The 57,671-nt window shown below is 37.7% G+C and carries 46 protein-coding genes, 2 tRNA genes and 1 pseudogene (1 of these 49 only partly in view); 16 read left to right on the top strand and 33 right to left on the bottom strand.

Translation table 11 applies throughout. From position 1 onward, the window contains the following. The 14 genes from zwf to AC0QT4_RS02550 form a co-directional block, all read right to left on the bottom strand. Window positions 1-677, bottom strand: partial view of a glucose-6-phosphate dehydrogenase gene (gene zwf, locus AC0QT4_RS02615; protein WP_473200172.1) — the beginning only. 799 nt of this gene lie to the left of the window's left edge; 677 of the gene's 1,476 nt are visible here — the first part of the coding sequence; the start codon lies at window positions 675-677; the stop codon falls past the left edge of the window. Window positions 678-796: 119 nt separating this feature from the next. Next, entirely contained in the window at window positions 797-2,080 is a 1,284-nt protein-coding gene (locus AC0QT4_RS02610) for an NAD(P)/FAD-dependent oxidoreductase (protein ID WP_473200171.1), read from the bottom strand. Between the two features lie 11 nt (window positions 2,081-2,091). Continuing rightward, window positions 2,092-3,519, bottom strand: coding sequence for a glutamine synthetase family protein (locus AC0QT4_RS02605; RefSeq protein WP_473200234.1), 1,428 nt, complete (start codon window positions 3,517-3,519; stop codon window positions 2,092-2,094). Window positions 3,520-4,365: 846 nt separating this feature from the next. Next, window positions 4,366-4,725, bottom strand: a complete 360-nt coding sequence (locus AC0QT4_RS02600) for a hypothetical protein (protein ID WP_473200170.1) — start codon at window positions 4,723-4,725, stop codon at window positions 4,366-4,368. Next, a complete protein-coding gene (locus AC0QT4_RS02595) occupies window positions 4,722-4,883 on the bottom strand; it encodes a hypothetical protein (protein ID WP_473200169.1) in 162 nt (53 codons plus the stop codon). The genes AC0QT4_RS02600 and AC0QT4_RS02595 overlap by 4 nt, the downstream gene beginning before the upstream one ends. Window positions 4,884-5,775: 892 nt before the next feature. After that, window positions 5,776-6,237: a hypothetical protein gene (locus tag AC0QT4_RS02590; protein ID WP_473200168.1), complete on the bottom strand. Its 462-nt coding sequence runs from the start codon at window positions 6,235-6,237 to the stop codon at window positions 5,776-5,778. Beyond that, window positions 6,228-6,587 (bottom strand): hypothetical protein, encoded by a 360-nt coding sequence (locus tag AC0QT4_RS02585; RefSeq protein ID WP_473200167.1) that lies wholly within the window; start codon window positions 6,585-6,587, stop codon window positions 6,228-6,230. The genes AC0QT4_RS02590 and AC0QT4_RS02585 overlap by 10 nt, the downstream gene beginning before the upstream one ends. 245 nt (window positions 6,588-6,832) lie before the next feature. Next, complete coding sequence (locus AC0QT4_RS02580) at window positions 6,833-7,747, bottom strand: hypothetical protein (RefSeq protein WP_473200166.1); 915 nt, start codon at window positions 7,745-7,747, stop codon at window positions 6,833-6,835. A gap of 2 nt (window positions 7,748-7,749) precedes the next feature. Beyond that, window positions 7,750-8,637 carry a hypothetical protein gene (locus AC0QT4_RS02575; protein ID WP_473200165.1) on the bottom strand — a complete coding sequence of 296 codons (888 nt, stop codon included), beginning with the start codon at window positions 8,635-8,637 and terminating at the stop codon, window positions 7,750-7,752. Continuing rightward, on the bottom strand, window positions 8,630-9,463 hold the full coding sequence (locus tag AC0QT4_RS02570) for a hypothetical protein (RefSeq protein ID WP_473200164.1): 834 nt from the start codon (window positions 9,461-9,463) through the stop codon (window positions 8,630-8,632). Before AC0QT4_RS02570 ends, AC0QT4_RS02575 begins: the two co-directional genes overlap by 8 nt. 291 nt (window positions 9,464-9,754) lie before the next feature. After that, window positions 9,755-10,654, bottom strand: coding sequence for a hypothetical protein (locus AC0QT4_RS02565; protein WP_473200163.1), 900 nt, complete (start codon window positions 10,652-10,654; stop codon window positions 9,755-9,757). Between the two features lie 88 nt (window positions 10,655-10,742). Next, window positions 10,743-11,057, bottom strand: coding sequence for a hypothetical protein (locus AC0QT4_RS02560; RefSeq protein ID WP_473200162.1), 315 nt, complete (start codon window positions 11,055-11,057; stop codon window positions 10,743-10,745). Window positions 11,058-11,602: 545 nt separating this feature from the next. Then, a tRNA-His gene (locus AC0QT4_RS02555) sits at window positions 11,603-11,679 on the bottom strand. A gap of 135 nt (window positions 11,680-11,814) precedes the next feature. After that, window positions 11,815-12,903: a quinone-dependent dihydroorotate dehydrogenase gene (locus AC0QT4_RS02550; RefSeq protein ID WP_473200161.1), complete on the bottom strand. Its 1,089-nt coding sequence runs from the start codon at window positions 12,901-12,903 to the stop codon at window positions 11,815-11,817. A 587-nt stretch (window positions 12,904-13,490) separates the two neighbouring features. On the opposite strand from AC0QT4_RS02550, the gene mscL reads away from it, so the two are divergent. Continuing rightward, window positions 13,491-13,904, top strand: coding sequence for a large conductance mechanosensitive channel protein MscL (mscL, locus tag AC0QT4_RS02545; RefSeq protein WP_473200160.1), 414 nt, complete (start codon window positions 13,491-13,493; stop codon window positions 13,902-13,904). Between the two features lie 2 nt (window positions 13,905-13,906). Here the strand turns inward: mscL and AC0QT4_RS02540 are convergent, their stop codons facing one another. The 3 genes from AC0QT4_RS02540 to AC0QT4_RS02530 form a co-directional block, all read right to left on the bottom strand. Then, window positions 13,907-15,226, bottom strand: a complete 1,320-nt coding sequence (locus AC0QT4_RS02540; protein WP_473200159.1) for a PAS domain-containing sensor histidine kinase — start codon at window positions 15,224-15,226, stop codon at window positions 13,907-13,909. A gap of 472 nt (window positions 15,227-15,698) precedes the next feature. Beyond that, on the bottom strand, window positions 15,699-15,848 hold the full coding sequence (locus AC0QT4_RS02535) for a hypothetical protein (RefSeq protein ID WP_473200158.1): 150 nt from the start codon (window positions 15,846-15,848) through the stop codon (window positions 15,699-15,701). Between the two features lie 504 nt (window positions 15,849-16,352). After that, entirely contained in the window at window positions 16,353-18,869 is a 2,517-nt protein-coding gene (locus AC0QT4_RS02530) for a DNA translocase FtsK (protein WP_473200157.1), read from the bottom strand. A 456-nt stretch (window positions 18,870-19,325) separates the two neighbouring features. Between AC0QT4_RS02530 and AC0QT4_RS02525 the strand changes: the two genes are divergently transcribed. The 3 genes from AC0QT4_RS02525 to rpoH all read left to right on the top strand — a co-directional run bounded on the left by AC0QT4_RS02525 (window position 19,326) and on the right by rpoH (window position 22,823). After that, window positions 19,326-20,756: an aldehyde dehydrogenase family protein gene (locus AC0QT4_RS02525; protein ID WP_473200156.1), complete on the top strand. Its 1,431-nt coding sequence runs from the start codon at window positions 19,326-19,328 to the stop codon at window positions 20,754-20,756. Window positions 20,757-20,786: 30 nt separating this feature from the next. After that, window positions 20,787-21,785, top strand: a complete 999-nt coding sequence (locus tag AC0QT4_RS02520) for an RluA family pseudouridine synthase (protein ID WP_473200155.1) — start codon at window positions 20,787-20,789, stop codon at window positions 21,783-21,785. Window positions 21,786-21,938: 153 nt separating this feature from the next. Then, window positions 21,939-22,823 carry an RNA polymerase sigma factor RpoH gene (gene rpoH, locus AC0QT4_RS02515; protein ID WP_473200154.1) on the top strand — a complete coding sequence of 295 codons (885 nt, stop codon included), beginning with the start codon at window positions 21,939-21,941 and terminating at the stop codon, window positions 22,821-22,823. Window positions 22,824-22,961: 138 nt separating this feature from the next. Here rpoH and AC0QT4_RS02510 read toward each other — a convergent pair whose 3' ends face one another. The 3 genes from AC0QT4_RS02510 to AC0QT4_RS02500 form a co-directional block, all read right to left on the bottom strand. After that, a complete protein-coding gene (locus tag AC0QT4_RS02510; RefSeq protein ID WP_473200153.1) occupies window positions 22,962-24,359 on the bottom strand; it encodes a hypothetical protein in 1,398 nt (465 codons plus the stop codon). Between the two features lie 245 nt (window positions 24,360-24,604). After that, complete coding sequence (locus tag AC0QT4_RS02505) at window positions 24,605-25,894, bottom strand: adenylosuccinate synthase (RefSeq protein WP_473200152.1); 1,290 nt, start codon at window positions 25,892-25,894, stop codon at window positions 24,605-24,607. Between the two features lie 386 nt (window positions 25,895-26,280). Further along, window positions 26,281-27,444 (bottom strand): phosphoserine transaminase, encoded by a 1,164-nt coding sequence (locus tag AC0QT4_RS02500; RefSeq protein WP_473200151.1) that lies wholly within the window; start codon window positions 27,442-27,444, stop codon window positions 26,281-26,283. Window positions 27,445-27,848: 404 nt separating this feature from the next. Between AC0QT4_RS02500 and AC0QT4_RS02495 the strand changes: the two genes are divergently transcribed. Beyond that, window positions 27,849-27,924 (top strand) — tRNA-Phe (locus AC0QT4_RS02495). A 98-nt stretch (window positions 27,925-28,022) separates the two neighbouring features. Here AC0QT4_RS02495 and AC0QT4_RS02490 read toward each other — a convergent pair. Beyond that, a pseudogene (locus AC0QT4_RS02490) lies at window positions 28,023-28,205 on the bottom strand (helix-turn-helix transcriptional regulator). A 995-nt stretch (window positions 28,206-29,200) separates the two neighbouring features. Between AC0QT4_RS02490 and AC0QT4_RS02485 the strand changes: the two are divergent. Next, window positions 29,201-30,436 carry an MFS transporter gene (locus AC0QT4_RS02485; RefSeq protein WP_473200150.1) on the top strand — a complete coding sequence of 412 codons (1,236 nt, stop codon included), beginning with the start codon at window positions 29,201-29,203 and terminating at the stop codon, window positions 30,434-30,436. 878 nt (window positions 30,437-31,314) lie between these two features. Here AC0QT4_RS02485 and AC0QT4_RS02480 read toward each other — a convergent pair. After that, complete coding sequence (locus AC0QT4_RS02480) at window positions 31,315-31,485, bottom strand: hypothetical protein (RefSeq protein WP_473200149.1); 171 nt, start codon at window positions 31,483-31,485, stop codon at window positions 31,315-31,317. Further along, a complete protein-coding gene (locus AC0QT4_RS02475; protein ID WP_473200148.1) occupies window positions 31,482-31,643 on the bottom strand; it encodes a hypothetical protein in 162 nt (53 codons plus the stop codon). The genes AC0QT4_RS02480 and AC0QT4_RS02475 overlap by 4 nt, the downstream gene beginning before the upstream one ends. 1,261 nt (window positions 31,644-32,904) lie before the next feature. On the opposite strand from AC0QT4_RS02475, the gene AC0QT4_RS02470 reads away from it, so the two are divergent. The 7 genes from AC0QT4_RS02470 to lpxK all read left to right on the top strand — a co-directional run bounded on the left by AC0QT4_RS02470 (window position 32,905) and on the right by lpxK (window position 39,844). Further along, window positions 32,905-33,324 (top strand): EVE domain-containing protein, encoded by a 420-nt coding sequence (locus tag AC0QT4_RS02470; protein ID WP_473200147.1) that lies wholly within the window; start codon window positions 32,905-32,907, stop codon window positions 33,322-33,324. A 254-nt stretch (window positions 33,325-33,578) separates the two neighbouring features. After that, the gene (locus AC0QT4_RS02465; RefSeq protein WP_473200146.1) at window positions 33,579-34,028 is read left to right on the top strand and encodes an SRPBCC family protein; all 450 of its coding nucleotides are present in this window, start codon (window positions 33,579-33,581) and stop codon (window positions 34,026-34,028) included. Window positions 34,029-34,550: 522 nt separating this feature from the next. Further along, window positions 34,551-35,882: a TldD/PmbA family protein gene (locus AC0QT4_RS02460; protein ID WP_473200233.1), complete on the top strand. Its 1,332-nt coding sequence runs from the start codon at window positions 34,551-34,553 to the stop codon at window positions 35,880-35,882. Beyond that, on the top strand, window positions 35,869-36,672 hold the full coding sequence (locus AC0QT4_RS02455; protein WP_473200145.1) for a 3'(2'),5'-bisphosphate nucleotidase CysQ: 804 nt from the start codon (window positions 35,869-35,871) through the stop codon (window positions 36,670-36,672). Before AC0QT4_RS02460 ends, AC0QT4_RS02455 begins: the two co-directional genes overlap by 14 nt. A gap of 47 nt (window positions 36,673-36,719) precedes the next feature. Beyond that, complete coding sequence (locus AC0QT4_RS02450) at window positions 36,720-36,962, top strand: DUF4170 domain-containing protein (protein WP_473200144.1); 243 nt, start codon at window positions 36,720-36,722, stop codon at window positions 36,960-36,962. A gap of 550 nt (window positions 36,963-37,512) precedes the next feature. Beyond that, on the top strand, window positions 37,513-38,835 hold the full coding sequence (gene waaA / locus AC0QT4_RS02445; protein WP_473200143.1) for a lipid IV(A) 3-deoxy-D-manno-octulosonic acid transferase: 1,323 nt from the start codon (window positions 37,513-37,515) through the stop codon (window positions 38,833-38,835). Then, window positions 38,825-39,844, top strand: coding sequence for a tetraacyldisaccharide 4'-kinase (gene lpxK / locus AC0QT4_RS02440; RefSeq protein WP_473200142.1), 1,020 nt, complete (start codon window positions 38,825-38,827; stop codon window positions 39,842-39,844). Before waaA ends, lpxK begins: the two co-directional genes overlap by 11 nt. A 45-nt stretch (window positions 39,845-39,889) precedes the next feature. Here the strand turns inward: lpxK and AC0QT4_RS02435 are convergent, their stop codons facing one another. After that, window positions 39,890-40,126 carry a DUF2093 domain-containing protein gene (locus tag AC0QT4_RS02435; protein WP_473200141.1) on the bottom strand — a complete coding sequence of 79 codons (237 nt, stop codon included), beginning with the start codon at window positions 40,124-40,126 and terminating at the stop codon, window positions 39,890-39,892. Between the two features lie 122 nt (window positions 40,127-40,248). Further along, window positions 40,249-42,087, bottom strand: a complete 1,839-nt coding sequence (gene mutL, locus AC0QT4_RS02430; protein ID WP_473200140.1) for a DNA mismatch repair endonuclease MutL — start codon at window positions 42,085-42,087, stop codon at window positions 40,249-40,251. Window positions 42,088-42,388: 301 nt separating this feature from the next. Here mutL and AC0QT4_RS02425 point away from each other — a divergent pair, with 301 nt between their 5' ends. Together AC0QT4_RS02425 and lldD are read left to right on the top strand one after the other, a co-directional pair. Further along, window positions 42,389-43,477: a 2'-deoxycytidine 5'-triphosphate deaminase gene (locus AC0QT4_RS02425; protein WP_473200139.1), complete on the top strand. Its 1,089-nt coding sequence runs from the start codon at window positions 42,389-42,391 to the stop codon at window positions 43,475-43,477. Window positions 43,478-44,336: 859 nt separating this feature from the next. After that, window positions 44,337-45,488, top strand: coding sequence for an FMN-dependent L-lactate dehydrogenase LldD (gene lldD, locus AC0QT4_RS02420; protein WP_473200138.1), 1,152 nt, complete (start codon window positions 44,337-44,339; stop codon window positions 45,486-45,488). A 159-nt stretch (window positions 45,489-45,647) separates the two neighbouring features. On the opposite strand, the gene AC0QT4_RS02415 is transcribed toward lldD, so the two are convergent. From AC0QT4_RS02415 to AC0QT4_RS02400, 4 genes are all read right to left on the bottom strand, one after another. After that, window positions 45,648-46,613 carry a transketolase family protein gene (locus tag AC0QT4_RS02415; protein WP_473200137.1) on the bottom strand — a complete coding sequence of 322 codons (966 nt, stop codon included), beginning with the start codon at window positions 46,611-46,613 and terminating at the stop codon, window positions 45,648-45,650. Next, complete coding sequence (locus AC0QT4_RS02410; RefSeq protein ID WP_473200136.1) at window positions 46,610-47,458, bottom strand: transketolase; 849 nt, start codon at window positions 47,456-47,458, stop codon at window positions 46,610-46,612. Before AC0QT4_RS02410 ends, AC0QT4_RS02415 begins: the two co-directional genes overlap by 4 nt. 571 nt (window positions 47,459-48,029) lie before the next feature. Beyond that, entirely contained in the window at window positions 48,030-48,587 is a 558-nt protein-coding gene (gene rsmD / locus AC0QT4_RS02405; protein ID WP_473200135.1) for a 16S rRNA (guanine(966)-N(2))-methyltransferase RsmD, read from the bottom strand. Further along, window positions 48,568-49,968 (bottom strand): pseudouridine synthase, encoded by a 1,401-nt coding sequence (locus AC0QT4_RS02400; protein ID WP_473200134.1) that lies wholly within the window; start codon window positions 49,966-49,968, stop codon window positions 48,568-48,570. Before AC0QT4_RS02400 ends, rsmD begins: the two co-directional genes overlap by 20 nt. Window positions 49,969-50,235: 267 nt before the next feature. Here AC0QT4_RS02400 and AC0QT4_RS02395 point away from each other — a divergent pair, with 267 nt between their 5' ends. Continuing rightward, window positions 50,236-50,682 (top strand): nucleoside deaminase, encoded by a 447-nt coding sequence (locus AC0QT4_RS02395; protein ID WP_473200133.1) that lies wholly within the window; start codon window positions 50,236-50,238, stop codon window positions 50,680-50,682. A gap of 114 nt (window positions 50,683-50,796) precedes the next feature. On the opposite strand, the gene AC0QT4_RS02390 is transcribed toward AC0QT4_RS02395, so the two are convergent. The 4 genes from AC0QT4_RS02390 to AC0QT4_RS02375 form a co-directional block, all read right to left on the bottom strand. Then, complete coding sequence (locus AC0QT4_RS02390) at window positions 50,797-51,330, bottom strand: hypothetical protein (protein ID WP_473200132.1); 534 nt, start codon at window positions 51,328-51,330, stop codon at window positions 50,797-50,799. Window positions 51,331-51,530: 200 nt separating this feature from the next. Then, window positions 51,531-54,446, bottom strand: a complete 2,916-nt coding sequence (gene ileS / locus AC0QT4_RS02385) for an isoleucine--tRNA ligase (RefSeq protein WP_473200131.1) — start codon at window positions 54,444-54,446, stop codon at window positions 51,531-51,533. A gap of 252 nt (window positions 54,447-54,698) precedes the next feature. Next, window positions 54,699-56,273 (bottom strand): outer membrane protein, encoded by a 1,575-nt coding sequence (locus AC0QT4_RS02380; RefSeq protein ID WP_473200130.1) that lies wholly within the window; start codon window positions 56,271-56,273, stop codon window positions 54,699-54,701. Between the two features lie 156 nt (window positions 56,274-56,429). Next, window positions 56,430-57,353, bottom strand: coding sequence for an outer membrane beta-barrel protein (locus tag AC0QT4_RS02375; protein WP_473200129.1), 924 nt, complete (start codon window positions 57,351-57,353; stop codon window positions 56,430-56,432). Window positions 57,354-57,671 lie beyond the last annotated feature (318 nt).

Raw genomic sequence — 57,671 nt, 5'->3', positions numbered from 1 at the left:
GCACGCCCTTCCAATCCTAACGATTCAGCAACTGTTATCTGGACATGATCAATATAATTGGAATTCCATAACGGTTCATAAAGTGTATTAACAAACCGCAATGCCATTAAATTTTGAACTGTTTCCTTGCCAAGATAATGATCAATACGAAAGATCTGATCTTCATCAAATGCTCTTGCAAATATATCATTGAGTTCTACTGCTGTTTTTACATCACGACCAATAGGTTTTTCAATGATAATCCGTGTTTGCTGTGTCACCAAACCATTTTGTCCTAATCTCATCGCAATATTACCAAAAAGTGGCGAACCAACCGCTAAATAAAAAGCTCGAATATCAGCTGGATCTTTTGATAGTAAAAGAGCAAGATCTTGCCATCCCCGATTTGATGTAATATCCACAGAAACATAGATTAAACGCGCAAGAAAACGATTCAGTTCAATTAGGTTGAGATCTTTTGGTTGAACATGTTTCTCTAGAGAAGCACGAACAAAATTTTGATATTCTTCACGACTTAACGAAGAGCGAGAAACCCCAATAATACGCGTCGGATCACTCAATTGTCCAACACACTGACAATGATAAAGAGCAGGCATAAGCTTGCGTGATGTTAAGTCGCCATTGCCACCAAAAACAATACAATCAAAGGGAGAGACTGGAATAATTTTACTTACCATAAATTTGTCTCTCTTCCCATTTAATTATAACAGTTCAAAAAATTTATAGAAACTTCAATCATTAAAGCAGATAGATATGAAACAAGCCACTCATTTTCTCCGTTTCAAAGAGTGCCTCGTTAAAACTTATCCATCAAAGAAAACCAGTGCATAGCCAAAAAAACAAGCGGATAACGCAAAACTTTTCCACCTGGAAAAGATGAAATCTTTAAGTCTTGAAAAGACGCAAAACGCTCACGCTTCCCAGTTAGCCACTCAGAATATAACTTCCCTATAAAAGGAGCAAGTATAACCCCATGCCCCGAATAACCACCACAATAAGTTACACCGGAAAAAAGTTGGCGAACATAAGGCAACCGTTCAACAGTGATAGCAACTGTCGCTCCCCAATGATGGGTTAGATTTATAGAGTGGAGATGAGGATAAATTTCAAAAATCTGCCGTCGTATGCGTCTATCTAAATTTACAGGATATTGATTATCATAACTTTCTACTCCACCAAATAATAAGCGATTATCAGTAGTTTTGCGAAAATAGCGAACCATAAAACGAGAATCATCTACCGACTCGCCCCCCTGAAGAATAGGACACTCTTGCGATAACGGCTCAGTTGCTCCAATATAAGAGCGAATAGAAAAGATTTTTTTCTCAACAAAATGCTGAAGTCCAAGTTTATATGCATTAGTCGCTAATAAAACATGCTCTGTTGTTATATTACCTTGTCCCGTTTTTACTCTATAATGGCCACCATTGCGCTCTATCGCAATTACTTTCGTCTTCTCATAAAGTTTAGCCCCAGCGTTTTTTGCGTTTTTTGCTAACCAAACAACAAGCTTTAAGGGATTGATATGGCCAGTCTGTGCATCATAAATACCACCATGGTAAAAAGAAGAACCAAGCCGTTTAACTGTTTCATTCCTGTTCATAAAAGTGAGACCGTCATAGCCATAACGCTGCATCGCTTCAACATGTCGCTGATAAGATGCTAATTCGCGTTTTTTATGGGTAACAGAAAGATGCCCTGCCATAAAATCACACTGACAATCAGGCATTGCACACCAAGATAGAATATCTCTTTTGGCTTCTTCAGCTAAATCAAACAATATCTTACTTCGTTCAAAACCATATTTTTTCTCTAATGATTCTACCCATTGTCTTTGCCCTGTTCCTAATTGCCCACCATTGCGCCCTGAAGCTCCATCACCAAACCGTGAAGCTTCTAATAAAACAACTTGGACTCCAGCCTTAGCTAAATGATAGGCAGCAGAAAGCCCAGTAAATCCACCCCCGATAATAACCACATCACACTGTATTTGTTCGCTAAAAAACGGATAAGAGGGACGCTCGTCTAAAGTGTCCTCATACCAAGAAATTCCTGGAGAAATCGGATTATAATCAATCATCGTGATAAACCTTAAACATTAAGCAAGAGATACTCTCGCTCCCACGGGCTAATCACTTCCATAAAAGTTTCGAACTCTTGTCGTTTGATTGCAGCATAAGTACTGACAAAAACATCTCCTAAAATGGCACGTATCGCTGTATCTTGTTCAAATAAGTTGACCGCTTCAATGAGACCACGGGGTAATTCAATGCTATCAGTATTCACATTACTTATTGTTGGTTCATCAGGTTCAAGCTTTTGCTGTAATCCAATAAGACCGCAAGCCAAAGAAGCTGCGAGAGCTAAATAAGGATTAGCATCTGATGAAGGAAGTCTATTCTCAACACGTCGCCCCTGTGGAGCAGAGCGGGGAACACGAAAAGCTGTGGTACGATTATCATATCCCCATCGCAAATTAACAGGTGCTGAAATATCAGGCATGAGACGCCGATAAGAATTGACATAAGGCGCAAGCATCACAAGTCCCCCTGCCATATGTCTTTGTAATCCACCAATAAAATGGCGAAAAAGGACACTTTCCTCACCATCTTCTTGTGTAAAAATGTTCATACCGGTTTTTTTATCAACAACCGATTGGTGAATATGCATAGCAGAACCGGGCTGCCCTTGAATAGGCTTGGCCATAAAAGTAGCATACATATCATGCTTAAGTGCGGCTTCACGAATTGTGCGTTTAAACATAAAGACTTGATCAGCTAATTCAATTGGATCACCGTGACGTAAATTAATTTCAAATTGGCCGGCTCCTTCTTCATGAATGAGCGTGTCAATTTCTAACCCCTGCGCTTCCGAAAAATGATAAATATCATCAATGAACTCATCGAATTCATTGACACCCGCAATTGAATACCCCTGCCCTCCACCAATTGAACGTCCAGAACGACCAACTGGAGGAACTAAAGGATAATCAGGATCAGGATTTTTTTGTACTAAATAAAACTCAATTTCTGGTGAGACAACTGGTTTTAAACCCATTTTCGTATAAAAACCAACCACTGTTTGTAAAACATTCCGTGGTGTATAATCCACAACCTGTCCATTTTGATAGACAAGATCACAAATCACTTGTGCGGTAGGGGCCTGTTCCCATGGCACAATGCTTAACGTCGAAAGATCAGGCTCAAGACGTAGATCACCATCTGTTTTTGGATATTCAAAACCATGACCATCTTCAGGATAATCTCCCGAAATTGTTGCCACAAAAACGGCTGAAGGCAATGCCAGCGATGTTTCCGATGTAAATTTTTTAGAAAGCATCATCTTGCCACGCGGTACACCTGCTTGATCAGGCGTAATACATTCAATATCTTCTACATTACGGAAAGCAAGCCACTGCGAAACTTGCTCCCAATTTTTTACACCACGTAAATTTTTGAGAAAACCTGAAACAGATTTAGAACTCTTATTTTTCATTTGTTCACCATTTTTTACAGCCATAGAACACCAACTCAAAAAAACATTCAAGCCTCGCTCTTATGGTATCACCCTATACATGAACGTTACGAAAAAACTTTATCAACCTAATTTTTAAAGAATGCCACAACTTCTATTAAGGTGAAAGAAACCTTACAACTATTATAAACTGCTTGCCATATCAAACATAGTGTAAAAATTGGTACTGCACGCGATACATCGATGCTAACGTTCTCTTTAAAAACACACAGATAATTACAACCAGCTTCGAAAACAGCCTTACCAAGGAATTACTAGCTAGAGGGTTGCGTGCACAATGCAATAATAACACATTGATTCCCGCAAGCGTGCTGCACATATTGTACGCGTGGACTGTACGGAGTCTGCCGCTCCTAAATACTCAGATGTAATGCTACTGAGTCGTACAGTGCCCGCAGTTGCACCCTTAAACATCTGTTCCTACCATATTATAATGTTTGACAAAAGCATCATGCCATCATAGCAACCGCTTTGCGTATGGGTTCCACAACATAGTTCTACAAACTGTTGACGCATTGCCAAGCTAAGAGTTTTCTTGCCCACCTACGCCAATGAGACCATCACTATCCTCTTTTTGAATTGTAAAACAAAATGATTTACCATTGGCGATAAACCATCTGCTCAAAATCCAGCTAGCTTAAACTCATAGCATTCTAAACCTTTAGACTCGTTCTATCCCCAAGGGAGGCATAGTCAGATATATCACTTCCGTCACGTATTCACGCACTGGAACAAAAAATCTGAAACTATGAGGCAACGCTGCATTTATATGCAGCGTTGTTGTTAAGAATAAGCTTCTATTGAGATAGTTCTGATGGGAGGCACCCATAGCTAATGGTATAGGGATTCATTTGGATTCTTTCGAAATGTTATATATAAATTTAATGCTCCGCCCCACAACACACCACCAGTGAACCCACTTAAAAGACCAAAAAGAAGATTAAAATCAAATGTATATTTCAAATCAGGTTTAACATGGAGAAAAGCAATCAATGTGAATTTGATGACAAAAGTGATAAGAATAAATATCAACGTCAACGGTGTACCAGGCCGAATAATTAAATCCGTTCCCTCTTTGATTTTTAAACGCGGAGCGGCGTGCCAGAGCAACCAGCCAACGCCAACGCCGATCATCAGCCCCACCAACATTGAGACTGCTCCCCAGCGCGGGAACGCCAGCTGGTTAATCACATCGCTTCCGCCCAAAAAAGAAAGATTAACGGCAATAGAAAAAGGCGGTTAACCTTCATTTCCCTATCTTTCAATGCGCTCATTCCCCTCGTAATGAGAAAAATAAGCAAAGCCCAGACCCATAAAGGGGTTCCGGTTAAAATATTCAACAATGACATATTATGCTCCATAGTGTTTGACTCGATAAAAATATAGCATGATGTTAGGAAAATATTTAGAAAAAAGAATACTAGCACAAATTAAACCCATAGTGACCCACAAAAGCTGGGGGATCCATGCAAAAAAAAAGCCGCTATGAGACTATTGGCAAAAAAGATGATTACCCAAATCCATGGAATATATTTATTGATGAGATAAAATAGGATATGTTTGCGTTTTTCTTCAGAAACACCAGCTCTGGCATAAAATCTGGCATAAAAAATGGTAAAGGGTCTCTTTACCAGCAAGCTCATCAATGAAACCAGAGCAAGTGACAGATAGCAAAAAAACTGTGGGGTAGTTCAGCAAAAGTGTAGACTATCCAGCGAAATAATTAACAAACAGGACAATAATTGTCAGAATGTTAGTCATCATCACTGGTTCTCTCTGTCGGTCAATTTTAATGTTCACAGTAATAATGGACAATAAAATCACAGTTAAGATGAGAGAGCGTTCGATCAAAGTTAAAACGTTTCCATTGATAACCTAGGAGTAAATACTCTACGGAATAAAAGAGATTATTATGTTAAGGTGCACCCTCCTTTTTATATTTGATAGAAAACTTACCGCAAGTGCTTCGTTTTTTAGTTTCCATATGAATATAAAAAACGCCACCTAGTGCACACTCTGTATCCTGTTTAATGGTCAACTGATAGGTATTTCTGAGATAAACTGCTTCAATGAACTTTACCTTTTTCAGCGCAACAGAGGCGATATTTTTCACCCTACCCTGCGTGGACAAAGCCAGAACCAACTCAATCAATAGTGAACTAGGACATACGGCGCGGGAGGGGAAATATTCCTCAAAAAGCAGGTGATGCACATTGAAGGAAAAAGTACAAGAATCTCCGGTTACGGAGGAAATCTTACATAAATCGCCTCGTAATGGAAGAACGAATTTCTCAGAACACGAGCCAGAGAAGCAGACCCTACCGACAATGATGATTGCTTACGCAATAACGGCCCGCCATTGTCGTATGGGCTGGCCTTACAGTGAAGACGGTAGGCCTCATTAATACGTTCAATATGTCCTTCAACACGTAACCGATCACTATCAAAATGGCTGGTAGAGAAAAACTGTTTAACCATAACAGGGAGATCGTGATAAGTGAGATCCGAGTTTTTAACCACCATGGTGACGAATCGAACTGAAAACTGATGCAAGGCTTCGAGTAAAAAGCCCTGTTTCAAATAGTTATGGGCTAAATCCCAGTGAGAAATATCGATTTTCCCGCAAGCCCGCATCGGTGCGATTAAAGTGATACTCTGACATATACCCAAGAAATTTGGCTCGGTGCGATGCTTTATAGCCATGATTGGGGGACCTTTTTATATTTTTCTCTTAAATCCTTTGATGATAAACCGAAAGAATGAGAGCTAAACCGCGCTTGATAGCGCGCGAGAAGTATCGACATACGACAAACGAAAAAAGCCAACAATCCCAGCTCAGGAGCAGCCCGATGTTTGCTCATGATGCTTGCAATTAGAAAATCGACATTGGGTTGCAGTCCTGTATTGTCCGAAATAGATCGCGCAAACGAACTGAAGGGGCGCATAGGCGCCTGAAAGCGTAAAAAAAAGAAATCAGCCCGGACATCCCGTTGCATAATCGGATGACCAAACCCTAGCCAGGGTTTGTCTTTGCAATAATGCGTTACCGCCACCTCAAGATCCCGGCTTCAATCTCATGGAGGACACTAGAAAGTCGCATGATAGCATATTGCAGGCTCCCATATGCGCGGGGCCAGTGGCACAAAACCCACCGATTAGTGCAGAAATGACGTCGCTCTTGGTACTGGACGCGTTACGTCGATGCTAACCTTCTCTATTTTTTGCAGAACAGAAAGCGCGTATCAGGCTTTCTAGCCATACTTAGAGTACACAAAGTTATTCATCACTCTACAACACTTTAAGCGCGCAATTTTATATTTTGTATTAAAGGATTTTTGCTTTCAAAATATACGAACAACATCACACAAAGTAGAATAAACAAGCTGCCCCCAACATTAAACCAAACCTTATCTGTAACCAGCACTGTTGCACCGAAACAGTTAACAATAGCATGGACAAAAAAAGGCGCACACGCATAAAATTTAGAGCGCGTAACAACACCACGATACGCCAAGCATGTATTGAAAATATGCATGAGTATGACGCTCATTAAAGCACACAAAAAAATACTCGCTTGCGTCCAGGAATAAAAAATTACATACTCATTGGCTAATAACCTAGATCGAATAGGCCAGCCATTATAAACAAGGAAAGGCCCTAGCGCCTTATAAACTAATTCGCATAAACCCCAGCCTATGCCAATATTCAGCGGCAAACGCCACAAAAAACTAGGCGAGCACCGATAAAACTTAGTAACTAACCAACGACGCATGGCTTCTTCTGCTACAACAAAAAAAAACGTAAATGTTAAAAATAAAAAAACAAGCGCCAGCCCCTGCTCTGCACGACTCTTGGTTTCAACAATACTCATCATATAAAGCGTTTTTATTACAGATTGCTCCCAAAAAGCAATAAACCCGCCAGCAATGCAGCTAGCAACAAACCATCCCACAGCACCAGCGACAACCAATTTGAACTTCAGAAAATGATGAAACACACATAGAAGAAAAACAACGCCAAACACTTGCAGTAAACGTAAGGCATCAAGTTTATGTTCTGTTTCCGAGTAACGCCATACTAACAGAACAATCACCCCAAAAACTATGCCGCTCAACAGCACATTTATCCAACTAAATGTAGAGCGAAAAAAATTATAAATGACAGCGCCATAAATAAGGCCTGCGAGAAGCGAAGTAATAAATAAAACCAACATTATTATGCCCCCTCATTTACTACAGCGTACCTGCTATTTTTCTTCATGGATAATCTGTCTTGCACAAAATCATAAATTTGCCGCATAAGAGCAAACATAAGAATAGTAGCGATTGTATAATGCCCAATTGCAAGAAGTTCTGGCTCAGCGGCCCGCCATGAAAAGCGCGCCCAAGCCGCCAAGCATTGTAAAAGCAGGATAAGAACAAAAAAACGCCATTTCTTGTCAAGGCAAACCACAAGCATTAAAAAAGTTGATAAAAGATTCAGACCTATAATAAACGTATAATATATTACCGTCTCAAGTAAAGAAAGTAAGGCGTCCCTATCAAGACTAAAAACCCCTTTTAGGATTTTCACAGTTTCTGGTAGAGATGTAAGCAGTGCAAGCCCTATAGAAGCCCCCCAAATCCCCATTCCCACGCCCAGTGCTGCCTCTACACCATTGCCATTATCCTCTGGCACCCAATGAGAGAGCAAAAAAAACTGCATAATCGCCATGCCTATAGGGAATAGAGTAACAGCAAAAACAATATTAGGCGTACTATAAGCAGAAAAATCAAAAATCAAACTGCCTATCATACGCATAAACTCGTATAGAAAAAAAATCAAAAGCACATAACAACCAGCGCTTGACCCAATAATCGCCTTCGTGCCTTTAAACGCTTTAACCAAAGAGAGTAACCAGCGGTACCCCAATATAAGCGAAAGCGCCAAAACATAATAAGGAAAATAACTCGCAGCGCCATAAACATAAAGAAAAACAAGACACAAAACAACGAGCAAGAAAACCAAACGTTCAACCAATGTTTTTTTCTTCATCAAAGGAAAAATAATCAGCACCAGACAAAAAACGGCGCCGATAACAGATAATGTCAATTTGTCAAGCATTATTGTAAGCCTCAGAAATAGAATTTATTAATATTGCATAGCCTGAAGAAATGTCAAACATAGACAAAAGACCAACCGCAAAATGAATTACAAAAGGCAGATAGAAATAGGCCTTGCGCTTATTTTGGAAACCAAGATACATAAAGCGCGTATTTACAACATGCATCAATACAATCATGCCCGCGGCAATAAGATAGCTGATCGCTTGTGGACAAGATTCAAATGCGACATAGCCCACCATTTGTGGCGCCCTATCAACACGGTAATTCAAGTAAAGAAAAAGAGCTGGGAGGGTCTTATAGCATAAGTCTAGAACACCCCAGCCCAGCCCGAAATAAAGGACCTCACGCGCAGCTAATTCTGGCTTATATACGCGAAGCAACCACAAACGCAAAAGCTCCGCAGTTAAAACTGATATCAAAAGGATAAAAAAGGGATGGTCTGCAGCAACCAAACTCATGTAATGCACCACCTGCTGCTGGCTATTATTAGCAGCAGACAAAGCAGGCAATGGCAACAAAGAGCTCAAATATACAAAACCTGCCCCAATACACAAGGCAGCAACTGCACCACAGAATCTAAGAACTAAATATTTATATAAGTAGTGCTCGTACAGAATTAAAAGCATGGCAAGATAACATACCAAAAGCAAAGATAAGTCTGGAAGCCCACTTTCACTATGTGGATAAGCGAAGATGATAGCGCAGGAAAGGCCAGCTAGACCCCCAAAAATGACGCGCTCGCCCAACAAGCCATTGTTTTTAAGGAAACGAGGGCTGGAACTTATCCCAAAACTAAGCAGCATTCCAAAAATTAAGTCAGACATATAATTTCCTTAAAGCGCCTTGCCCTCCCAAGCATACCAAGATATTATTGCCGGAGAAAAACTCCCTGCTAAGAGGCTGATAGTGTACCCCTTAGCAAAGCCTTTACCTTGTTAAAAAAGCCAGGTCAAACAACAATTTCATCACTTAGAGCGAGCACAATCCCAACCAGCTTTAGCAATATCCGCAGCTGCGCCACGGGACCCCGCCTACTATTGCTCCAGAAACTGCCCCTCCTGGGTTGGCTGCTCTAGGCTTTAGGATAACCCAAAGAACTATAGCCTCCTGTCTTCTCACTTAGTTTTCCTTTTAAACGGGTTAATCACGCTAAGCTTCACACTCTTTGATTTAATGTAACGCACGTACACATAAACAACATACATCAAACAAATCCAATTTATAACCATTCCATAGTTATCGTCTGTATGAACAAACGCTACAGAATAAGAAACAAAGAGGCTAAAAAACAGCTCAGCAAGAACATCAAGGACCAACCAATAATATTTCTTTGTAGTAACAAAGAGAACCATCAAAAATGTCAAAAAAACCTGGCCCGTTAGAATAGCAAAACCAAGCACCGCATAATCAAACATTTTTTTCACTGCCTCCCTGTTTGCAAAACCTATCTGTTGATAGATTTCTCGAAGGTCTGATAAAAGCAGTGATGACACAAAAAAGACGCCTATGGCAAACCCACAGCCAATGCAAATGCTTAAATCTAGCATTGACATAGATTTTTCCTTCAAAGCTTTAGCAATTAGGACATAGCGAGCCCCCTCTATCATCAACGGAATAATGAAAAGCAGATAAATATAGCTCGAAAGCTGCAGATCAAAAAAATCTAACAGAACGTCATCACTCATAACAATAAAACCAGCTGCGATGAAAAAAATGGGGCAACTTGCGATAATGGATAAACTAAAGCACTTTATATTGTTTACTATATTGGGTATAAATTCAATGCAAAAAGAAAGAAAGAACATAATTATAATAATAGGAGGAGATGTTATCGGCACACCGACTATATACTCAAAGACATACACGAGGGGAGGAGTAACCAATGCCGCCACTATGAATGCAACCATGCTCCCCTTGTATAACATGCTTTTTCCATTAATAGCAATAGTTTTGAAGAATAGATACATGCCAAACCACAGACAAAAATAAGCGAGCACTAAACCAAACGCGCCCATAGATCCTCCTGTGCAATATTCCAAACATAAAGGTGGCACCTTTTACAGTACCACCGTTCTAGGCTTTAGGATAACTCAAAGAACTACATCAAAAGTGCGTCAACATCCCACCTGAATTAGCAATAGATTGACCCAAAAACTGTGTGCCACACTGAGCAGCAGCCACACCATAACCACCATAACCGCCTATGGTGCCTCCGAATCGATCGCCTACACTTAACCCCAAGCTTGCTGCGGACATGCCAATATTAAGACTACGCGTTAGCACTCCTGCGCCAACACCACCCACAAGGCCAACCCCAGCACCATACTCGCTACCAAACGCAGTACCAGAGTTATATTTGCTACTAAAATTATCGGCACTGCAATAATCATAATCGTGCGAACGACTTGAACTTCCCATTTATTTTCTCCAATTTAGTTTATAAATAAATCCCCCAAGCTTACTTATGTCCCCGCGCCAAAATGGCTTACCCATAATTAACCACCGAAACACCCCTGGAGATATGAATGCATTTTCATGCAAGTTTGCATTTATAATATATAGTTGACAAAATCAAGGGCATTGTGTCAAAAATATAGGATATTTTAGTAAATTTATGCTTACTTATTTTATGTGTTTAAACTTAATGGTTTATATTATGAGCAATAATAATGAAAGTCGGATAAGATTCTCTTGGTTTACAAAATATACTAAAAGTATATAAATATACTGATAGAGATATTTATTGTTGCAATTGCAATCAGAAGCATAGATTTAGTTAACCCGTTTATATTTCAAGCGATTATTGATCATATCATTCCGTTTTGGGCAAAATTTGAGAAAAATCATCCGCGCAAGGTCTCTGCTCCGTGACGGCTCAAAGGCAAAAAAGGCCAATAACTGTGGCTTTTAACCACAGCAAAAACCGCACTAAATAAGAATTAGAAAAGTTATAACAAGATAAATGGTACGGTTGGTGGGATTTGAACCTACGACCTCTGGTGCCACAAACCAGCGCTCTAACCAGCTGAGCTACAACCGCCTAAAAATAAATGTATCATAACTGTTTACTATTTCATAAACACTTATTCCTTGTCTGTGTCACATAAGGAAGATCAAAAGAGTTTGCAAGCCCCTTTAAAAAAATCTTGCATTTTTTATCAAAAAAAGAATTCCTTTACAAAGGAAGAGCACGCTTTGCCCAATATTCAACATTGTGATCACGATAAGCTCTTATATTTTCAACCCCATCTTGCTGTATCAGTTGCAAAATTTCTTTTAGAATCGCTATAATGAGGTTAGGCCCTTCATAGACCATTCCACTGTATAATTGGATCAGATCTGCACCAGCTTTGATTTTTTCCAAAGCCGTTTGCGCATCTTTTACACCACCAACGCCAATGATTGCAATCTCCTTCCCTAATTTTTGTCGCATTTTTGCAAGCACAATAGTAGAGCGCTCAAAGAGTGGGCGTCCAGAAAGCCCCCCCTCCTCACCACTTAGTAGACTATTTTTAAGTCCTTGTCGTGAAAGCGTAGTATTGGAAACAATGAGACCATCAAAATCAGAAAGCTTCATTTCTTCAGCGATATCATCCAATTCTTTTTCTGATAAATCAGGTGCAATTTTTAAAAAAATGGGAACAGAAAATCCATACTTTTTCTTTTGTTCATTACGCGCCTGCGAAATCGCATTCATCAAAAAATGTAAACTATCACGAGCCTGTAAAGCACGTAAACCTGGTGTGTTAGGCGAAGAAATATTAACTGTGAAATAATCAGAAATATCATAAAAATGAGCAATACCAGAAGTATAATCGCTAGTCTTATCAACCGTATCCTTATTGGCACCAATATTTATTCCTACAATACCCGTCTTTTTATACGTGCGAAGTCTATCGTAAACAATTTTATGCCCATCATTATTAAAACCCATTCTATTAATAATCGCTTCATCTTCTTTTAAACGAAAAAGCCGCGGTTTAGGGTTTCCCGTTTGGGGCTTTGGTGTAACTGTACCAATTTCAGTAAAGCCAAATCCTAAGCGAAAAATAGCCTCAACAACCTCTGCATTCTTATCAAACCCCGCAGCAAGACCGATAAAATTTTCAAATTCAAGACCCGCAACAGTCACACACAAACGCTTATCAAAAACCTTTTGACAACTGCTCAATCCACTTTTTAGCGCGATAATCGCTAAATGGTGCGCATGTTCTGGATCCAACATAAATAAAGCGGAACGACCAATACAACGAAAGAAACTCATCAATCCTTCTCCAAAATAAAACTAATCCGCCACACCTCACGTAAATCTTTTAATATAAAAAAATTATCAATAAAGATAGCATATCACCTCAATAAAAACGCCTCCCCTTCTACAAGAAAATTTATTATATCTTCGCCATTTACATTTATTTTTACATGCACCGAGCAGAAAACGAGCCGTTTGGTCTTTGAAAAAACTTCCTTACCCTCTCAAAATTGTTCAAATATTAAAATCTATAAGAAGAAAAACAAGAATCCCATACAATAGATATCTTTTTTCAATATGTTATCATAAAAAATTTTGTACCACTTTTATAAAGCAAAAACGGTTTCCTATTTGTAATGAAAAAAGAAAATAAAGCTTTCTACTAAAAACTCTCCAGCATTTTGAATTCCATGAGATATTTTTAATTTTAAAGTCAAACAGAACCTCTGTGTTAGACCTTCTAACATGCTAAAATACTCTTGGACAAGAATTTTAATCTTTGTAATATAATCTTAGCAACAAAATAAAAACCGCCCTTTTCTTTTCTATCGAAAGCGGTAATTAAAACTGTCGTATATCTTTTATATGAAGGGGAAGATGCAATGCTTAAAGAATTCAAGGAATTTGCCCTAAAAGGTAATATGATTGATCTTGCAATCGGTGTGATTATAGGAGGAGCTTTTGGTAGCTTAGTCAATTCAATTGTCAATGATATTTTTATGCCTATCATTGGACTTATTACAGGTGGAATCGACTTTTCTAACATGTTTATCCAACTTGCCGGTGAAAAACAAGCTACATTAAGTGCTGCTAAAGCAGCCGGAGCAACCATTAGCTACGGCAACTTTATAACTTTACTTATCAATTTTCTCATTATTGCTTGGGTCCTTTTCCTATTTGTTAAAGGCATGAATAAAATGCGCCGAAAAGAAGAAGAAGAGGGAAATTCAAAAAAAATGTCTCCAGAAGAACAGCTTCTGTCAGAAATTAGAGATCTTTTGGCCAAGAAAAAATAATTTTATTCGTGACTCTCCTCATGGAACACAGGAAAAAACATTTCTACAGTTGTTCCATGATTGGGTTTTGAAAATAATAAAAATTGACCACCACTTTCTTCTATCATTGCCTTACACATTGGGAGTCCTAAACCAGTTCCCATAAAGGCGCTATCACCAGATCGTCCATCTTTGCGCTTTACCTGACCATAAGGTTGTAATGCCTGCATAATCTCTTCATCACTCATTCCTATACCGTTATCGCTCACCGAAATCTTGACGCGTTCTTTTTTTCCATAAGAAACATGAACAATAATTTGCCCACCTGATGGTGTAAAACGAATGGCATTGGAAAGAAGATTCCATATAATTTGTCGAAATATCTGTTGCGATACACCAATAAATGGCACATGAACTGGAGCGGCAATACGCATGATAATGCCATTATGATTAGCCTGTGTTTCAAGGAAAGCCATACTAGCACGCAAACAAGCTATCACATCAAATGCTTCAGTTATAAGGGGCGTTTTATTTTGGTTATTTAAACCAGAATAATTTGCTTTTGAGCATTCTAACAACTGATTAACCAGTGATAATATATGTTTTCCAGATGAGATAATATCACATAAATAGCCACGATAACGTTCATTGTCTATCGTACCGAAACGGCCATCCCTCATAATTTCGGCAAAACCAATGAGAGCATTCAAAGGTGTTCGCATTTCGTGAACAATTCCAACCCTTTCATTCTCTTCTGCTTTTGTGTCTACTGGTAGAATTCCTCCTGTCATATTATTCACTATAACAGCATAATTGTCTTGCCGTGCTAAAGGTACAATCGTTATAGAAACCGTTATATTTTTTTGACTTTTTGTCACTAACTCAAGTGTCGCCCCACCATTAAAAATCTGATATTTTCCTTTCATACGGATTAATTTAAAATACTTTTCAATCAAAGAACAACTTTGCAAAGTAAATAATGATGATAATGGCTGTGACAACAATTCATTGATCTCATAACCGGTCAATGTCAAAGCATTACTGCTGACTGCTTGAATAAAACCCTGTCCATCCAACCAAAACATGCCATCAGTCGCTGTATCCAGTAATGATAAAACAACTGCTGGTTCTTTTATGAGCGCTTGTTCTATTGTATTTTCCGGCAAATCCTGTGCATTTGATAAAGGCTCTATCGTTTTTTTACCGAAATGCTCACATCCTAAAGATGAATGCAATTCTCCACGCAATCGTTGTGCAATTTCATGAAAAGCTGAACGCTCTATCTCCGAAAGGCTTGATATTTTTACCTCCAAGTTTTCATCTTTTTTCTCTTTTTCTTGCATCTTTAAAACACCAAAACCATGAAATCCTTCACACTACCCTCTTTCATCAAAAATTGGCACAGCAAATAATTCAACTTTGAGTTATTTGGGATAATCATTAAAAGTCTACTGAACGGCCTATTTTCTCCAAAGTAAAAATGCTTCAATAAAACCGCTTATATTTGATATCATTCATCATTAAATCTACTGGTAAGTCTATCAAAATTAGATCTAAAAATAGAAAACCATAAAAGTCTAAAAGTTTTAGATAATTCTTTTGAAATATCTCCAAATCAACCATTTTTATCCATTTTCCAAGTAAAACCGTTGTAGAAAAATTTCTAGCATAAAATGAAAAAGTGCCTCTTTATTCTCCAATTGATTTGATTTTAATGGCATGCAAAAAATACTGATTTTATTTCAAGAATACCAACCTATGTAAACACACTGCTATGAGTAAAATTAGTTCGACTGTCATCTTACTATCAGTCGTCTATAGCGGAAATTTGACCGTTTCACCAAAAACAGAAAAATGAGAAGAAGCCCTCAAAACCATCGCATATTCATCAATTATTGCAACAGACATTGTTGTATCATCCAAGCTAGCGACAAAAGAAATCTCTTCTTTCAGAGAATCTTCCAATAAAAAGCCTTGCCTAAACCAATAATATCAATAGAAACTATAAAAATTCAATGGTATGCTTTTAAACCATCTAATGCAATAAAACTTGCACTTCTAGCACCCTTCCAATATCTTGCGATATTTCATTTCGTCTAAAAAAAACTCTCGTTTCTTATGTCCACTACAAGAAGAAAAGCTATAAAATACGTCCCAATTCTATTGAACCAAAGAGCACTTCTATAATCAGAGAAAAGAACAAAAGCCATCTGTCCTTATTTGAAGTTTTTTTAATTTCTTTACATTTAAGATAAACTAAAAATGTAAAAAACATTTTCATCCCTTCTTTATATCATCTTATTTTATGTACCGGTAGTTTCAATAAAAAATATCGCTTTTATTTTGTAAGTCTCCACTCATATTTTTAATATTTCATTTCAAAAAACGCAGAAAAACACCTGCTCTCATGAACTAACGAAAGCTTTAATCATTCACATAATGATCATTAGACATTTTTAATCACGCATTTTAAAAATTGTCTTGCTTATTATACTCAGTGACTAGAATTTCACGTTTTCCAACATGATTAGCAGCTCCAACAATACCTCTTTCTTCCATGCGCTCCACGAGAGAAGCAGCCTTATTATAACCGATTGAAAGCCGACGCTGAATATAAGATGTTGAGCATTTTTTATCACGTATAACAAGCTTTACAGCCTGCCTATAGAGTTCTTCGCCATCTTCACCAAGATTTTCTTCCTTAGAAACTTCAGAACCTGAATCAGCAGCCCCACCCTCTTTGTTATCGTCTTCACTTACTGTTACTGTTGCTAAATATTCAGGTTTTCCTTGCATTTTAAGATGTGCAACTATGGATTCAACTTCTTCGTCAGAGACAAAAGGGCCATGAACGCGTACAATACGGCCACCACCTGCCATATGAAGCATATCCCCTTGACCCAAAAGTGTTTCAGCACCTTGTTCTCCTAGAATTGTGCGACTATCTATTTTCGATGTTACCTGAAAAGAAATACGAGTAGGAAAGTTTGCTTTAATCGTACCAGTGATGACATCAACAGAAGGGCGCTGGGTAGCCATAATAAGGTGAATGCCTGCTGCACGAGCCATTTGCGCTAAACGCTGAATGGCATTTTCAATTTCTTTACCTGCTACCATCATGAGGTCAGCCATCTCATCAACAATCACAACAATATAAGGAAGCTGTGTTAAATCCATCGCTTCTTCATGATAAAGCATTTCTCCACTTTCTTTATCAAAACCCGACTGTACAGTGCACATGATCGTTTCGCCTTTTTGTGCCGCAAGGGCAACGCGTGCATTAAAACCATCAATATTGCGTACACCTAACTTAGCCATTTTACGGTAACGTTCTTCCATTTCACGAACCGCCCATTTTAAAGCTGTTACAGCTTTTTGGGGATCAGTTACCACAGGTGTTAAAAGATGTGGAATGCCATCATAAACAGAGAGTTCTAACATTTTAGGGTCAACCATGATTAAACGGCATTGTTTAGGAGTCATGCGATAAAGAATCGATAAAATCATTGTATTAATCGCAACCGATTTTCCCGATCCTGTTGTTCCTGCAACCAATAAATGAGGCATTTTTGCTAATTCTGCAATGACAGGCTCACCATTAATCCCCTTCCCCAAAGCAAGAGCAAGTTTAAATTGGCTTTCACGAAAAGAACTTGTTTGGATTAATTCTCGTAAATAAACCGTTTCACGAACCGCATTTGGCAACTCAATCCCAATAACATTCCGTCCAGGAATAACAGCAACGCGTGTAGAAATAGCAGACATAGAACGCGCAATATCATCAGAGAGATTAATAACCCGTGATGATTTCACTCCAGCAGCAGGTTCAAATTCATACATTGTCACCACGGGCCCTGGATGAACGTGAATAATTTCACCTTTAATGCCAAAATCTTCCAAAACACTTTCCAAGAGTCCAGCACCACGCTCCAATGTTTCCTGTGGAATCAGCGTTCCTTCATGCAGAACAGGTTCCTGTAATAAATTTATCGGAGGAAATTCATAAGGAGCATCATCAAAAGATTGAGTCTTTGACGTAAAAGTAGAATCATAATTGTATAAAGATGCGTTAGTCGATCGAAAAACTTTTCCTTTTGATTGCATTACAGAAAAATCTTTTGAATTTTTGGCAATACTTTCTGTTGCACAATCGGCAACACTATTAGTATTTTGTCTTTTTATAGGGCCCTCAATGTTGATTAACCTTTCAGCAGAATCCTCAACAATAAGATCGGAATGACACTTTTGATTCTCTTTAACTGTATCATTCTTTGCATGTTTCAAATGAGAAATCTTCTCCGCTGGTGTTTCTGATGTAATGGAATCGTAAAATTGTGGAAAGCGGTATTCAAGAACACGGTAGAGAGCCGTAATGGACTCATCAAAAGTAGAAGTCGCATCGAGAGGAATCTCATGACTCATGCAACCAATCGATGTTGCATCCTCTCTTGAAATTTTAGCATCAACCTGTTCTAATAGAAAGGATCCACACTCAAAAAATGCGTCATCAGAAAGATGAAAAACAGGCGTTGTTTTTTGCTCAACATTTTCTACTTGTAATTTATGCTTTTCTGCTTCCTCCTCAAGCGGCTTCCTAACAGCTTGTCGTGATAATTCTTTCAAAACAGTTGCATGACAAACAGACGCTTTATTTGCTATCGATTGTGAATTAATGACCCTTTTTGTTGGGATGGGATTTTTTGTATCCTTATTATGTATAATATTTGTGAGATTGTTTCGCTCTTTCTTCGTAAAAACTCTAAACTGCTTTGCAAAAACTGGATCTGACTCAATACGACGACGTAAAATCTCAACCTCTGGTGTTCGCGTAAAGCGCACATTTTGTCCGAGAGTGAATGCCTTTTTCCATACTTCCGGATAAGGAAATATCTCCGTAATCTTCGTAGATAACTTCCCTTCTGAGACACTTTGTGTACTCTCATCAGAAGAAGACGTTGAAATAGATTTTGTTTTCAAATTATGCATGGTATCCAACAAACTTATAGCAATGGAAAAAATACTTCTTCAAAAAGAATGCGTAGAGCCTACAGGATGAAGGTTAATAACCTTTTGCTAACTGTCATTTTTTAACAAAAAATAATGCTGTCATTTCTTTCACTGAGATTTTTTCGACAAATACTGGATAAATTGTAAAATCATGATCAATACAATTGTGCATCATTTTTCGTGAAAAAAAACTCCATGATAAAAAATTATGGAAAAATTGCCCATACTTCTCTTTCCTTCCCATTTTTTAAAAAGGATTAAGACAAATAATGCACGCCGTTCGCATAAGAAGTGCTCTTTAAATTTTACAGCCTTGTTGTTATAAAACAAACGCGTTTTTACCTTTGATAAGATTATCCTTGTTATTCTTGTTTAAAAAGGCTCAAATAGAACGAAATTTAATAATACAAAAATAGAAAAAATAGGGAGCGTATCATGTTTAACAAACGGAAATTTTATATCAATGGACAATGGGATGATCCAAGCACTCCTCATGATTTCCATGTCATTGATCCATCAACAGAAGAAGCTTGTGCTGTCATTAGCCTTGCCAATACAAAAGACGCAGATAAAGCGATTAACGCTGCTAAAGAAGCTTTTCAAACCTGGAAAACAACTCTGCCTCGTGAACGTCTTAACTTCGTTGAAAAAATTTTAGAAATCTACGAAAAACGCTCAGAAGAGATGGCAAAAACCATTTCAATGGAAATGGGAGCACCGATCGATATGGCACTCAATGCGCAAACAGCAACTGGTAGTTCCCATATTCGCAACTTTATTAAAGCCTATAAAGAGTTTTCATTTCAAGACATTTTAATAGAAGGAAATGAACAGGCAATTCTTCATTATGACCCTATCGGTGTTGTAGGATTGATTACTCCATGGAATTGGCCTATGAACCAAGTAACACTTAAAGTTATCCCTGCTCTCTTAGCTGGCTGCACTATGGTGTTAAAACCCTCTGAAATTGCTCCTCTTTCTGCTATGCTCTTTGCTGAAATTTTAGATGAGGCTGCTTTACCTGCCGGCGTTTTTAATTTAATCAATGGTGATGGTGTCAATGTTGGCTCTTATCTCTCTGCTCATCCACAGCTAGAAATGATTAGCTTTACCGGATCAACGAGAGCGGGGAAAGATATTTCTAAAAATGCTAGCAATACTTTAAAACGAGTCTGTCTGGAACTGGGAGGTAAAGGAGCTAATATCATCTTTGCCGATGCTGACACAGAAGCTGTTCAACGTGGTGTACGACACTGCTTTTATAACAGTGGACAAAGCTGTAATGCACCAACACGTATGCTTGTAGAACAAGCTCTCTATGAAAAAGCTATTCAAACAGCCAAAAATATTGCTGAACAAACAAAAGCGGGGCCAAGCCATCAAGCAGGAAATCATATTGGCCCAGTCGTTTCAAAACAACAATATGAAAAAATTCAAGATCTTATCCAATCTGGAATTGATGAAGGTGCAACTCTTGTCGCAGGCGGAATTGGTTTACCAGTAGGAATGGAGCGCGGTTATTATGTACGCCCAACAGTCTTTGCCGATGTAAAACCTCACATGCGTATTTTCCGAGAAGAAATCTTTGGTCCAGTCCTCTCGATTCTTCCCTTTAACACAGAAGATGAAGCCGTCGCTTTGGCTAATGATACAGAATATGGTCTTACAAACTATATACAGTCTCAAGATCGTAGCAAATGTCGTCGTATTGCGGCACAAGTCCGCTCTGGTATGGTAGAAGTTAACGGATATGGATTACCGAGTGGGAGTTACTTTGGAGGCGTAAAATTTTCTGGACGAGCTCGTGAAGGTGGTGATTGGGGAATTAAAGAGTTTCTTGATACGAAAGCAATTTCATATTGGTAAAGGATAATATTATAGCTTAATAGGAATTGTATGATAACACAGCAAATAACGGATGAAAGTGCTCTTGGGCAACGACTTGATCAGTGGCTTGCGAAAAAATATCATAATACGCTGTCACGCTCACGCTTGCAAACTCTCATCCGTGAAGGCTATCTTAAAATTGATGATCAATTAATAAAGGAGCCAAAAACAAAATTAAAACCCAATCAAATTATAGAATTGAAAATGCCACTCCTTCGTGATGCAGAACCTAGCGGTGAAGCCATTGCATTGGACATTCTTTTTGAAGATGATCATGTTATTGTCATTAATAAACCTGCTGGACTTGTTGTTCATCCTGGCAATGGTAATTGGACCGGAACATTGGTTAATGCCCTTCTCTATCACTGTGGTAATAGTTTATCTGGTATCGGCGGTGTTAAGCGCCCTGGTATTGTTCATCGTCTTGATAAGAACACAACTGGAATCATGGTTGTCGCTAAAAATGATCTTGCTCATAAAAGCCTGAGTATCCAATTTTCTGATCATGGACGTAACAGTGCATTAGATCGGCGCTATCACGCTTTGATTTGGGGATCTCCTCGTCGTAATATTTCGACAATTGATGCATCCCTTGGCCGTTCCCCTCATAATCGAATAAAACAAGCTGTCATCCATAATAGAAACACCCATACACGCCATGCTGTTACACATTTTTCTCTCCTTGAAAAATATCAAACCTCCACAGATACAACACCTTTTGCAAGTCTTCTGGAATGTCGTCTGGAAACTGGACGGACTCATCAAATTCGTGTTCATATGGCTTATATTGGACACCCCGTTATAGGTGATACTGTTTATGGAAACGCTTTTAAAACAAAATCGAATATGCTTAGTCCCATCATTAAGAATGCAATCGATCAATTTAACCGACAAGCACTCCATGCTGCTAGCCTTACTTTTGAACACCCTGCGACAGGTCAAATTATGTCTTTTTCTTCACCTCTCCCTCAAGATATGGCTGAACTTATTAAGAATTTTAAAAAATAAATTGAAACTTTTAGCCTTTTCAAGATTTCACAATAAAATATCTCTTTTTGAACAAAATTGAAAATTATGCTAGAATAAGGTTAGATGAATATTTATAATATCTGCAAATAGAATTTGCCTTATCAGGGAATTCATACAAAAGGAGGGTGCTTTATGGCCCATGTGAATGTGTTATCCGTGACGACAGGTGACGGAGGATTGAATCGTTACCTAGAAGAAGTGCGTCGTTTTCCAATGCTTGAGCCAAAAGAAGAATATATGTTGGCTCAACGTTATCGTGAACATAATGATCTAAAAGCCGCACATAGATTGGTAACGAGTCATTTGCGTCTCGTAGCCAAAATTGCAATGGGCTATCGCGGCTACGGACTGCCTATTGGAGAAGTTATTTCAGAAGGCAATGTTGGACTTATGCAAGCTGTTAAACGTTTCGACCCAGAACGTGGTTTTCGTCTTGCGACCTATGCAATATGGTGGATTAAAGCATCAATCCAAGAATATGTCTTGAGATCTTGGAGTTTGGTGAAAATGGGAACAACCGCTAATCAAAAGCGTTTGTTTTTCAATCTTCGTAAATTAAAAAGCAGGCTTCAAGCACTTGATAGTGGCGATCTTAATGCGGAACACGTAAAAGAAATTGCAACGAAGTTGAATGTGTCAGAAGATGAAGTTATTTCAATGAATCGCCGACTTGGTGGTGATACTTCACTCAATGCACCTCTCCGCACAAAAGAAGGTGAAAACGGTGAATGGCAAGATTGGTTGGTGGATGACTCCAACAATCAAGAGCAGATTTTAATTGAACAAAGTGAATTGCAAAATCGCCGTTCTATGCTCACAAATGCTATGGATAATCTGAATGAACGTGAAAGACGCATATTCAAAGCACGTCGTTTAAGCGATAAACCTTTGACACTAGAAGAACTCTCCAGTGAATTTAATATCAGTCGAGAACGTGTAAGACAAATCGAAATGCGTGCATTTGAAAAAGTACAAAATTTCATCAAATCTTCTGTTTTATCCGAAAGTCAAATATAAAACTTTAAAGATCAAGTGTAAACTCGATTGCTTGTGCATTCTTAAAAGTAAGCAGGAGCAAAGTGTATTTGCTCTCTATTCTTAAATTGAAATACAAAGCCCTTTTGATGGAAAAAATTCATTGTGGCTCTTTGTCTGCTAATACATTGATGCTTTATTTTTCTGTCCAAGAATTGTTCGCTTATCTGGTTGCGTAAGCCATTGCCCAATAACTTCATTAAAAACAGACTTACCTTTTAGCCCTTTTGCAAAGGTTAATTCGCTTATTCGTCCCTTTTTATCAGTTAACACTAAACGTACCCAATCCAATTCTCGCATCAATTGTAAATTTCGATCAAGAAATGGTTGGTTGCCACTCAAAGCAACAAGAAAGAGATTATCATCAATCTTTGCTGCAATAGCCCTTGTTAAAGCCTGTCCAATGGATTGTTCACTTGCTTTAAAAGTGAATGCTTGAACATTACTTATAGCTTGACCTGAAAAATTATCAGAAGGAATAAAAATAAGATCCATAATATATGCAGCAGGAAAAGAGACCTCAGTATTACGACGTAAAATTAACCGTAATGATAACCCTTCATCTGGAATTGTTATATCACCTTGTATAGTTGGTTCTTCTAAAGTACCCTTCTCACGAAATTCCTTTATAAGTGTCCAATGAACACTCCCTGTTGCTACTTTTTCTGCATCATAATTTGTACGTGCTTGATAAAAAACAGCTTCACCTCGTTGTTCAAACGATTGGAAATTACTGGAAACAACTGTTGAAGTTCCTTCTTTATTAGAAGAATCTGCTGCTTGATCTAAGCCAACATCAACTTCTCTCCCATCCTCTAATAAGCGTTTCGTTAATTTTTGGTTAACCGCAAGTGCCTTTGATAACGGATGAGAAATTTGCTGATTTTCCTCAGAAAGCTGATAGTCATCTAATACAAAAATACGGCGACCAACAAAACAAACTCCAATAGTTAAGACGACAAGACTAGCAATAACAGCAGTACTTATCACAATACGTTTTTGCATCGAGGACCGATTAGCACGACGCATGGCTTGAGAAAAAATATGCGAAACAATGTATGGATTATCCGCTTCCGAAGAAGAAGCTAAATAAGTTTCCATCTTGACAGGCTCTGCGTCTGGTGTAACGGACACACTAAGTTTATCAAGCACTTTGTTATCCTTTGAACTTGTAACAAAAACCTGCTTTTCTTGTGTTTCTACCTCTAAAAACGCATTATCTTGCTGCAAAATAGAACTTTGCGTGTACTTGTCAACTTTAGTGCTATTTATAGGATTCCCTTCAATACCTGAAGAAAGTAAATTCTTTTCAAGAGCTAAATATTCTTCTTCAACAGTTGCAATAGCACTCTGCAAAATCTTCCTTTGCCCATCTGCTATGGCTTGTGGTGCTTTTGCTGCTACAAATTGATGTTCTAGTGTTTCGATAGCCCGCTTATAAATCCGTTGACGCACTTGCTGTGTAACATTACTTTGCGCATTAATCGCCCTTTTTAAGATTCCAACGAAATCTACCATATCCTCTATAATCTTTCTCAAACTGAGAAAAAAGATCCCAGTTATAAGGCCAAAAATGGCTTTATTCTAGCCTTTTAAATTGATTGTCATTTATATACGATACAACTATCCTAACAGTTTAAAACGAATATGAAAAATAAACAATGCTATTTTGTGCCTTTCTCTTATACACTCTCAAGCCTCTCGTCATAGAAAAGCACAAAGAATTAAATTTAGAATTTATACAGCAATTTTAAACATAATGATTAATTTTTAAAAGGATCAGTAATCAAAATCGTATCTTCACGCTCAGGGCTAGTCGATAATAAAGCTATGCTTGTCTTGGTCAGTTTTTCAATATAACGTATATACTTAATAGCTTGAACTGGTAAATCCTCCCAGCTTAACGCACGTGCTGTTGTATCCTTCCAACCTTCTAATGTTTCATAAATGGGCTTCACACGAGCTTGTGCTCTCATAGAAGAGGGTAAATAATCAATTCCTTTACCATCAAGCTCATAACCAATACAGATTTTAATTTCATCCAAGCCATCTAAAACATCAAGTTTTGTCAGTGCTATTCCCTGCACCCCACAAATCGTTACCATCTGACGTACTAAAACTGCATCAAACCAACCACAGCGACGTTTTCGACCCGTTACAACGCCAAACTCACGTCCTCGCATTCCAAGAAATTCGCCAATATTATTTATTTGCTCTGTCGGAAATGGTCCTTCTCCAACACGTGTTGTATAAGCTTTTGCAATACCCAAAACATAATGAATCGCGCTAGGTCCCATCCCTGAACCAGTGCATGCCTGTCCAGCAACTGTATTGGATGACGTCACATAAGGATAAGTCCCAAAATCATTATCTAATAAAGCACCTTGCGCCCCCTCAAAAAGAACATGCTTTCCCATCCGATAACTTTCATCTAAAAGGCGCCACGTACAATCCATAAAGGGTAAAATTTCATCTGCTACTTGCATCAACTCATCATAAAGCGCCTGAGAATCAATCTCTGCAACATCCATCCCACGACGCAAAGCATTATGATGTCCCAAAAGGCGTTCGATCTTGGCCATAAGCGTTTCAGCTTCCGCTAAATCCATTACACGAATAGCACGACGCCCTACTTTATCTTCATAAGCTGGTCCAATACCACGCTTCGTCGTACCAATTTTTAAACCAGACAAACCGCTTTCACGCATTGCATCAAGATCACGATGCAAAGAGAGAATTAACGGAGCATTTTCAGCAATACGTAAAATTTCTGGTGTAATTTTTATACCCTGATCACGCAGTTTTTTTAATTCTGCTACAAAATGATGGGGATCAACGACAACACCATTACCGATAATTGATAACTTTCCACGAACTAAACCAGATGGTAAAAGCGATAATTTATAACTAATTCCATCAACAACCAATGTGTGACCTGCATTATGCCCCCCCTGATATCTTACCACGATATCTGCACGCTCAGACAACCAATCTACAATTTTACCTTTACCTTCATCTCCCCATTGTGTACCGACAACTACTACATTGGCCATAACTTTCTCCGTCGTGTTTTGTCAAATAAAACCAGCATTCAAAAACAAATGTCTCTTTATAACGAAACCTTAGAGCAAGTGCGACTCTTCATTTCAGCTTTTTCTAATCTTAGTCATTAAATTTTCAAATTCATGATAATAAAGGTAAAAATATCAAGATATATCTTCATTTTAAATCTATTATTTTTGCCGCAAAAGGTAGAAATATTTAAAGATTTTGGTTGTTTCCTTAACCAATACCTGACAAATCACTCACACTCCTCTCATGATCTTTTGTAATCTGTACGATATTTGCAAATTGTTTATCTGTCACAAGAATACGAAAGGTCATCATTCCCTTTCGTATTTTTTTGAAAAAACACAGTATAAAATTCGCCAATAATGACTTAAAGACGAGCCTTTTCAACCTGAAATGCCCATTCAAGCCATTGTGTTAAAACTTCCAGATCAGAAGCCTCAATTGTTATACCTGTCCAAATTCGAATTCCTGGAGGTGCATCTCGATAAGAGCCAATATCATAAGCTACCCCTTCTTCATCAAGACGATTCACGACCGCCTTTATAAAAGACACCCGCTTTTCAGTATTCAAAGAAGTAATAACTGGGTCAACAATATCTAAACAAACAGATGTATTAGAACGTACCTGAGGATCTTTTGCCAAATATTCTAACCACGGTGTTTTGCGAACAAAAGCGTCGAGTACAGCAAAATTTTTCTCAACGCGCGCCATCAATGCGCGCAAACCACCCTGCGCCTTTGCCCACCTCAACCCATCAAGAAAATCCTCAACACAGAGCAGAGAGGGCGTATTGATGGTCACACCTCTAAAAATATTTTCAGTCAATTTTCCATCTTTTGTCATACAAAAAATTTGCGGCATAGGCCAAGATGGAACATAGCTCTCAAGTCGCTCAACAGCACGAGGACTTAAAATCACCATACCATGTGCAGCCTCTCCTCCAAGAACTTTTTGCCATGAAAAAGTAACAACATCTAATTTTGAAAAATCAAGATTTTGAGCAAAAGCTGCTGATGTTGCATCACAAATTGTTAACCCTGTTCTCGTATTTGGAATGAAATCGGCATTAGGAATACGGACACCTGAAGTGGTTCCATTCCATGTAAAAACAACATCACGATCAAAATCAATTTGTGTTAAGTCTGGTAGCTCACCATAAGGAGCTTTAAAAAGGCGCACATCAGAAAGCTTTAATTGCTCAACAACATCTGCAATCCACCCCAATCCAAAACTTTCCCACGCTGCCATATCAACGCCACGCTCACCTAATAAAGACCATAGAGACATCTCAACAGCTCCAGTATCTGAAGCAGGCACAATTCCTATACGATAATTAGAAGGCACTTCAAGAATCTCACGGGTTAAATCAACGACTTCAGCAAGTCTTAATTCTGCTTCTCTCGATCGATGTGAACGCCCAACTAATGCATTTTTAAGGACTTCAATAGTCCAGCCAGGTCGTTTACTACAAGGACCTGAAGAAAAATTAGGATTATTTGGCCGACAATTTGGTTTTTGCAACATTATCATTATTACTCCCCTTTTAGATGATGGCTTGCCTTTCTTTAAAGAAAAGCTAATCTTATAAAGACTGTGCCAATAAGTCCCCTTAAACAAAGATCAAAAACATTTCTATTTATTTCGTAAGCTTAAAACACACGGAAATCTTATGAAGAATATTTCTCTCAATTATATTTCTAGATTCATTCTTTAGAAAGATTTCCTTGTGCTATCACCACGATAAGACAACATTCTGATGAGAGTACACTAACGTATCGCAATATACCTATCAAGTTGATTTTACGAAAAGAGCGGTTATAATTGCTAGAATACCGAAATAAACTTATAAAAAATCAATTATTTTTCTTTTGATGACTGGACAGAGAAAATTTTAATGTTATAACCGCACACGTTTCATATGTTTTGTGAAATGTGCCCAGATAGCTCAGTTGGTAGAGCAGCGGACTGAAAATCCGCGTGTCCGTGGTTCGAATCCGCGTCTGGGCACCATTTTATTTCTTTAATATATTGAAATATATAATCTTTTTCTTAAAAGGACAAACTTTAGTCCACCTTTTATATAAGTTGACCTAAATTATTGCTATTTTCTAGGTAATTTTTTTAAGCGTAAATGCTAATATCTCTTTCTTTCTCCATCTCACTGACCTCTCCGCTTAAGGTAGAGGAAAAAATACCCTGAACAGCCAATTACGGATATTTATTGTCAAAAAGCTAAAAATCTGTGCACATTCACATGTTGTTACATATCAATCGTTATCATCAAATATCATCTCATTCCCTTTCATTTTATACCTTATCTAAACGGATTAGGGCACTCTCTTCGAGAAAAGTTGAAAGATACGCCCTCATAAGTTTAAGCTACTTTTGTGACAATCAGCTTCATATTCTGTTGAATTCCTATAAAGAAATATCCAATAGCTCTGTTAATCTGTTCAATTCTTTCCTCATATCAATGAACAGGTTGAAGCTTGAACCGAAAAATGGACTGTGTTCCTAGCAGTAGCTTCGCTAGACTAGATGTAGATGTTCTTTTATCAAACAATCTTATAGTAAAAGATAATTATTATTGAGGAACTGACAAAACTAAGCTAGTCTTATTACATTAAAATTATGTTTTTGCTGATGATTAGAAGAAGGGCAACGTCTTTTAAAGGCATTTATTGCAAAAAATTTGCTAAAATAGAGTGATTTATAGCTAAAAACTTGTTCATTTATATATTCATCCTTCTAAAGGATGAATTTTCTATTGCAATCAAAACTAAAACCTGACCTATTTTGATAATTTTCTGCTTCAGCAAGACATCTGGGATATATCTCCTTATAAACAATGAGTATACATTGTTGTCTTCAGACTAAAATAATATAATCAACATTTACTTAAAAAGCATTTTATACCCTTCACAAAAAATAGTGAAATTTACAGTACTCTTGACAAAAATAGGCGCTGTTTCTTATTTACTCGTGTTGACTTTAATCATTCTTATCAAAAAAGAGTTATAAAAAAATAAGGCATTTTTGTATTAATATGGTGAATTTTGATCTAATAGTTTTTAGATCCTCCTTCTTTTGGAACGCAATAAGAAAGAAAAATTATTATATTGCTTCATATTGATATGAATTATTGTCTTATGATGAAATTTTATTTACGTCTTCTATAAAATTATTAAGTATTTTTATTATCTTTTTCTTTAAATTTCATATTTACCAATTTTATTAAAGGTAATGTAATTTTAAGCGTAGAAAATTTTAATATCGGATGATTTATATGACTTTATTTACGAAAAGGAGTCCATTATCGTTTTTTCTCTCTCTATTTATTTCCAAAATGGGGGATTCTGCCTATGAAGTTATTTTTGTTTTACTTGTCTTAGAATTAACAGATAACGTCTTTTTTACAGGTCTTGTATATTTCTTTCGATTTATCCCTTTTCTCTTTTTCGGTCCTATAGGAGGTTGGTTAGCTGATAATTTTTCTTTAAAGAAAAATATGATCTTAAGTGAATTTATCAGATTATTAACCTCATTATTTGTTTTTATAACATATGTAACAGGTACTGCACAGATTATTTTTCTTATCTTTGCAGCAATATTGACAACAATAGGAAGGAGTATTTTTCAACCAAGTTTTCAAGCTGCTATTCCGAGAATGTTTTCAATAAATGATCTTACAAAGGCAAATAGCATTGCACAAATTATGGATGAAACTGCATCCGTAATTGGCCCTTTAGTTTGTTCGGTACTTCTTTTTTTCGCCAATAAATCGGCAGTACTCATTTTTGATTTTTTTACTTATTTTACATCTATTATATTGTTATTTAATCTCATAAATTTCAATTCAAATAAGAATAAATCTTTCAGTTTTATCAAAATTTATCGCGAAACAGCTTCCTATCTTCACTATATTTCTAAAGAAAATAATAATTTATTTATTACGCTCATTGGCTCGTCGTTTGCTATTCTCTTTACTGGTGCAATTTTAAGATTTTTAATTCCAGCTTTTGTTCTTTCCGTTGGTGGAGAGGAAAGCTTTGTTAGTTATATTTTTTCTCTCATTGCTGTTGGAACTATTGTAGGTGGTTTATTGTATAGTAAAATTATATTAAAGATTACATCGTTGAAGCTAATGATATTTTGGCTTTTGTATGGGATTGCTATGTTCATGATACCATTAGTTGGAATATTTTATTTAAAACCGCTTCTCGTATTAGCATTTGTCTTAGGATTTATTGGTGCTTTTGTGGATATTAGTTTAGTTTCAGCTATCCAATTATGCTCTCGTCGTGAAGATCTTGGTAAGAGTTTTGGAACTTTTTCAACTTTAGCTAACTCTGCTGAAGCAGTATCTGGTTTTATTGCTGGACTTTTTGCACTCGTGGGCTTAATGACCTCTTTTTTGGCTATGTCTGCATTAATTATTTCTACTGGAATTGTTGGAGCTATAAAAATTAAGAAAAATAAGGATAAAATATCCCTTAATACTATAAGAGATGACAATCATTGACATATTTTATGCTTACACTTTTTTGGCGATTTTACGTAGAGTGGGAGTGTTAATTTCGGTAGATTTAATAACTGTTGTTTTATCTCCAAAAGTAATCAAGTGATGTGAGTCCTTTCCTGCATCGGCAGTTTTCCTGTAATAAATACTTCTTTCCTAGCTTCCTTGCGTGACCTCTGAGTAAAGCTCTCGTTCCATTCACCCCCTAACTTTCTCTTGATTAACTATTATTGTACAACAAAATTGGTATTCAACAAAAAATAAGCAGAAAAACATATGAAAAGATCTTGTGCACAACTTGATATAAATGTATAAATAATTATATATTATAATATGTTATTGATATTTTTCATTGAAAGAAATGAGCTTTTTATGGTAGAGTTTACAGCATAAAAATGATGTCTAGTTTGCGTATCAATTTTCAATATTGCGTTCAGAAAATAATGCATTTTTCCGCTAAAAAGTAAAATAAAGGGGGCTAGCATATTTAATAAAGTTATTTTAATCGGTCATCTTGGGACTTAATTAGAAAGCAGGACAATAGCTTTCGAAGCACATGTTGGTGAGTTTTCGTCAACTCTGGACCAGAGATACAAGAGTAAAACAACAAACCAAAAGTCGATAAAACTGAATAGTATTCTATTGTTGTTTTTAATCCTCACTTTATAAAAATTGCTCTTCAATATCTCAGGCACTAAGCCTTGATTTCTCCACAGACGGTAGCCGTTCTTACAAATGATCGTTGTGACATTCTACTCATTGATAAAATTGGCTCAACTGGAATGATCTCCAATGGAAAAAATGGAACCTGCCATTCCTACAATGCCATTTATAACTTTTAGAAGGAGAATGCCAAAAAAACTACATATAATCGATTTTAGTTAGAAGTCCTGCAACCACGCAACTTGCTGGTTCTTTTGAGTTTTCCCATCTCGATGAACAGAAACAAAGGAAGCGACCATATAAGCGTACTTTGAATCAAGATCTTTTGCTGAAATGAAGAGTTTCTTCATCCGTACTGTTGGCCCCTCAATCACTGCAATAGCATTCATACACGTGGTATCCCTCTTAACTCCATCGCTACAGAATTAGAAGTTATTCTAATTTCATCCTTTGCTATGGCATCACTTCTATCTCCTTCAATTTTTGCTGTCGGTTCGCTTGTGTATAATAAACCTTGAGAGATAACTTGAATCTCGCTCGCCCTCATAAAGTACCTGTATATAAACCACGAGTGATGAGAATATATAGCGTTTACCAAACAATCGATTTACCCCCATAAAAGTATGAACGCCTTCATATGCTTCCTTCGCATGCACACTTCCAAGAATATTGTTCAGGATTGTACTCTCATTTTTCTTCCATACAAACCAAGACAACACGTGCATCAACTTGCTTGAAAATGAGGTTAAGAGCACCAAGCAATGGACCGCGATGCTTATCAAGCTTAGAAAACTGTGATAAATCCCCGATCACTAACAGTGGTCTGGTTAGGGGAAAGGCTTGTACGTCATCCTACAGCATCATTTTATTATATTGAAATATATGGAGTTTTTATTTAATTGCCAATTTTCAGATTATCTTCTACAGTTTATGCAATTTCGGTTGTCAGTGCATTTTCTACTACAATATTTTTTAAACAATTTTCAAAGATTGTTTTATCACCAAAGAACTTTAAACACCTTTCAAAGTCTTCTCTTATATTTTCTCTCTAACTCTTATCTGGGCTATCTTTTGTGTTTTTTTCAACTTTTAGGTATAAAATCGATTTTTACGAATAACGCATTTAATGATAAAAATAGCTATAAAAACAACAAATTATTATGTTTCTCTTCCTAGTATAAAACTTAGTGTTAAACTATAATCAAAAAATTGTACTTTTATCGTGATACAATCCTTCAAAATCAGTTCAATAAAGATTTTGAAAGCTGCCTTTAGATTATTATATGATTTTTAATGCATAATCCTATATAAATTGCTTATATATGTAAGCTGTATTTGTTTATGATTAGAACAATTGTAAAAAATATCTTTCAACGAATGCTCTAGCAATAAATAAAATTATTCCTTAGTGTATTTTTAATTCTCGCGTTAAACTTTTCTCTGTTTTATGATTTAAAGATATAGCAAGTATAGTATAAGTTAGCTGATTAACAAAATGGAGTGCGCTTCTTTTAAAACGAAGACATGTAAGGATAATTCATTTGAGATGATTTTATGATCCTAACATCTGATTTAAATTCTCATTCAATAATTATTTAGCTAATTTTCTCATTAAGAAATCATATCTTATTACATTGTCTATACAATTATTATTAATGACATATCAGCTATTTACAGATTTAAGCTACTCAATTCTCTCCACCATCTTCAGTGGTGAGAAGAGGTTGCTTTTGTTACTGGATAAATTAAAAAAGAGATTTTATTTAATTTAGAAAATATTGCTTACTTTTTGAAAGAGTAACTATAAGATGAAATATTGGATTGCTGTCATTTCTCGGGCTCACGCGCAGCTTGCAGCAGAATTTGGCTTTCTTCAAGTCTGTCACGGTAAAACCAGTCCGCTTCGAAAAACATCCAAAGGAGATGAAGTCTTTATTTATTGTCCACGTAGTGAAATGGGCACTGGGCAAGTTCTTCAAACGATAGAGTTTCAGTGTGTGTTTAAGGATAATCACATTTATCAAGTAGAGCAAGCTCCTCATTTCATACCTTTTCGAAAAGATGTTATTTTTAATAAACAAGCAAAATCAGTTGTTTTAAAAGAGGTTAAAGGTCTTAAATTCTTGACTAATTCTCATTGGGGAATGTTAGCGCAACGAGTTTTTTTTGAAATTACGGCGTATGATGCAACCCGAATTCGCGAAGCAATGGGGATTTATGACGGTTAAGTATTAACTGTTTTCCTTATTTTTTATTTTTGATACGATATCTATAGAAGATTTCTTTAAAAAATTGAGCAGATTCATTTCACTAAAGCCTTATCTGAAAGAATAGATTGTTATCCACTCACTCTTTGTTATGATAATACCGTTCAGGGCTGAGCTAGAAGACGGAAGAATCTCTTAAATTGAATAGCTTCTTTTAGCCTGAATATTTATATATTTAATTTATTGAATGGAATTTTTTTATAAAGGGAACTCAAATGTTTAAATGGACCTATAGCGAAGAAATTAATACAGAAGCAAATGCTGAGCAAATTTGGTCTATGTGGGAAGATGCTGCGACTTGGCCTTGTTGGGACCACGAGCTTGAGTGGGTAAAACTTTCAGGTGATTTCAAAGCAGGAACTGTAGGACAGATGAAACCTAAAAAAGGACCTAAAGTGTCTTTTACACTTGATAAAGTTATTCAAAATGTTTGCTTTTCCGATTATGCTAAACTCCCTTTTACGCGTATGGTTTTTGATCATGAGTATATTAATTCAATGGAATCTGGTTCCTTAAATAACAAAATTCGTCATACGGTAACTATGTTTGGCTTTCTTGCTCCATTATTTGGAGCCATTATTGGATCGAAGATTAAATTGCATCTTCGCGATGCCATGATTGAAATGAGCCATCGTGCTCTTACTGGAAATAAAAATTTTTCATAGCTATACTCACTCATAATGACAATTGATCTTTGTTAAAAAGAAAACAATTTGCAAGCTAATCCTCTATTAAAATTAAATCTTTGAACCATTAATATGTGTTGCAATACTTATCAGCAAAGTATCTCCTTATGCTTGATTAGAAATGAAAGAGTGTTATAGAGAAAATGAAAATAACATGAAAATTAGTTTCATTCTTTATGGTGGATATGTAAATGGTTTAGATCATTTTGCAATTTTTGATTTTTAAATTAAGCGTTATCATGCAATTTTCTATTGGTTTTTTTGTAAACGTGAATTTGATTTTTTTAGATCACAAAAGAGAATTAAAAAGATTGAAACTAACGAGGTTTTAAGACTTATTGTGTTTTTAAAAAGAAGCTAACAAGAAAAATGCTCGATTTGTTACAAGAAAAACAAGGCATGAATGATACACAATTTTATTGATGAGCATACAAGAATTGCGTTTTTATATAAATTCGCCCAATTGCTTACCCATATAAGAATATATTAAGGGAGTCTATGATGACAGACAAAAACCAGATTGATAAAGCTGCTTTGTTGGTTGAAGCAGCAAAGCGTTCTGGAGCAGATGCTGCTGATGCTGTTGTTGTTCATACATATTCTAGCGGTGTATCAGTCCGTTTTGGGAAAGTTGAATCAACAGAAGCTTCAGAAAGCAATGATTTTACATTAAGAGTTTTTGTTGGCAAAAAAGTAGCAAGTGTTTCTGCTAATTTAGCGGCTTATCCGCAAGGACTTGCAGAACGTGCTGTTGCAATGGCAAAAGCTTCTCCTGACAGTTTATTTGAAGGTTTGGCAGATAAAGATTCTCTGGTTAAATATCCTAAAGATCTTGATCTTTTTGATGATTTTGTTCCACATAGTCATTTCTTAACAGAAGATGCTTTAAAAACAGAGGCAGCAGCGCTTGATGTTAAAGGAGTAAGCAATTCTGGTGGAGCTGCGACAGCTTATGGTCGTAGTGGATTTGTTCTTGTGACTAGCAATGGTTTTTGTGGAGCTTATCAATCCAGTTGTTTTTCACGTTCTTGTAGTACTGTAGCTGGTGAGGGTACAGCGATGGAGCGCGATTATGATTATACAACAGCCTTACATTTTTCTGATTTAGAGGCCGCAGAAATTGTGGGAAAAAATGCAGGAATGAGAGCTGTTCGACGTTTAGGAGCAGTTCGTGCTTCGACAGGGAGGGTAGATGTTATCTTTGATCCGCGTACAGCTCGTGGAATTGCTGGACATATTGCATCTATGGTGAATGGAGCGTCCGTGGCTCGCAAAACGAGTCTTTTACAAAATCTCTTGGGAAAAGCGGTGATGAAACCGAATGTGCATGTGAAAGATCAACCTTTGCGATTGCGTGGAAATGCTTCTCGTCCTTTCGATGGAGAAGGCGTAGAGGGACAAACATTAAATATTATTGAAAATGGTATTTTAAAAAACTGGCTTCTTTCATCATCTACAGCGCGTGAACTAGGTCTTAAAACCAATGGTCGTGGCGTGCGTTCAGCCTCATTGGTCCAGCCTGCAAGTACCAATTTTTCTATTGAACCGAGTTTAGTATCGCCTCACGATATGATAAAAAATTTACGACGTGGTTTTTATGTTACAGAATTATTCGGACATGGTATTGATTTTGTTACAGGTCAGTATAGTCGGGGTGCTTCTGGTTTTTGGATTGAAAATGGTGAAATCACTTATCCAGTGAGTGAAGTAACACTAGGGTCTGATTTGCTTCATATGTTAGCGCATTTAACGCCTGCAAACGATATTGATCGGCGTTATGGTACAGCAGCTCCAACATTATTAATTGAAGGGATGACCCTTGCAGGAATATAACACGCATCATTCTTCTGATTTAAACCTTTTGCTTGATGTTTGTCGAAAAGCAGGGGATTTAGCAATGAGGTATTTTGGGTGTACGTTGAACGTTTGGAGAAAAGAAGGTAATTCACCAGTCAGTGAAGCAGATTTTGCCGTTGATCGCTTTTTGAAAGAAAGACTTCTTGAAGCACGTCCACATTATGGTTGGATTTCAGAAGAAACAAAAGATGATCGAGGGCAAGGAGCTTACGCGCGCTACTTTGTGGTTGATCCTATTGATGGGACTCGTGGTTTTCTTTCTGGTAGCACCTATTGGTGTGTTTCAGTTGCCATTATTGAGAACGGACGTCCTATCGTTGGTGTCTTGCAATGTGCCGCACAGGGAGATGTGTATGCCGCTGTTATTGGTGAAGGGGCGACGTTAAATGGTATAAAGCTTCCCCTTTTGGCATCTCAGATTAATCGCAAATATAAAATCTCACTTGATAAATCGCTCGCTCAAAAATTGCCAGATGATTTTCTCAATACAGTCAGTCTTTATCGTCACATTCCTTCTCTCGCATATCGTATTGCTCTTATTGCTCAAAATGAAATCGATATCGTATTAGTTCGTCCGAATTGTCATGCATGGGATATTGCCGCGGCAGATCTTATTTTACAAGAATGCGGAGGATGTTTCCTATCGCTTGATGCATCTTTCATATCCTACGGAATTGAACCTCACCACTATGGACTTTTAATTGCGGGGAAAAATAATTGCTGTCAGGATATGATAGATGTTGTTCATAAAGCAAAGTTAGTTTAATCACAGATAAAAATACGCTAAAATTTCTTAATGATATGGAGGCACATATGACTGAAGACAACGAAAAAAAACAATGTTTGCATCTTGTATTTGGTGGAGAATTGAAAAACCTTAATAGCAATCAATTTAAGAACCTTGATGATTTAGATGTCGTTGGTATTTTTCCAGATTATCAATCCGCTCAAGAAGCATGGCAAGCGAAAGCACAAAGCAGTGTAGATAATGCATTACAGCGTTATTATATTGTAGATTTGCATCGCTTTCTTGATAATGAAATGAGTGATGCGTAAAAAAATCAGAAAAAGAAGCAGTGTATTTTAAGATGCTTTTTATGAATAAATCGATATTTACTCATAAAAGCGCGATTTGGATAATTTTCTTTTGTAAATTTAGAGATGAATGTGCCCTTTGTAAAAAAGTGAAAGATTAAATTTATTCATAATTTGATCATATAAAATAAAATGCCTCCTTATAAAGATGGGGGTGAGAGTGTTCATGCTTACAGCGCTCTTAAGTCTGATAAAAGATACCGTAATTGTGGATATAAATCCTATAAAACTAGAAAAAAGATTATTTTATTAGCCAAATTATTTACCTGTCCTATCATACTTTGTGTACATGCATTTTCATGAGGGAAGATTCTTGAAAAAGCACGGAATAAAATTACGTTTCTGCTTTTCAAATTATTCTCATGAATAAAGCGTTTTTGTTACCTAAAATGTGAAAAGTATTAGTATTTCGCTACTTGTTGGAAAAAATTGATGCAATAAACAGAGGGAAGAATCGTTTAATAGAAAAAAGCTTATAAACGTCTTAAACTAGGTGAATGAGGTGGTTTTAATGATGGAACTAAAGGCACGTACGGCTCTTTTAATCTATCGAATGATTGGCTTTTGTTTACGCCCCATTGTACCTTTCTATTTGCTTCTTCGCGCTATACGTAAAAAAGAAGAATGGGGTCGCAAAAAAGAGCGTTTAGGTAAAAGCCATAAAGTCCGTCCTCAAAGTCCATTAATTTGGTTGCATGCGGCTAGCGTTGGAGAAACTCTTGCACTTTTCCCACTTATTAATTATATTTTATCATTGAAAATCAATATATTATTAACAACAGGCACTGTAACATCTTCTTCTCTTGTAAAAAAGCAGTTTGGTAATCGGCTCATTCATCAATACGCTCCGTTGGATTTAGATTTGGCTGTGCGTCGTTTTATTAGTCATTGGAAGCCTGATTTAGCATTAGTTTGTGAATCGGAGATTTGGCCTCTTCGTATTAAAGAACTTGCCAAAAAGCATATTCCACAAATTTTAGTTAATGCTCGTATGTCTGAACATTCTTTCAAAGCTTGGCAAAAACGACCTGTTCTTGCCAGACATATTTTTAAGCATATCGACTTAGCTATTAGCCAAAACGAAAGAGATGTCGTTTATTATCAAGCACTTGGAGTAAAATCTGTAGCGTTTTCTGGTAATCTTAAGGCTGATGTTTTACCGCTTGAAGATCAAGATTTACTCACATATTATCGTAGTGCCATTGGCAATCGTCCAGTTTGGGCAGCTGTTTCAACCCATGAAGGGGAAGAAGAAATTGCTTTTGAGGTTCATGAGATTCTTAAAAATTATTTGCCAGATTTATTGACAATCATTGTACCTCGTCATCCTGAGCGTTTAGAAGATCTTTTTCGAAGATGTGACAATAAAAGCTTGCGTTTTATCCGTAGAAGTAGCAATGCTGTTCCAGATGCAAATACAGACATTTTTTGGGGAGATACGATTGGAGAAATGGGACTTTTCCTTCGCTTATCGAAAGTTTCTTTCATCGGAAAGTCATTATGTGAAGATGGTGGACACAATCCATTGGAATTAGCTTTGCTTGGTTCGGCTATTTTAACTGGACCTCATGTTTCAAATTTTCAAGAAATGTTTGAACAATTTTTAACGCATGATGCAGCATATAAGATTCAAGACACAAAACAGCTTGCTATTCAGGTATATAAACTTTTAACAAATGAGGTATTGCGACAAGAAATGGTTGATAAAGCCTATGAAGTAGCAACCGGTATGACGGGTGCACTTGAGCGAACATTAAAGCTTCTTGAGCCATTTTTACAACCTCTTGTAATACAAACAGGTTTAAATCAATATCAGGGGAAGCATGCGCATTAAGACACCTCATTTTTGGTGGAAAGAAAAAAGCTTTTTACGTCTTTTATTAGCTCCGATTTCTTGGATATATGGCTATTGTTCACAGCGCCGTATAGCACAACAACCCCCTATTATCGATCTTCCAGTTCTATGTATTGGCAATTTTACATGTGGTGGTACTGGTAAAACCCCTGTTGTCATTGCTTTTGCAAAAGCTGCTAAAGAGCTTGGTTTCATGCCTGGTGTTGTATCACGGGGTTATGGAGGAGCATTTAAGGGAGTACATCTTGTAAATGAGAAAGATGATAATGCACGCAATGTTGGAGACGAAGCTCTGTTACTTGTAAAGCATGCTTTTGTTGCTATATCAGTTGATCGTTATGCGGCAGCACAACGACTCAAGCAAGAAGGATGTAATCTTATTTTAATGGATGATGGATTTCAAAGCCGCCGTCTTTACATGGACTACGCATTACTCGTTGTAGATGCAATGCGTGGTTTTGGTAATGGAGCTGTTTTTCCAGCAGGACCCTTGCGTGTATCGTTAAAAACACAACTTTCTTTAACAGACAGTGTTTTATTGATTGGACACTCTGATACACATGATAAGGTTGCTTTTTTAGTCACTCGTGCGGGGAAAACTTTGCATCATGCGCACCTTAAATCATTAGCGTCTGGTGAGGTTTCAGGAAAATCATTTTTGGCATTTGCAGGTATTGGCAATCCAGATAAATTTTTTCAATCCATTAAAGAACTGTCTGGTCATGTGAAGCAAACTTACTCTTACCCTGACCACTATTTTTTTACCGACGCAGATTTAAAGAATCTTGCACAAAAAGCTAAAATGCAAAACTTATGGCTCGCTACAACAGCTAAGGATTATGTCCGTATACAAACAAACAGTGCACAAAAAGATTTAAAAAATCTTATTATCTTTGATGTCAAAGTCAATTTTTCTCAAAAAGATTTTTGCCGTATGCTGCTTGAAGAGGTCATAACCCGTTTTAGAAAGCGTAAACATCCCCTTTAATTTGCATTTTTGAAAGAAAAGACTGAATTTATAGTTTTCAACTGGTTATTTTTTCTGTGCTTTTAACAATTGGCTGAGATATGGATTACATTCAAGCTCGCGATGATAGGAAATTTCACAACTCGCATATGCTTCTTGACGCTGATGATTCCAATATTTTAAATCATCTATAGGGATTTTTTGTCCGCTTACAGCACAACGGGTATAAGTTCCATATTCTATGATTTTATATCCATTATTGGTATAATGAATTTTTGCTTCACGTTCATCATTGGAAAACATTCTTTCTAATCCCTTCCTGTTTGTATGAGAAATAACTGAGGAAAAGTGCCATAGAATACCTTATAAAGTCGAGAGTGAATTTAAAAATATTTCTTTCTTGCTAAAAAGCAATAAATAAAAATTTATTTTCTACCAAAAAGTCTCTCTATATCAGCCAATTTAAGTTCAATATAAGTAGGACGACCGTGATTGCACGTTCCTGTATTAGGGGTTGCTTCTATTTGTCGTAACAGTGCATTCATTTCTTCAGGGCGCAAAAGACGCCCTGATCGTATTGAGCCATGACAAGCCATAGTTGCTGCAACATAATCAAGCATTGCTTTTAAATTATCTGTTGTATCATATTCAGCGGCCTCATCTGCAAGATCTTTAATGAGCGCTTGTATGTTGATCTCTCCTAACATGGAAGGTGTTTCGCGCACAACGATTGCACCAGGTCCAAATGGTTCTATTCCCAAACCAAACTTCTGCAAAGCATCTTTGTGGGTTAAAAGACATGTTGCTTCTTCTTCAGAGAGTTCTACAATTTCAGGGATAAGCAACAATTGTGACGGAAGCGGTTTGGAATAAAGTGCATTCTTGAGCGCTTCATAAATCAATCGTTCGTGAGCAGCATGCTGGTCGACAATGATCAAACTCTCTTGAGTTTGAGCAATAATGTAGTTCTTATGGATTTGGGCCCTAGCTGCTCCTAAGGGATAAGATAATTCTTCTGATGATGGTATTGGGCTAGAAATGTAGGCATCACCGCTTGGTATATCTAAGCCCTCCATAAGAGGAGTAGCATCTTCTTTAAAACCAAGAGAACTGGTAATATCCAATGGTTTGTGAATCATTGAGGCGGATGCTAAATGCTGGTGCTGCGGATTGTGAGAAAAAGGTTGGTGAGTACTTTGAAAAGGCTTTAATGACTGTTGTGTTTGAAAGGCTGCTAACATTGCTTCAGAACGCGTTGAAGTAGGACGAACACCAATTTGATGCAGCGCTTCACGAATTGCTCCAACGATTAAACCGCGAATGAATCCTGAATCACGGAAACGTACATCTGCTTTAGCTGGATGAACGTTAACATCTACATCAGCGGGTGGTAAATCAATAAAAAGGATAGAGACAGGATAACGATCCCGTGTCATGACATCAGCATAAGCTCCTCGAATTGCACCCCAAATAAATTTATCTCGTACTGGGCGCCCATTAACATAAGCAAATTGATGAAGGCTATTACTACGGTTAAAGGATGGCAAACAAGCAAACCCCGTTAAACGTACTGTTTCACGCTCAGCATTAAGAGCAATACTGTTGGGAGCAAATTCTTTACCCATAATCTGCGTAATACGTTGTAACTGTCCTCGTGTATTATTTTCAGTAGCAGATAGTTCCATAGAAGTTCTGTCTGAACCTGAAAGAGAAAAGCGAATATGTGGAAATGCGATCGCAATTCGCTTAATCATATCAGTAATAGCATTTGCTTCAGCACGATCAGTTTTCATAAATTTTAGCCGTGCTGGAGTCACAAAGAAAAGGTCACGAACTTCAACAATCGTTCCAACGTTTCCAGAAGCTGGTTTTGGCCCAATAATTTTTCCTGCTGTAACAGCAATTTCATAAGCACTATCGGCATCTTTCGTTCGTGAGATTAATTTAAGTTTAGCAACTGAACCAATCGAGGGTAAAGCTTCTCCTCGAAACCCTAGAAAGCAGATATTATGCACGTCATCAGTAATTTTTGAGGTACAATGGCGAGAAACTGCTAGTGTTAACTGATCTTCCGGAATACCATAGCCATTATCGCTTACCTTTATAAAATTTTTTCCTCCGTTTGCCGTAACAATTTCGATTCGAGTTGCTCCTGCATCAATAGCATTTTCAACAAGTTCTTTGACAACATTTGCTGGCCGTTCAATAACTTCACCAGCAGCAATTTGATTAATAATATTTTCGCTAAGATGGCGTATGATCATAATAAATTCTAACAGGATTCTTGTGGATTCTATAATAGAAACTCTGAGCTATGATAGCATTATTTGTGCAACATTCAAGAATGGGTGTGGGTTAGAAATATTATTTGTAAAAGAACTCTTATTTACTTTCAAGAAATGTTGTACCAAGTACTATTTATTGTTTGTAACATTCTTGTATAAATTGTAGCAATAAATTGATTGGCAAAACCAAAAGAGAAGAAATTTATAACCTCAAAACGGTTTGCACTAATCAATCATCTGAGCCAAAAAGAAATAAAGTAAAAATGGAAGGCATAAGACTATGACGCGTATAAGCGGTATTTTGGCAGATAATGATATACAAACTTTGATTGATAATGAAGTTCTCAAAGCTCTTTGTCCATTTGAGACAACCCAAATACAACCTGCAAGTCTTGATCTTCGTTTAGGGGGCAAAGCCTATCGTATACGTGCTTCCTTTATGCCTGGAGCCAATGTAAAAGTTTTAGATAAACTCGAACGGTTAAAATTGCACGAATTTGATTTGCAAAATGGAGCAGTTTTAGAAACAAGTTGTGTTTATATTGTTCCCCTTTTAGAAAGTTTGGTTTTACCAGAGGCTTTATCAGCTGTTGCTAATCCTAAAAGTTCTACTGGTCGATTAGACATTTTTACGCGTGTGATTACAGATAATGCACAAGAATTTGATAAAATTTGTTCCGGCTATCATGGTCCACTTTATCTTGAAATTAGTCCACGCACATTTCCTATTTTAGTCCGTACCGGCTCACGTTTATCTCAACTTCGGTTTCGTAAAGGATGCAGCTCTTTAAATGAAATTGAACTCCACGCTTTGCATAGAGATAAAACGCTGATATCAGAAGATTTTCCTAATATTAGTGCGAATGGTATTGGGCTTTCTATTAATTTAAAGGGGGATGAAAATGGGCTTATCGGCTATCGTGGTAAACGTCACACAAGTGTTATTGATATTGATAAACGTGCTGTTGCTAACATTCTAGATTTTTGGGAACCTCTCTTTGATCGTGGTCAAAGGGAACTGATTCTTGATCCTAATGAATTTTATATTTTGGTTTCACGAGAAGCTGTTCATGTCCCTCCACTTTATGCAGCTGAAATGACCCCCTTTGATCCCTTAGTTGGTGAATTTAGGGTGCATTATGCAGGCTTTTTTGACCCAGGATTTGGACATATGGAAGTAGGTGGAAAAGGAGCAAAAGCGGTTTTAGAAGTGCGTAGCCATGAAGTTCCGTTTATCTTGGAGCATGGTCAAATTATTGGTCGCTTAGTGTATGAACATATGCTTCACCGGCCGTTAACACTTTATGGACAGAATACTGGATCACATTACCAAGCACAGGGATTAAAACTTTCTAAACATTTTAAATGATTTTGAAACATAGGTTTTGATAAACTTCGTGCAGAAAAAGCATTTTCGATTTCTCATAGATATGCTGCACTCTTCGTTTGTATATTTCGCAAATTAAAATTAAGGATGCAAAACCGGTTGCTAGCATAGACCCCATTTAAAAATTTAACTGAAAATGTCCATGTCTTTTACTGTCATTACAGAATTTATGGTTTTTATACAGCACAACAATATTTTGATACTTTTTTAGGTTGCTTCCTCTGTTTACAATTATAACCAGAAAATTACTTGATAGAAAAAGAAATTTGTTTATCAATATGCATTAATATTCAAAATTTTTGAAATTGCTCCTTGTGAATCATGAAAAGTATTTTCATAAATTTCAATGAAGAAGAAACTTAATTTAATTTTAAGTATTTATAATATGAGAAGATTATTGGATGCATTCAACGGCTTGGCTTTCAATTCTAACAAAGACCTTTTTGATTTTATGTGCTAACACAATAATTGTCTCTGTTACTAATGAACTAAAATATAAAGAATCTTTTTGAGGCATGTTTCATAAATTACAAGAAATGACCGGAAAAATATCTCTTAAAGAAAGAGTTGGTTCATAAGGAAAAGCATCTTAATTTTAAAAAGCTCTCTTCATAACATATGAACGCTCAAATTATTGATCGAGGATAAACACTATGAAGTTTTTATAAATTTGGATAAGAGAGATCTTATTTTTATCAATGTCTTTTTTGAGTTGCAATCTTTATAACCTGCATCTACTGAATGCGATGATTTGAGAGGCACTCTAATGAAGAGGCGCGTGGATTAATCTTTATTGGTTTTAGAGTGTTTTCACTTTTCATTCAGAAACAATGGTACCATCATGATTATTTCTTCAACATTTGATTACCGCAAAGCAGCAAAACGTCGGCTTCCTCCTTTCCTTTTTCACTATATTGATGGCGGTGCTTATGCTGAAGAAACGCTACGACGGAACTGTACCGATCTTCAAGCACTTGCACTGCGTCAAAGGATTTTGAAGCAGATTGGTAAAGTTGATCTTTCAACTAAGATTCTTGATCAAACACTTAATTTACCGCTTATACTTGCACCCGTTGGATTAACGGGCATGTATGCACGCCGTGGTGAGATACAAGCTGCCCGTGCAGCCGTTACAAAAGGTATTCCTTTTACCCTATCCTCAGTTTCAGTTTGCCCCATTGCAGAAGTTCAGAAGGCAGTTGGAAGTGCATTTTGGTTTCAACTTTATGTGCTCAAAGATCGTGGATTTATGCGTGATGTATTAGAGCGTGCTTGGGCATCTGGTGTGCAAACCTTAGTGTTTACAGTCGATATGCCGGTTCCTGGTGCACGTTATCGTGATGCGCATTCGGGAATGTCTGGGCCTTATGCTGGGTTGCGCCGTATTTTACAAGCTTTTACCCATCCTCATTGGGCTTGGAACGTTGGTGTTATGGGGCGTCCACATGATCTTGGAAATGTTTCTACCTATCTGCAAAAGAAGATTGCATTAGACGATTATGTTGGTTGGCTTGGTGCAAATTTTGACCCATCAATTGGTTGGCGTGATCTGCAATGGATTCGAGATTTTTGGAAGGGAAAAATGATTTTAAAAGGTATTCTTGATCCAGAAGATGCACGAGAAGCAGTACAATTTGGTGCTGATGGTATTGTTGTTTCCAATCATGGAGGGCGCCAACTTGATGGTGTTTTATCAACAGCGCGCGCATTGCCGAAAATTGCAGAGGTGGTAAAAGGTGATTTGACTATTTTAGTGGATTCTGGTGTTCGTTCTGGCCTTGATGTTGTCCGTATGATAGCTCAAGGTGCGGATGCCGTTATGATTGGCCGTGCTTTTGTTTACGCGCTTGCAGCAGCTGGTGAGAAAGGTGTTGCTCATTTGCTTGATCTTTTTGCAAATGAAATGCGGGTTGCTATGACATTGACCGGTGCACAAACGATTAAAGACATTACAGGTGAGAGTTTAGTGAATATAGATACTTTTAAACAATGAAGAATGTGTATTAGACTCTCTTTAGATAAAGAGAGTTTTTTTGCATTAAAAGCAGAAAAAGTGCGGTTTCGAACACCTATTTGTCTTATTTTTTCGTATTCTCAGTGATTGTTTTTTAACTAGCGAGTATAGTGAGATGTGATTTAACCTTTTTGTATCTTATTTCATTGCTAATATTGTTTTCGTTATATTATCTTTACTAATTCCATAATTTGCTAAAATATCTAATTGGCTTCCATTAAAGATTGATTCATCCGGTATTCCCAATGATATAAATTTGCATGAAATACTCTGTTCCATAAGTAATCTGGCAATTGCATCTCCAAGTCCTCCATTGATACTATGTTCTTCACAGACAAGAACAGATCTGTGAAGTTTGCATAGTTCTCGTACAGATGCCTTATCCAAAGGTCGAATCGTTGGTATACTGACAACTGTTGGGATAATTTTATACTTTTGGAGCTCTTCAGCTGCATCGAGACAAATCTGAACGGTCTCTCCAGTGGCAAGAAAAAGAATATCTTTTCCTTTTCTTATAACAGAAGCTTTACGAATATCAATTTTTGAAGCATCACGATGAATATTTTTAACAGCATGCTTTCCTAAACGGATATAAACAGGCATAGGATCGTTTAGAGTAGAAAGAATTGCAGCTTCTGTTTCTTTATTATCAGCAGGAGCAATAATGCGTATATTAGGAATAGCGCGAAGCGAAGCAAAATCGGAAATGGCATGATGTGTTGCTCCAAGTGGTCCATAGCTAATCCCAGCACTAATTCCAATCAATCGAACAGAATTTTCGCAATAAGCGACATCTACCTTTATTTGTTCAAGTGCACGCGTCGTCAAAAAACAAGCTTGTGAAACAACAAAGGGCTTTTTTCCACACGAGGCAAGTCCCGCAGCAACGCCTACCAAATTTTGTTCAGCAATGCCAACTTCTATAATACGTTCCGGATAGAGCTTTGCGAATTGATCAATCTTTCCAGATATTCGTGAATCAGCAGTTAAAACAACAACATCCTTATCAAATCGTGCTATATTGATAAGTGTTTTATTTACAATCTCGAGATTTGAAAACTTCACAGCAGTCTGCGTTTCTTGATGAGGAGTATTCACGCTCATCCTCCCATTAATTGAATTTTGGTCTGAATTTCATTGACAGCAATATTGTATTCCTCATCTGTTGGAATTTTATGGTGCCAGCATAAGTCGTTTTCCATAATGGAAATTCCACTCCCCTTTATGGTGTTCATCAGTATTGCTGTTGGTTGATCCTTATGAGATGGAAGAGAGCTTAAGGACTTTTTCAGTTGTGTTATATCGTGCCCATCAATTTCCATAACATGCCACCCAAAACTGGTAAATTTATCTGCTAAGGGCTCTGTCTTCATTAAAATATCAGTCGTATCAGTAATTTGTAACCGATTTCTATCAATAACCGCGATAAGATTGCTGAGTTTATAATGCGCTGCAAAGAGTATAGCCTCCCAGACAGATCCCTCTGTCATTTCGCCATCACCAAGAAGTACAAAAACACGGTAGGATTGAGAATTAAGCTGCCCAGCAAGAGCCATACCTGCCCCAAGAGACAAGCCATGACCAAGAGAACCTGTACTTTGCTCAATACCTGGAACTTTTTTGCTTACATGGCCTATAAAATGAGAACCAAATTTTAGATAAGTCTCCAGAAATTGAGGATTAAAATACCCCATTTCTGATAAGACAATATACAATGCCTCAACCGCATGTCCCTTACTTTGAACATATCGATCGCGATTGGGATCATGGATACGTTTTGGATTTATTTGCAAAATGTATTTGTATAAAATATAAATGAAATCAATACAGGAAAGGCTACTAGCTATATGTCCGGATTTTGCTTTGCTAATCAGGTCAAGGATTTTAAGACGTAAGCGAAGAGCATGAATTGCATTGCAGATATCTGTTTTGTTGATTGCGTAAGTCATACCTTCTTCCCCCTTAGAAGATTTAATAATTTAAAATCGTAATTTTATACGTTTCTTATCTTTTAATTTAAACAGATGAGATAATTATCATAAGAAAAAATACTATGTCTGGTAAAACTTGCCAAGAGATTAGATCAAGGCTGTAAAAAACAGCAGATTTATTTTAAAAATATTTTTTTACAAAAGTATAAAAAGCTATTGAAATAACACTTTTAAAGAAGGTATCTTTTTATAATGTTATCGAGTGTTTTATACATGTGCAACAATGTTGCAAGGGCAATAACACTTTTTATACTGCCTCGATTGCTTGCCTGAAATTAGCATATTGTTATGATCATGAGAAGATCTCTCAAACTGCTTATATCCTTAAATGTATCGTATTAAAAATCAACAATTGTACGTTAGTGATGAAAAATAGGCGTATAAATTTTTCTTTATTTTTGAGTGATTTTAAAAACGACGCTTAATTAATAAAGTAATTTCTTCATAAAAAAGTGGCATGAAAAAGGATATATAAAATTAATCTCTCTCATTCTATCGAAGAAAAACAAGAATGTTCTCAAGCCTGAAATTATGCGCGTAGTTTATAAAAACGTATTGCTGTCTCCCCATAAAAACGCTCATCATCGAGATAAAATATATCAGGTAAATGAATAATTACATCTTTCTTTTCTTCAAGCACAAAGAGTGTATCAGCCTTTGCCCACCCTCCCCTCAAAGCCTCCACAAAAGCACGCTCACCTAAACAATGGCCATAGGGAGGATCTGCATAAATAACATCAAATGGAAGCATTGTCCCAATATTGCCCAATTTTGTTGCATCACGACGCAAAATACGCCCAATAGACTGCAATTCAAGCGCTTCAATATTCTTTTGAAGCAGTCCACGCCCTTCAACTGAATTTTCAACAAAAACTGCAGCTTTTGCACCACGTGATAGAGCCTCTATCCCTAAAGCACCAGTTCCTGCAAAAAGATCAAGAACGCGTTTATTGATCCAAAATTGCTCTTCTCGGTTCGTAAGAATATTGAAAATGCTTTCCCGAGTACGATCACTGGTTGGACGAATCGACAGCCCTACAGGAGCGAACAAAACACGCCCAGCAAATTTACCGCCGACGACCCGCACGTGGTCCTCCAAATTTTTTTGCTGTTTTTGTATCACTGCTATATTCTTTAGATTTTTTCACGGCACTATCAAATGATTTGACCCTTCGTTTACTCTCAAACGAACGCTCATCATTATTGCCTTTCATAACCTTTTCTTCTTTCTTTAAAAAACGCTCCTTCTTGCCAATAAAACGTGTCTCACCAAAAGATTTTTTACCCCGTTTTTGATCAAAACGAGTGCCTCTTTCTTCCCGCAGCGAAACTTCTGATGCCTCTTCCTTACCTCTATGGAAAGATCTTTGACCAACTAATTTGCTTTTATGATCATGAGAGCTCTTCTCACTATATGGAGACTTCTTACGCGCACTTTGTGGCCGCGCACCAGGAGCCATCCAAACATTAGAACGGCGCGAACGAGGGTAAATACGTTCTGTCTTTTCTTGCTCACTCTTATCCTTACGGATAAATTTCTCATCAGTTTTCGTGCCAAATCGTGATTGACCAGACTCAGCAGAACCACCTCGCTGTCTGCGTTGCACATCTTTTCCACTCGAAAAAATCCAGCTATCATTGGCGTTAGATGGATTTTTATCACTTTGTTTTTCTGCAACAATTGCAGAATTTGAAAATGGCTTAAGAATAGGAGAATCAAAATCTGCATTGGCTTGCATAATTAAACGTTCACCCAATTGCTCACGTAACATACGCCCTTTTATTTCACGAACGGCTCCCTCTTCTAAGTCAGAGAGCTGAAATGGACCATAAGAGATACGAATTAAACGATTAACCGATAATCCCAATGCACCCAAAACATTTTTTATTTCACGATTTTTTCCTTCACGCAAAGCTACAGAAATCCATAGATTTGTCCCTTGTTCACGTTCAATCGATGCCTCAATCGAACCATAGAAAATACCATCAATCGCAATGCCATTTTTAAGGTTATCAAGTGCACTCTGTTTAACTCTTCCATGAGCACGCACCCTATATTTGCGCACCCATCCCGTTATAGGAAGCTCTAATATACGTGCTAAACCACCGTCATTGGTTAACAACAAAAGCCCTTCTGTATTAATATCAAGGCGCCCCACAGAAAGAACACGAGGCATCCCTTTCGGCAAATTGCTAAAGACTGTTGGTCTCCCTTCAGGATCACGATGCGTGGTGACAAGACCTGCTGGCTTATGGTAAAGCCATAATCGCGTTCTTTCTGTCGCAGATAAAGGTTTTCCGTCAACTTTAATAACATCAGAGCGCGTAACATTAAAAGCAGGCGTTGTTATCACTTTACCATTAACAACAATACGGCCTGCAGAAATCATCATTTCTGCGTCACGACGTGAAGCAACACCTGCACGCGCTAGCCTTTTAGCAATCCGTTCACTTTCATTTTCATTCATTTGCTCTTCACACCAATATCTTTCAGTACGTTCAGCAAATCATTTTTCTGCACCATACCGTTTACCCTGAAAAGGGGGAGTAACATAATCATTTATCATTTTCTATCCTTTAGCAGTAATAATATACCTGTTTACTTGCAAGTTTGTTTTAAATATTTAAAAAGTAGCGCCTCTTCATTAAAAAGGGTTACAACTCATTCATTTTATAACAGTCTTCTCTCTAGAGTAGCCTTTTTTGCCTCTCTATAGTTTAGTAGAAAGAACAGTATGACTTTGACACCAATGGAAATAGCTCTCTTAGAAGCGCAAGAGGCGAAAAAAAAAGATGAAGTCCCTGTAGGTGCCATTATCACATGCGGAAAAACAATCATTGCACGCGCTGGTAACTCTATCAAAGCCCAATATGACCCTACAGGACATGCGGAAATGCGTGTAATCCGTATGGCTTGTGAAAAACTTCAAAGCGAAAGACTTTCTGATTGCAACTTGTATGTAACACTCGAACCTTGTGCTATGTGTGCCGCAGCCATTTCATTTGCGCGCATACGACGTCTCTATTACGCAACAAGTGATCCCAAAGGAGGTGCTATTGAACATGGTCCTCGCTTTTATCAGCAACCAACTTGTCACCACAAACCTGAGATCTATTCTGGTTTCAAGGAAAAAGAAGCTGCTCAACTGCTTAAAGACTTCTTTGCACAAAAGCGGTGTTAAACATAACGCATCTTCTTAACACCAGCTTCTCTCTAAAAACATTAGAATGCTCTAGCCCCAATTCTTCTTCTCATCAGAATTCCTCTTTGAAGCACCTCTTTTCTTACGCTTTTTTTAACGCTTCGGCCTTATCTCTGATTGACCAGCAGGAGCAATTTTTGCTGGTTGACGGTAACTTAAAGGCGGCTCAGTGAGATACCGACGATATTTTGCACTTCCGACTCGTGCTCTTTGACGACGTAAATATTCATGCCGTTGTTTGGCATTCATCCGTGAAATACTTTCTGAACCAATAGTGCTAGCATGCTCGTCAGCTGATGAACCTTTCTTAAGAAGAACAGGCCCCCTCCTTTCACCCAATTGCTGCTTTGCTGTTGCTGCTCCATCAAAAGAGCTATCATGCTGTGGCAATGGCAAAAACTTACGAGAACTGGGATCTGGAATCACAAGTTCCGGATGAGGCTTCATTACAAGCTGACTATTGTCATTTGTCGGTGTTAGTGAAGCAAGGTTAGCAACATCTTCAAAAAACTGTAATGAAACCGCCTTATCTGTACCATATGTAGGAGCAGATAGACCGCATCCTGTTAAAATAAAACATATGCCTAAAATGCTTGTTGGCAATATTTTCACTTCACGCTTTTTCACTGCTTATCCTATTTTCCTAAGTATATAGCTTATTGATCTTCCCGCGATTTACTGGAGATCTGCTCTACACACACCATCCCCCCACGGAAAAACAATGAATTTCATTATTACCATAAAAGACTCTCTGCATCAACGACAGAATTCAAGCCATAATGATGCATCTTTACAACTTTGCATTTCTACCGCTTGATCTCAGAATCTTAAATCTTGCCAAGCATTTGTAATTCTCGCAAAGCAACCGCATCGCGAGCAGAAACATCAGGATATGTTGGATCACTCCCAACGTCTTGTGTATAACGCCATGACCTAGCACATTTTTTGCCCAATGCCCTCTCCGGATACACACCAACACCTTCAACATCACTTAGAGTAAAAGCATCCTCAGGTGGTACATCCTGTCTAATTGTTAAAGCACTGGTGATGCAAATTTCTGCCATATCCAAATTTTCTAAAGCCTCTAGTAAAGCTGGATTAGAAACGAAAACAATAGGTGCTGCTTCTAACGATGAGCCAATACGCTTGTTAGCTCGTTCAAGTTCTAAAGCACCCGTCACAACTTTACGAACCTGTCGAATTTTTTTCCAACGTTCAGCCAAGGATTCGTTCTGCCATTCCTCTTGCACAGAAAAAAACTGTTCCAAATGTACTGATTGACTTTCTGGATAATACTCCAGCCAAGCCTCTTCCATTGTAAAAGGCAACATAGGAGCAAGCCATGTTACCATGCGCTTAAAAATTTCGCGCACAACTTGCAAAGAAGCTTTACGTTTTGGTGATGACGGTGCATCACAGTAAAGAGAATCTTTACGGATATCAAAATAAAAGGCTGATAATTCAATGATTGAAAAATCCAGCAATGCACGCATAATCTTTTTGAAATCAAATTCATTATAAGCGCGATTAATCAATTGATCGAGTTCAAAAAGTCGATGCAATATAAATTTCTCAAGATCTGGTAATGCGCAATATGAGATTTCTTCTCCTTCATCATGTGCCAACGTTCCAAGCATCCAACGAATTGCATTACGTAGTTTACGATATGAATCCACATTCGTTTGAAGAATTTTTTTGCCTAAACGTTGATCTTCCCAATAATCCGTTGTCATGACCCAAAGACGAAAAATATCAGCACCAGATGTTTTAATGATCTCTTGCGGAACGACTGTATTTCCTAGGGATTTAGACATTTTTTTGCCATTCTCATCCAAAGTAAAACCGTGTGTAATGACCGTCTTATAAGGAGAACAAGCGCGCGTACCACAACTTTCCAAAAGAGAAGATTGAAACCATCCACGATGTTGATCAGATCCTTCAAAATAAACATCAGCAGGCCATTGCAAATCAGCCCGATCTTCTAAGACAAAACTATGACTTGCTCCAGAATCAAACCAAACATCAAGAATATCGTGAACCTGTACCCATGACTCATGGGCACGATCACCTAAAAAACGCTCACGCGCTCCCTCAGCAAACCATGCATCCGCCCCTTCTGTTTCAAAAGCCTGCAAAATACGCTGATTCACACTCTCATCTTTCAAAATAACGCCATCCTCATTGGCAAAAATACAAATAGGAACACCCCAAGAGCGCTGGCGAGAAAGAACCCAATCTGGACGATCTGCTATCATAGAAGCTAAACGATTTTGACCAGAAGAAGGAACAAAACGCGTCATAGAAACAGATTCCAAAGCACGACTGCGTAAAGTTTCCCCATCACCAAGATCTTTATCCATTGAAATAAACCATTGTGGCGTATTACGGAAAATAACCGGTTTTTTTGAACGCCAGCTATGAGGGTAAGAATGCTTTAAACGACCCCGTGCAAATAACCGATCTGCTTTAATTAAAGCGTTGATAACCTCTTTATTGGCATCCCCCATTTTTCCATTATCATCAATAACGCGTGCGGGTCCCTCTTTACGATCCGGACCAAAACCAGGAACATCCTTCGTATAAAAACCAGCATCATCAACAGGGAACGGTATAGACGTATCAATCCCCTCTTGCTTCAATAAAGGCTTATAAGCATTCCAAATTTCAAAATCTTCACGCCCATGGCTTGGCGCTGTATGAACAAAACCTGTACCAGCACTCTCTGTTACGTGCGAACCATCAAGCAGTGGAATCTGATAATGATATCCTCCAGCCAAACCTTTGAGTGGATGAGAAAGAATAAGCATTTTAAACTCGTCAGCAGAAACAACGCGTAAACGCTTCAAAACAAGTTTTGCTTTTTCTGCACAGCTCATAGCCAACGCATCAGCAAAAAGAAGTTTTTCTCCAGCTTGAGGACCAAAATCATTTTCCGCGCTTTCAACTTCATAAACACCGTAGGAAATCTGCGACGAATAACTCACCGCACGGTTACCAGGAATTGTCCACGGAGTCGTTGTCCAAATTACGACATAAGAACCGTACAAATCGCTAGAATCTGTTTTAAAAACAGGAAACTTAACCCAAATAACCTCTGATTCATGATCGTGATATTCAATCTCTGCCTCTGCCAAAGCCGTACGCTCTACAACAGACCACATCACAGGCTTTGAACCACGATAAATCTGATCTGACAGAGCAAATTTCATCAATTCACTGGCAATACGTGCTTCTGCATGAAAAGCCATTGTGGTATAGGGCGTCTTAAAATCTCCGGTAACGCCAAGGCGTTTAAATTCCTCACTTTGAACAGTTATCCAATGTTGTGCAAATTCGCGGCATTCTTGACGAAATTCATTAAGGGGCACATCATCTTTATTTTTCCCTTGTGCACGATATTTTTCTTCAATCTTCCATTCAATCGGAAGTCCATGGCAATCCCAACCAGGAACATAATTTGCATTAAAACCGCGCATTTGGAATGAACGAACGATCACATCTTTTAGAACTTTATTCAAAGCGTGACCAATATGAATATGGCCATTTGCGTAAGGCGGACCATCATGAAGGATGTAAAGTGGGCGGTCTTTCGCTTGTTGACGCAATTGCGTATAAAGCCTCATATTCTCCCATCGCTCTATCAATTCAAGCTCTTTTTGCGGCAACCCTGCACGCATAGGAAAATTTGTTTGTGGTAAATAAAGAGTTTTCGAATAATCTATTGTTTCATTTTTCACAGTCATTGTGAAATATTCCTGTCCACTTTTACGATTTCATTTTCGCATAACTTCCCTGATCCCTGCAACTCTGATTTTTTAATTATAGGGAAAGCCGAGCTCATCTTTCGTATTAAACAGTGATCAAGAAGATACATCATTACATTTTATGGCCTTTATCATGAAACTATCAAGAAAGAAAACCCAAAAATAATCTTCTTTAAAAAACAAGGGCTCCACTATCAGCAGAGCCTCTTGAAAGTTTATTCTTACAAAAAATTAGAACTTATAAGCTACACCAACACGGAAATCATTGGTTTTATAATTTATTTCAAGTTTTTCCTTCGCAAATTTCTTTTTACCAAAATCTGAGTAACGATATTCCGCCCGCACAATAACATTGTCCAGAATTGCAAAATCAACACCCCCACCAAGGGTGTAACCAATCATCGTCTTTGTTTCATCGGTTAAATTCTTAGAAGAAATGACTTTTCCATCCTCTTTCTTAAACGATATCGATACAGTATCGTGAAGCTGCGTATAAGCAATACCACCTGCAACATAAGGCATAAAGCGATCAGCAGTAAAACCGATACGTACCCGTGTAGCACCAGACCAATTTTGTTTCAAAGTATGACTTAAAGTTACTGCTCCACCTTCTTGTGCCAGACCAAGCTCAGAAACTTCTTTCTTCACTTGCTCTATACCATATACACTGCTAGCGTTTTCATCCGCATCTTTTGCAACTTGCGCACCATGCCCACCCCCCCTCTGTACACCATGAGGATTAGAAACATGGGGATTGGAAGAACTATGTGGATTAGCACCAACACCGTGGGGTGCACCACCGTGCACGTGTGAGCCATTGCTCCCACCGTGAGGACCATGTCCACCAATACTCTGCATACCATGAGCGTGACCGGAACTACCCTTGCCTGCCTCACCATTAGAAACTACTTTTGAAACTTGATTTGTAGAAGATTCCGATTGTGCTGATCCTCCTGATGCTGATCTCGCCAATAATAGTGGAGTTCTCGCTGGTGTGGAATCCTCTGATTTAGCCGACACTGGCTGCGCACCACTCCTTGATGCTGAGGATGATGTCGGCTGTGGCGAAACCGGTGTTGCTACCGACCCTACAGATACTGCTGCTTTTGCTGGTGCTGCTGCTTTTGCTGGTGCTGCTGCTTTTGCTGGTGCTGCTGCTTTTGCTGGTGCTGCTGGTTTTGCTGGTGCCGCTGGTTTTGCTGGTGTTTCTGCCGCGGCTTCTGGTGCTGCTTTTGCTGGTACTGGTGCAGGTACTCTTTCTGCTGGTGTGGATGCTGGCTTTGTGACTGTTCGTGCTGTGCCTTGTGTTTGTTGTACTTGAGCTGTCTTTGTGGACACCGATGCCGCAGACACTGATGTTGATGCTGTGGGTGTTTCTCTTACTGACCTGCGAGATCTTGTTACTAAATTGTCCACTTCAGCATTATCAGATGAACCTAGAGTGATAGACTTTGTGTGTTTTTGTCCAGACCAGATTAAATCCGTATCGACACCAAAAACGAAGTTATCGCCAAGATCAATATTAGCACCTACGTAAAGACCACCTTCAAAACCTGAAATCTTAGGGGATAAATCTTTACTTAGCGGTGTAGTTTTGTGCTTACCAACAATACTCATATCAGTTTTACTTGAAAAACCACCAACTTGACCACCCAAGTAAAGACCCGTCCATGTAAAAGTAGGAGCGACAAAAGCTGGCGAAGAAACTGGCGTTGACTGATGAGGGATCATTACATCAGCCGCCTGCGCTGTAGAAGCTGAAATTAAAGCAAAAACAGATGCCGTTATTAAACATTTTGTATTCATAAAATATCTCCAAATATCCAAAACGGGTTATATATAGTGTATGTATTCTAAAATATCTGTAGCAAAAATGTCACATTCACAAAAAAATAGAGACCTCGTCTTTAACGAGGCCTCTAGGTAATTAATTTTGTACTAATAATTGAGTTTTGTGCTCAATTAAAATTTGTAAGCGACACCAACACGGAAATCATTGGTCTTGTAGTGGAAATCATCACCATCTTTTTCAAATTGCTTTTTGCCAAAATCTGAGTAACGATATTCTGCACGCAACAGAACATTGTCTGTCATTGCGAAATCAATACCCCCACCAAGAGTATAACCAACCATTGTCATAGTTTTATCAAAGTCTTTAGTGGAAGTTTTCTTACCAGATGCAACTGTTGATGAAGACGTAGTAATACCTTGCATCTGCGCATAAGCAATACCGCCTGCAACATAAGGCATAATGCGATCAGCAGCTGCAAAACCAATACGTACCCGCGTAGCACCAGACCACTTTTCTTTAAAAGTAAAATTGTTCTTGTCCGCGTTGGCGCCGCCTGCTGGATCTACTCTTGCGCCAACTTTGAAAGCCTTCGCAACCACTTCTGCACCAGCACCAGCACCTGCACCACCAGCACCTGCTTCAGCACCTGCTTCAGCACCACCAGCACCTGCTTCAGCACCACCAGCACCTGCACCTGCACCACCTGCACCACCAGCACCTGCTCCAGCACCTGCACCACCAGAGATTGGCTTTGTATCTCCTTGATCAGCCCAAACTGCATCGGTTTCAACACCTAGAATGACGCCATTTCCAAGATCAAAGTTGGAACCAGCATAAATCCCACCCATGAAACCGGAAGGCTGAGGTGTATCTTTTTTATCGAAAAGTTTATCTTTTGTAGTTGGATCAGTTATTTGAACCTTACTTGAAAAACCACCGATCTGCGCACCAAGATAAAAACCTGTCCAAGAAAACGCAGGGGCAGCAATAACTGCTGGTGCAGCTTCATGAGGAATGACAACATCAGCAGCCTGCACCGCAGAAGCTGAAGCCAAAGCGACAACAGAAGTCGTTATTAAAGATTTTATATTCATAAATTTTGCTCCTAATTTATTTATAGGTAATCCTACAATACTACGGAGAGAAAATCTGTAGCAAAAAGGACACTATTATAGAAATAAAGGCCCCGTTCAGAAACGGAACCTCTTAGCATATGCGTTTATAGGAAAGATTTTAAGTTATAAAAACTTATAACGTACTGATATTATAGATAAATTGTAACTTATTATCTACACATTCCTTTTTACTAGAATTAACACTTAGCAACTTTCCACAGATGCAATAATATGTATTGTGTGGTAATATAGTCACAGAAGATAAGAGAGACTCCGCAAAAAAGAGAGCCTCTTCAT

The organism is Bartonella sp. EBT8 (genome assembly GCF_055796165.1).
Note: the sequence above shows the minus strand (reverse complement) of the source record. Positions and strands in the feature narration are given on the sequence as shown.

Bases quoted from the DNA above. Each gene is read 5' to 3' on its own strand.
- AC0QT4_RS02610 (WP_473200171.1), bottom strand. From the start codon at position 2,080: ATGATTGATTATAATCCGATTTCTCCAGGAATTTCTTGGTATGAGGAC.
- AC0QT4_RS02605 (WP_473200234.1), bottom strand. From the start codon at position 3,519: ATGGCTGTAAAAAATGGTGAACAAATGAAAAATAAGAGTTCTAAATCT.
- AC0QT4_RS02595 (WP_473200169.1), bottom strand. From the start codon at position 4,883: ATGTCATTGTTGAATATTTTAACCGGAACCCCTTTATGGGTCTGGGCT.
- AC0QT4_RS02590 (WP_473200168.1), bottom strand. From the start codon at position 6,237: ATGGCTATAAAGCATCGCACCGAGCCAAATTTCTTGGGTATATGTCAG.
- AC0QT4_RS02580 (WP_473200166.1), bottom strand. From the start codon at position 7,747: ATGTTGGTTTTATTTATTACTTCGCTTCTCGCAGGCCTTATTTATGGC.
- AC0QT4_RS02575 (WP_473200165.1), bottom strand. From the start codon at position 8,637: ATGCTTGACAAATTGACATTATCTGTTATCGGCGCCGTTTTTTGTCTG.
- AC0QT4_RS02570 (WP_473200164.1), bottom strand. From the start codon at position 9,463: ATGTCTGACTTAATTTTTGGAATGCTGCTTAGTTTTGGGATAAGTTCC.
- AC0QT4_RS02565 (WP_473200163.1), bottom strand. From the start codon at position 10,654: ATGGGCGCGTTTGGTTTAGTGCTCGCTTATTTTTGTCTGTGGTTTGGC.
- AC0QT4_RS02560 (WP_473200162.1), bottom strand. From the start codon at position 11,057: ATGGGAAGTTCAAGTCGTTCGCACGATTATGATTATTGCAGTGCCGAT.
- AC0QT4_RS02550 (WP_473200161.1), bottom strand. From the start codon at position 12,903: ATGAGTTTCTTTCGTTGTATTGGTCGTTCCGCTTTATTTATGTTGGAT.
- mscL (WP_473200160.1), top strand. From the start codon at position 13,491: ATGCTTAAAGAATTCAAGGAATTTGCCCTAAAAGGTAATATGATTGAT.
- AC0QT4_RS02540 (WP_473200159.1), bottom strand. From the start codon at position 15,226: ATGCAAGAAAAAGAGAAAAAAGATGAAAACTTGGAGGTAAAAATATCA.
- AC0QT4_RS02530 (WP_473200157.1), bottom strand. From the start codon at position 18,869: ATGCATAATTTGAAAACAAAATCTATTTCAACGTCTTCTTCTGATGAG.
- AC0QT4_RS02525 (WP_473200156.1), top strand. From the start codon at position 19,326: ATGTTTAACAAACGGAAATTTTATATCAATGGACAATGGGATGATCCA.
- AC0QT4_RS02520 (WP_473200155.1), top strand. From the start codon at position 20,787: ATGATAACACAGCAAATAACGGATGAAAGTGCTCTTGGGCAACGACTT.
- rpoH (WP_473200154.1), top strand. From the start codon at position 21,939: ATGGCCCATGTGAATGTGTTATCCGTGACGACAGGTGACGGAGGATTG.
- AC0QT4_RS02510 (WP_473200153.1), bottom strand. From the start codon at position 24,359: ATGGTAGATTTCGTTGGAATCTTAAAAAGGGCGATTAATGCGCAAAGT.
- AC0QT4_RS02505 (WP_473200152.1), bottom strand. From the start codon at position 25,894: ATGGCCAATGTAGTAGTTGTCGGTACACAATGGGGAGATGAAGGTAAA.
- AC0QT4_RS02500 (WP_473200151.1), bottom strand. From the start codon at position 27,444: ATGATAATGTTGCAAAAACCAAATTGTCGGCCAAATAATCCTAATTTT.
- AC0QT4_RS02485 (WP_473200150.1), top strand. From the start codon at position 29,201: ATGACTTTATTTACGAAAAGGAGTCCATTATCGTTTTTTCTCTCTCTA.
- AC0QT4_RS02480 (WP_473200149.1), bottom strand. From the start codon at position 31,485: ATGAATGCTATTGCAGTGATTGAGGGGCCAACAGTACGGATGAAGAAA.
- AC0QT4_RS02475 (WP_473200148.1), bottom strand. From the start codon at position 31,643: ATGAGGGCGAGCGAGATTCAAGTTATCTCTCAAGGTTTATTATACACA.
- AC0QT4_RS02470 (WP_473200147.1), top strand. From the start codon at position 32,905: ATGAAATATTGGATTGCTGTCATTTCTCGGGCTCACGCGCAGCTTGCA.
- AC0QT4_RS02465 (WP_473200146.1), top strand. From the start codon at position 33,579: ATGTTTAAATGGACCTATAGCGAAGAAATTAATACAGAAGCAAATGCT.
- AC0QT4_RS02460 (WP_473200233.1), top strand. From the start codon at position 34,551: ATGACAGACAAAAACCAGATTGATAAAGCTGCTTTGTTGGTTGAAGCA.
- AC0QT4_RS02450 (WP_473200144.1), top strand. From the start codon at position 36,720: ATGACTGAAGACAACGAAAAAAAACAATGTTTGCATCTTGTATTTGGT.
- waaA (WP_473200143.1), top strand. From the start codon at position 37,513: ATGATGGAACTAAAGGCACGTACGGCTCTTTTAATCTATCGAATGATT.
- lpxK (WP_473200142.1), top strand. From the start codon at position 38,825: ATGCGCATTAAGACACCTCATTTTTGGTGGAAAGAAAAAAGCTTTTTA.
- AC0QT4_RS02435 (WP_473200141.1), bottom strand. From the start codon at position 40,126: ATGTTTTCCAATGATGAACGTGAAGCAAAAATTCATTATACCAATAAT.
- mutL (WP_473200140.1), bottom strand. From the start codon at position 42,087: ATGATCATACGCCATCTTAGCGAAAATATTATTAATCAAATTGCTGCT.
- AC0QT4_RS02425 (WP_473200139.1), top strand. From the start codon at position 42,389: ATGACGCGTATAAGCGGTATTTTGGCAGATAATGATATACAAACTTTG.
- lldD (WP_473200138.1), top strand. From the start codon at position 44,337: ATGATTATTTCTTCAACATTTGATTACCGCAAAGCAGCAAAACGTCGG.
- AC0QT4_RS02415 (WP_473200137.1), bottom strand. From the start codon at position 46,613: ATGAGCGTGAATACTCCTCATCAAGAAACGCAGACTGCTGTGAAGTTT.
- AC0QT4_RS02410 (WP_473200136.1), bottom strand. From the start codon at position 47,458: ATGACTTACGCAATCAACAAAACAGATATCTGCAATGCAATTCATGCT.
- AC0QT4_RS02400 (WP_473200134.1), bottom strand. From the start codon at position 49,968: ATGAATGAAAATGAAAGTGAACGGATTGCTAAAAGGCTAGCGCGTGCA.
- AC0QT4_RS02395 (WP_473200133.1), top strand. From the start codon at position 50,236: ATGACTTTGACACCAATGGAAATAGCTCTCTTAGAAGCGCAAGAGGCG.
- ileS (WP_473200131.1), bottom strand. From the start codon at position 54,446: ATGACTGTGAAAAATGAAACAATAGATTATTCGAAAACTCTTTATTTA.
- AC0QT4_RS02380 (WP_473200130.1), bottom strand. From the start codon at position 56,273: ATGAATACAAAATGTTTAATAACGGCATCTGTTTTTGCTTTAATTTCA.
- AC0QT4_RS02375 (WP_473200129.1), bottom strand. From the start codon at position 57,353: ATGAATATAAAATCTTTAATAACGACTTCTGTTGTCGCTTTGGCTTCA.